General features: G+C 69.8%; 51 protein-coding genes. 3 read left to right on the top strand and 48 right to left on the bottom strand.

The window, feature by feature from the left end; genetic code table 11:
• Positions 1-104: 104 nt before the first annotated feature.
• The 4 genes from HYE82_RS08545 to HYE82_RS08530 form a co-directional block, all read right to left on the bottom strand.
• Positions 105-1,538, bottom strand: coding sequence for an NAD(P)H-hydrate dehydratase (locus HYE82_RS08545; RefSeq protein ID WP_179173332.1), 1,434 nt, complete (start codon positions 1,536-1,538; stop codon positions 105-107).
• 39 nt (positions 1,539-1,577) lie between these two features.
• Positions 1,578-1,946 (bottom strand): holo-ACP synthase, encoded by a 369-nt coding sequence (locus HYE82_RS08540; RefSeq protein ID WP_179173331.1) that lies wholly within the window; start codon positions 1,944-1,946, stop codon positions 1,578-1,580.
• Positions 1,947-1,960: 14 nt separating this feature from the next.
• Positions 1,961-3,811: a glutamine--fructose-6-phosphate transaminase (isomerizing) gene (glmS, locus tag HYE82_RS08535; RefSeq protein WP_179173330.1), complete on the bottom strand. Its 1,851-nt coding sequence runs from the start codon at positions 3,809-3,811 to the stop codon at positions 1,961-1,963.
• A gap of 128 nt (positions 3,812-3,939) precedes the next feature.
• Positions 3,940-4,716 (bottom strand): hypothetical protein, encoded by a 777-nt coding sequence (locus tag HYE82_RS08530; protein WP_309144239.1) that lies wholly within the window; start codon positions 4,714-4,716, stop codon positions 3,940-3,942.
• Between the two features lie 288 nt (positions 4,717-5,004).
• Between HYE82_RS08530 and coaA the strand changes: the two genes are divergently transcribed.
• Positions 5,005-6,000 carry a type I pantothenate kinase gene (gene coaA / locus HYE82_RS08525; protein ID WP_179173328.1) on the top strand — a complete coding sequence of 332 codons (996 nt, stop codon included), beginning with the start codon at positions 5,005-5,007 and terminating at the stop codon, positions 5,998-6,000.
• A gap of 227 nt (positions 6,001-6,227) precedes the next feature.
• On the opposite strand, the gene glmM is transcribed toward coaA, so the two are convergent.
• From glmM to rfbB, 44 genes are all read right to left on the bottom strand, one after another.
• On the bottom strand, positions 6,228-7,586 hold the full coding sequence (gene glmM, locus HYE82_RS08520; protein WP_179173327.1) for a phosphoglucosamine mutase: 1,359 nt from the start codon (positions 7,584-7,586) through the stop codon (positions 6,228-6,230).
• A 133-nt stretch (positions 7,587-7,719) separates the two neighbouring features.
• Positions 7,720-8,235: a 30S ribosomal protein S9 gene (gene rpsI / locus HYE82_RS08515; protein WP_179173326.1), complete on the bottom strand. Its 516-nt coding sequence runs from the start codon at positions 8,233-8,235 to the stop codon at positions 7,720-7,722.
• A gap of 42 nt (positions 8,236-8,277) precedes the next feature.
• Entirely contained in the window at positions 8,278-8,721 is a 444-nt protein-coding gene (rplM, locus tag HYE82_RS08510) for a 50S ribosomal protein L13 (protein WP_125540835.1), read from the bottom strand.
• Between the two features lie 238 nt (positions 8,722-8,959).
• Complete coding sequence (locus HYE82_RS08505; protein WP_309144238.1) at positions 8,960-10,240, bottom strand: glycosyltransferase family 87 protein; 1,281 nt, start codon at positions 10,238-10,240, stop codon at positions 8,960-8,962.
• A 38-nt stretch (positions 10,241-10,278) separates the two neighbouring features.
• Positions 10,279-11,898 (bottom strand): ABC-F family ATP-binding cassette domain-containing protein, encoded by a 1,620-nt coding sequence (locus HYE82_RS08500; protein WP_179173325.1) that lies wholly within the window; start codon positions 11,896-11,898, stop codon positions 10,279-10,281.
• Between the two features lie 86 nt (positions 11,899-11,984).
• Entirely contained in the window at positions 11,985-12,836 is an 852-nt protein-coding gene (gene truA, locus HYE82_RS08495; RefSeq protein WP_179173324.1) for a tRNA pseudouridine(38-40) synthase TruA, read from the bottom strand.
• Positions 12,837-12,942: 106 nt separating this feature from the next.
• A complete protein-coding gene (rplQ, locus tag HYE82_RS08490) occupies positions 12,943-13,413 on the bottom strand; it encodes a 50S ribosomal protein L17 (protein ID WP_179173323.1) in 471 nt (156 codons plus the stop codon).
• Between the two features lie 138 nt (positions 13,414-13,551).
• Positions 13,552-14,574: a DNA-directed RNA polymerase subunit alpha gene (locus HYE82_RS08485; protein ID WP_003956430.1), complete on the bottom strand. Its 1,023-nt coding sequence runs from the start codon at positions 14,572-14,574 to the stop codon at positions 13,552-13,554.
• Positions 14,575-14,719: 145 nt separating this feature from the next.
• Complete coding sequence (gene rpsK, locus HYE82_RS08480; RefSeq protein WP_003956432.1) at positions 14,720-15,124, bottom strand: 30S ribosomal protein S11; 405 nt, start codon at positions 15,122-15,124, stop codon at positions 14,720-14,722.
• A gap of 54 nt (positions 15,125-15,178) precedes the next feature.
• A complete protein-coding gene (rpsM, locus tag HYE82_RS08475) occupies positions 15,179-15,559 on the bottom strand; it encodes a 30S ribosomal protein S13 (RefSeq protein WP_179173322.1) in 381 nt (126 codons plus the stop codon).
• Positions 15,560-15,755: 196 nt separating this feature from the next.
• Positions 15,756-15,869 carry a 50S ribosomal protein L36 gene (gene rpmJ / locus HYE82_RS08470; protein ID WP_003956441.1) on the bottom strand — a complete coding sequence of 38 codons (114 nt, stop codon included), beginning with the start codon at positions 15,867-15,869 and terminating at the stop codon, positions 15,756-15,758.
• Positions 15,870-15,942: 73 nt separating this feature from the next.
• The gene (gene infA, locus HYE82_RS08465) at positions 15,943-16,164 is read right to left on the bottom strand and encodes a translation initiation factor IF-1 (protein ID WP_003956442.1); all 222 of its coding nucleotides are present in this window, start codon (positions 16,162-16,164) and stop codon (positions 15,943-15,945) included.
• A gap of 128 nt (positions 16,165-16,292) precedes the next feature.
• Positions 16,293-17,129, bottom strand: a complete 837-nt coding sequence (gene map, locus HYE82_RS08460; protein WP_179173321.1) for a type I methionyl aminopeptidase — start codon at positions 17,127-17,129, stop codon at positions 16,293-16,295.
• Between the two features lie 90 nt (positions 17,130-17,219).
• On the bottom strand, positions 17,220-17,867 hold the full coding sequence (locus tag HYE82_RS08455; protein WP_179173320.1) for an adenylate kinase: 648 nt from the start codon (positions 17,865-17,867) through the stop codon (positions 17,220-17,222).
• Positions 17,867-19,180 carry a preprotein translocase subunit SecY gene (gene secY / locus HYE82_RS08450; RefSeq protein ID WP_179173319.1) on the bottom strand — a complete coding sequence of 438 codons (1,314 nt, stop codon included), beginning with the start codon at positions 19,178-19,180 and terminating at the stop codon, positions 17,867-17,869. The genes HYE82_RS08455 and secY overlap by 1 nt, the downstream gene beginning before the upstream one ends.
• A gap of 186 nt (positions 19,181-19,366) precedes the next feature.
• A complete protein-coding gene (gene rplO / locus HYE82_RS08445; RefSeq protein ID WP_179173318.1) occupies positions 19,367-19,822 on the bottom strand; it encodes a 50S ribosomal protein L15 in 456 nt (151 codons plus the stop codon).
• Between the two features lie 2 nt (positions 19,823-19,824).
• Positions 19,825-20,007 carry a 50S ribosomal protein L30 gene (rpmD, locus tag HYE82_RS08440; RefSeq protein WP_005313525.1) on the bottom strand — a complete coding sequence of 61 codons (183 nt, stop codon included), beginning with the start codon at positions 20,005-20,007 and terminating at the stop codon, positions 19,825-19,827.
• Positions 20,007-20,609: a 30S ribosomal protein S5 gene (gene rpsE / locus HYE82_RS08435; RefSeq protein WP_179173317.1), complete on the bottom strand. Its 603-nt coding sequence runs from the start codon at positions 20,607-20,609 to the stop codon at positions 20,007-20,009. Before rpsE ends, rpmD begins: the two co-directional genes overlap by 1 nt.
• Before the next feature lie 45 nt (positions 20,610-20,654).
• Positions 20,655-21,038 (bottom strand): 50S ribosomal protein L18, encoded by a 384-nt coding sequence (gene rplR / locus HYE82_RS08430; protein ID WP_179173316.1) that lies wholly within the window; start codon positions 21,036-21,038, stop codon positions 20,655-20,657.
• 4 nt (positions 21,039-21,042) lie between these two features.
• Positions 21,043-21,582: a 50S ribosomal protein L6 gene (gene rplF / locus HYE82_RS08425; protein WP_114053744.1), complete on the bottom strand. Its 540-nt coding sequence runs from the start codon at positions 21,580-21,582 to the stop codon at positions 21,043-21,045.
• Between the two features lie 20 nt (positions 21,583-21,602).
• Entirely contained in the window at positions 21,603-22,001 is a 399-nt protein-coding gene (gene rpsH / locus HYE82_RS08420) for a 30S ribosomal protein S8 (protein WP_042812335.1), read from the bottom strand.
• 220 nt (positions 22,002-22,221) lie between these two features.
• On the bottom strand, positions 22,222-22,407 hold the full coding sequence (locus tag HYE82_RS08415) for a type Z 30S ribosomal protein S14 (RefSeq protein ID WP_003956452.1): 186 nt from the start codon (positions 22,405-22,407) through the stop codon (positions 22,222-22,224).
• 5 nt (positions 22,408-22,412) lie between these two features.
• A complete protein-coding gene (gene rplE, locus HYE82_RS08410) occupies positions 22,413-22,964 on the bottom strand; it encodes a 50S ribosomal protein L5 (RefSeq protein ID WP_179173315.1) in 552 nt (183 codons plus the stop codon).
• Positions 22,964-23,275 (bottom strand): 50S ribosomal protein L24, encoded by a 312-nt coding sequence (gene rplX / locus HYE82_RS08405; protein ID WP_179173314.1) that lies wholly within the window; start codon positions 23,273-23,275, stop codon positions 22,964-22,966. The genes rplE and rplX overlap by 1 nt, the downstream gene beginning before the upstream one ends.
• A gap of 2 nt (positions 23,276-23,277) precedes the next feature.
• Positions 23,278-23,646 carry a 50S ribosomal protein L14 gene (gene rplN / locus HYE82_RS08400; RefSeq protein ID WP_003956455.1) on the bottom strand — a complete coding sequence of 123 codons (369 nt, stop codon included), beginning with the start codon at positions 23,644-23,646 and terminating at the stop codon, positions 23,278-23,280.
• A 102-nt stretch (positions 23,647-23,748) separates the two neighbouring features.
• Positions 23,749-24,030: a 30S ribosomal protein S17 gene (gene rpsQ / locus HYE82_RS08395; RefSeq protein ID WP_079429300.1), complete on the bottom strand. Its 282-nt coding sequence runs from the start codon at positions 24,028-24,030 to the stop codon at positions 23,749-23,751.
• Complete coding sequence (rpmC, locus tag HYE82_RS08390) at positions 24,030-24,254, bottom strand: 50S ribosomal protein L29 (RefSeq protein WP_125540842.1); 225 nt, start codon at positions 24,252-24,254, stop codon at positions 24,030-24,032. Before rpmC ends, rpsQ begins: the two co-directional genes overlap by 1 nt.
• The gene (gene rplP / locus HYE82_RS08385; RefSeq protein WP_179173313.1) at positions 24,254-24,673 is read right to left on the bottom strand and encodes a 50S ribosomal protein L16; all 420 of its coding nucleotides are present in this window, start codon (positions 24,671-24,673) and stop codon (positions 24,254-24,256) included. The genes rpmC and rplP overlap by 1 nt, the downstream gene beginning before the upstream one ends.
• Before the next feature lie 5 nt (positions 24,674-24,678).
• Positions 24,679-25,518, bottom strand: a complete 840-nt coding sequence (gene rpsC, locus HYE82_RS08380) for a 30S ribosomal protein S3 (RefSeq protein WP_179173312.1) — start codon at positions 25,516-25,518, stop codon at positions 24,679-24,681.
• A complete protein-coding gene (rplV, locus tag HYE82_RS08375) occupies positions 25,518-25,865 on the bottom strand; it encodes a 50S ribosomal protein L22 (RefSeq protein ID WP_179173311.1) in 348 nt (115 codons plus the stop codon). The genes rpsC and rplV overlap by 1 nt, the downstream gene beginning before the upstream one ends.
• A 41-nt stretch (positions 25,866-25,906) precedes the next feature.
• Positions 25,907-26,188: a 30S ribosomal protein S19 gene (gene rpsS, locus HYE82_RS08370; protein ID WP_179173310.1), complete on the bottom strand. Its 282-nt coding sequence runs from the start codon at positions 26,186-26,188 to the stop codon at positions 25,907-25,909.
• Between the two features lie 12 nt (positions 26,189-26,200).
• Positions 26,201-27,037, bottom strand: coding sequence for a 50S ribosomal protein L2 (rplB, locus tag HYE82_RS08365; RefSeq protein ID WP_045945287.1), 837 nt, complete (start codon positions 27,035-27,037; stop codon positions 26,201-26,203).
• A gap of 40 nt (positions 27,038-27,077) precedes the next feature.
• On the bottom strand, positions 27,078-27,401 hold the full coding sequence (rplW, locus tag HYE82_RS08360; RefSeq protein WP_030298212.1) for a 50S ribosomal protein L23: 324 nt from the start codon (positions 27,399-27,401) through the stop codon (positions 27,078-27,080).
• Positions 27,401-28,051, bottom strand: coding sequence for a 50S ribosomal protein L4 (gene rplD / locus HYE82_RS08355; protein WP_125540845.1), 651 nt, complete (start codon positions 28,049-28,051; stop codon positions 27,401-27,403). Before rplD ends, rplW begins: the two co-directional genes overlap by 1 nt.
• 5 nt (positions 28,052-28,056) lie before the next feature.
• Complete coding sequence (gene rplC / locus HYE82_RS08350) at positions 28,057-28,701, bottom strand: 50S ribosomal protein L3 (RefSeq protein ID WP_114053734.1); 645 nt, start codon at positions 28,699-28,701, stop codon at positions 28,057-28,059.
• A gap of 14 nt (positions 28,702-28,715) precedes the next feature.
• Positions 28,716-29,024: a 30S ribosomal protein S10 gene (gene rpsJ, locus HYE82_RS08345; RefSeq protein ID WP_003948644.1), complete on the bottom strand. Its 309-nt coding sequence runs from the start codon at positions 29,022-29,024 to the stop codon at positions 28,716-28,718.
• Positions 29,025-29,520: 496 nt separating this feature from the next.
• Positions 29,521-30,744 (bottom strand): hypothetical protein, encoded by a 1,224-nt coding sequence (locus HYE82_RS08340; protein WP_179173309.1) that lies wholly within the window; start codon positions 30,742-30,744, stop codon positions 29,521-29,523.
• A 628-nt stretch (positions 30,745-31,372) separates the two neighbouring features.
• Positions 31,373-33,169, bottom strand: a complete 1,797-nt coding sequence (locus HYE82_RS08335; protein WP_179173308.1) for a hypothetical protein — start codon at positions 33,167-33,169, stop codon at positions 31,373-31,375.
• Positions 33,170-33,372: 203 nt separating this feature from the next.
• A complete protein-coding gene (locus HYE82_RS08330) occupies positions 33,373-34,278 on the bottom strand; it encodes a glycosyltransferase family 2 protein (RefSeq protein ID WP_179173307.1) in 906 nt (301 codons plus the stop codon).
• 5 nt (positions 34,279-34,283) lie between these two features.
• Positions 34,284-34,742 (bottom strand): DUF2304 domain-containing protein, encoded by a 459-nt coding sequence (locus HYE82_RS08325; RefSeq protein WP_179173306.1) that lies wholly within the window; start codon positions 34,740-34,742, stop codon positions 34,284-34,286.
• Positions 34,742-35,428 (bottom strand): glycosyltransferase family 2 protein, encoded by a 687-nt coding sequence (locus tag HYE82_RS08320; RefSeq protein ID WP_309144237.1) that lies wholly within the window; start codon positions 35,426-35,428, stop codon positions 34,742-34,744. Before HYE82_RS08320 ends, HYE82_RS08325 begins: the two co-directional genes overlap by 1 nt.
• A 68-nt stretch (positions 35,429-35,496) precedes the next feature.
• Positions 35,497-36,828 carry a lipopolysaccharide biosynthesis protein gene (locus HYE82_RS08315; protein ID WP_179173304.1) on the bottom strand — a complete coding sequence of 444 codons (1,332 nt, stop codon included), beginning with the start codon at positions 36,826-36,828 and terminating at the stop codon, positions 35,497-35,499.
• Positions 36,825-37,790 carry a dTDP-4-dehydrorhamnose reductase gene (rfbD, locus tag HYE82_RS08310; protein WP_309144236.1) on the bottom strand — a complete coding sequence of 322 codons (966 nt, stop codon included), beginning with the start codon at positions 37,788-37,790 and terminating at the stop codon, positions 36,825-36,827. The genes HYE82_RS08315 and rfbD overlap by 4 nt, the downstream gene beginning before the upstream one ends.
• On the bottom strand, positions 37,787-38,764 hold the full coding sequence (gene rfbB, locus HYE82_RS08305) for a dTDP-glucose 4,6-dehydratase (RefSeq protein ID WP_179173303.1): 978 nt from the start codon (positions 38,762-38,764) through the stop codon (positions 37,787-37,789). The genes rfbD and rfbB overlap by 4 nt, the downstream gene beginning before the upstream one ends.
• A gap of 84 nt (positions 38,765-38,848) precedes the next feature.
• Between rfbB and rfbA the strand changes: the two genes are divergently transcribed.
• Together rfbA and rfbC are read left to right on the top strand one after the other, a co-directional pair.
• Positions 38,849-39,724 (top strand): glucose-1-phosphate thymidylyltransferase RfbA, encoded by an 876-nt coding sequence (gene rfbA, locus HYE82_RS08300; protein WP_179173302.1) that lies wholly within the window; start codon positions 38,849-38,851, stop codon positions 39,722-39,724.
• Positions 39,721-40,320 carry a dTDP-4-dehydrorhamnose 3,5-epimerase gene (gene rfbC / locus HYE82_RS08295; protein ID WP_179173301.1) on the top strand — a complete coding sequence of 200 codons (600 nt, stop codon included), beginning with the start codon at positions 39,721-39,723 and terminating at the stop codon, positions 40,318-40,320. The genes rfbA and rfbC overlap by 4 nt, the downstream gene beginning before the upstream one ends.
• Positions 40,321-40,389: the final 69 nt, after the last annotated feature.

Below are 40,389 nucleotides of genomic sequence, written 5' to 3'. Positions count from 1 at the left end.
CAGCCCCGCTTCGGCCCACCCGGCTCGGCCCCGCCCGCACCGGCCCCGCCGGCGTTGAGGCGCGGCACGTCGGGGGCCGCCCCGGAAGCCGCGGCGCCGGCCGGTCAGGCCCGGGTCGCGTTGCGCCAAGCGGCGGACAGGGCCTCGGCCACCTCGTGCGCGAGGACCGGAGCCCCCGCGGCGGCCAGCCGCGCCGCGAGCCCGTGGAGATAGGCGGCCACCGCCCCCGCATCCGCCGCCGGCAGCCCGGCCGCCAGCAGCGACCCGCCGAGCCCCGACAGCACGTCGCCGCTGCCCGCCGTCGCCAGCCACGGTGTGCCCGTCGGGTTCACCCGCACCGGCCCGTGCCCGTCGTACACCAGCGTCGTCGACCCCTTCAGCAGGACCGCGGCCCCGTACCGTCCGGCCAACTCCCGTACGGCCGCCAGCCTCCCGGATTCCACGGCCTCCCGCGGTACCCCCAGCAGCGCGGCCGCTTCCCCGGCGTGCGGGGTCAGCAGCGTGGGCGCCGGCCGGGCGCGCAGCGCCTCCGGGCCGACCCCGCGCAGCCCGTCGGCGTCGACCAGCACCGGCACGGGGTCGGCCAGGACCCGCGCGACGTCCCCGCCGCGCCCCTCCCCGAGCCCGGGGCCGACGACCCATGCCTGGACCCGGCCCCACCCGACCAGCGTCTCCGGGTAGCGGGCGAGGACCTCGCCGGCGGCCGGGCCGACGTACCGCACGGCGCCCGCCCCGCCCCGCAGGGCCCCGGCCACGGCGAGCACGGCGGCGCCGGGGTACTGCGCCGATCCGGCGGCGATGCCGACGACGCCGCGACGGTACTTGTCGCTCTCGGCGGCGGGCCGGGGCAGCAGCCGCGCCACGTCGGTGTGCTGCAGGGCTTCGACCTCGGGCCCGGGACCGCGGCCGGCCCCGGACCCGGCCACGGCCGCGCCCTCGAACTCCAGCCCGATGTCGACGAGCCGCACCACACCGGCGAGCGACGCGCCGGGGTCGATCAGCAGCCCCGGCTTGTGCGCCCCGAAGGTGACCGTGACATCGGCCCGCACCGCGGCCCCGGCCACTTCCCCGGTGTCCGCGTCCACCCCGCTGGGCAGGTCGACGGCGACCACGGCGGCCCCGGCCGGGATCCGTTCCACCAGTGCGGCGGCGGCCGGCCGCAGTCCGCCCCGGCCGCCGATGCCGAGCAGCCCGTCCACGACGAGGTCGGCCCGCTCGGGCACGGTCTCGGCGACGCGCCCGCCGGCGGCGCGCAGCGCGGCCAGCCCGCCCGGGTGCATCCGCTGCGGATCCATCGGCACGGCGGTCACCCCGGCGCCGCGCCGGGCCAGCCGGGCGCCCGCGTACAGGGCGTCGCCGCCGTTGTCGCCCGGCCCTACGAGCAGCACGACCCTCGACCCGTAGACCTTCGGCAGCAGGTCGGCGCAGGCGGCGGCCAGTCCGGCCGCGGCCCGCTGCATGAGGGCGCCTTCGGGGAGCCGGGCCATCAGCTCCCGTTCGGCCGCCCGTACGTTCTCCACGCTGTAAGCAGTCCGCATGCGTCCAGCCTGCCCGATCGCACGGCGCGATCGGCTGCGCTACGCCTCGGCGATGACCACCGCCGAGGCGACGCCCGCGTCATGGCTGAGCGAAATGTGAAAGGACTTCACCCCGAGCGCCACGGCCTGCGCTTCCACGGTGCCCCTCACCCGCACCCGCGGCTGCCCGGATTCCTCCACGTACACCTCGGCGTCGGTCCACAGCATTCCGGCGGGCGCGCCAAGCGCCTTGGCCAGTGCCTCCTTGGCGGCGAACCTGGCGGCGAGCGAGGCGGTTCCTCGCCGTTCGCCGCTCGGCAGCAGCAACTCGGACTCGACGAAAAGCCGCTGGGCCATGCCCGGCGTCCGCTCCAGCGCCGCGCCGAAGCGGTCGATCTCGGCAACGTCGATTCCCACGCCGATAATCACAACGAACTACCCATTCACTCCACGGTCACGGACTTCGCGAGATTACGCGGCTGGTCCACCTCGTTCCCCCGCGCGGTCGCCAGTTCGCAGGCGAACACCTGCAGCGGCACCGTCGCGACCAGCGGCTGGAGCAGCGTCGGCGTGGCCGGGATGCGGATCAGGTGGTCGGCGTAGGGGACGACCGCCCGGTCTCCCTCCTCCGCGATCACGATGGTCCGCGCCCCGCGCGCCCGGATCTCCTGGATGTTCGACACGATCTTGTCGTGCAGGACGGAGCGCCCGCGCGGCGACGGCACGACGACCACCACCGGCAGGTCCTTCTCGATCAGCGCGATCGGCCCGTGCTTGAGCTCGCCCGCCGCGAACCCCTCGGCGTGCATGTAGGCGAGTTCCTTGAGCTTCAGCGCGCCCTCCAGCGCCACCGGGTAGCCGACGTGCCGCCCGAGGAACAGCACGGTGTTCTTGTCGGCCAGGGACCGCGCCAGCGCCCGCACCGGCTCCATCGTCTCCAGGACGGCGTCCACGGCCGCGGCGATGTCGGACAGCTCGCGGATCACCGCCTGGATCTCGTCGCCCCACTTGGTGCCCCGGACCTGTCCGAGGTAGAGCGCGACCAGGTAGCAGGCCACCAGCTGCGTCAGGAAGGCCTTGGTGGAGGCGACGGCGACCTCGGGGCCGGCGTGCGTGTACAGGACGGCGTCCGACTCCCGCGGGATCGTCGACCCGTTCGTGTTGCAGATGGCCAGCACCTTGGCCCCCTGCTCGCGCGCGTGCCGCAGCGCCATCAGGGTGTCCATGGTCTCGCCGGACTGCGAGATCGCCACCACCAGCGTCCGCTGGTCCAGGATCGGGTCGCGGTAGCGGAACTCGCTCGCCAGTTCCGTCTCGCACGGGATGCGGGTCCAGTGCTCGATGGCCAGCTTCGCGATCATGCCCGCGTGGTAGGCCGTGCCGCAGGCCACGATGACGACCTTGTCGACCTCCCGGAGCACCGATGCGGGGATGCGCACCTCGTCCAGGGTCAGCGAGCCGCTCGCGTCGATCCTGCCCAGGAGGGTGTCGGCGACAGCCTTCGGCTGCTCGGCGATCTCCTTGAGCATGAAGTAGTCGTATCCCCCCTTCTCGGCCGCCGAAGCGTCCCAGTCCACGTGGTACGCCCGCACCTGCGCGGGCGAGCCGTCGAACCCGGTCACCGAGACCCCGTCGCGGCGGATCTCGACGACCTGGTCCTGCCCCAGCTCGATCGCGGACCGCGTGTGGGCGATGAACGCGGCCACGTCCGAGGCGAGGAAGTTCTCACCTTCCCCAACGCCCACGACCAAGGGGGAGTTCCGACGGGCGCCGACCACCGTGTCCGGCGCGTCGGTGTGCACCGCGACCAGCGTGAACGCCCCTTCGAGCCGCCGGCACACCTGCCGCATGGCCTCCGCGAGGTCGTTCCCGGCGGCGGCGAACCGCTCCGCCAGCAGGTGGGCGACGACCTCGGTGTCCGTCTCCGACTCCAGCCGGTGCCCGCGCTCGGCCAGTTCGGTGCGGAGCGCGGCGAAGTTCTCGATGATGCCGTTGTGGACGACGGCCACCCGGCCCGCGTTGTCGAGGTGCGGGTGGGCGTTGGCGTCGGTGGGCCCGCCGTGCGTGGCCCAACGCGTGTGCCCCAGACCCGTGGAGCCCGTCGGCAGCGGATGCGCGACCAGCTCCTTCTCCAGGTTGACCAGCTTCCCCGCCTTCTTGGCGGAGGCGATCTCCCCGTCGGCGAGCACGGCGACGCCTGCCGAGTCGTAGCCGCGGTACTCCAGCCGCTTGAGTCCGGCGATGACCACATCGAGCGCCGACTGCGCTCCTACGTAACCCACAATTCCGCACATACGGCGCAGCGTACGCCGCGATCGGCCTCCTGCCCCGCACTTTGGGGCAAGCCGGAAAACCCCGCCCCGGCGAATGCGCCGGGACGGGGTTGACGGCCGGTCAGGCGCAGTGCGCCCCGGTTCGCGGTTCAGCCGAGCTTCTTGACCTGCGCGTCGATGACGTCCTTCGGGAGCGCCGGCTTGCCGCCGACGTTCTGCACCGAGAACGTGGCGAGGGTGTTGCCCTTGCGCACCACGACCAGCTGCCCGGCCATCGGGGTCTCGGCGTCGCCCAAGTCCGCGAGGAAGGAGGCGGCCTCGTCGCCCGCCGTGACGGCGTCGCCCGCCGCCACCTTGTCGACCTTCAGGCTCTCGCCGCCCTGCTTCATCGTGAAGCCGCCCGCGCAGGCGGTGCCCGCGGTCTTGAAGGCGGTGAACGCCTCCTCGGCGCCCTTGCCGTCGTAGGAGGTCAGGGTCACGGAGGTGCCGGTGGCGCCGGCGAGCATCTCCAGGGCCGCCTTCGCCTTGTCCGCCTCGGACGCGTTGGGGTCGGCGGCCTTGCCGGAGGTGCCGCCGACCTGGATGCGGGCCACACCGGCGGAGGCGCCCTGGGGCGCCATCGACGCGGCCTGGACGATCGGCTTGCACTCGGCCTTGTCGGTGGTGGCCGCGTGGGCCGCGACCTGGGCCGCGGAGGGCGTCTTGACCACGCTGTCCTTGGGGGCCTCGGCCTGGGTCAGCAGGAGGGGCGCCAGCTCGGCGTCCGTCTTGCCCTTGGCCGCGGCCGCGGCGGGGGCGGAGGCCGCGGGGGCGGACGGCTCGGCGTCCTCCTTCTTGCCCTCGGACGAGCCGCAGGACGTGACCAGCAGGGCCAGCGAGACGGCGGACGCCGCGACGGCGGAACGGCGGACAAGGGTTCTGCGCACGAAAATCTCCCCCACAGGGTGATGCGATGACGGTCGGCACGGCTCGCACGGCATCCCCTCCCCACGGGACTGCCGGAGCCACGATGATCAGCAATCTACGCGCCACCGCCGGCACCCGCTCACCCGAACGCCCGTTCGTGGCCGATCGTGATCCCATGGAGACCGAAAGCAGCGTCCGCGCCTCCGCCACGTGACCGACCCCACCACCCACGGGAGGCCCCGAGCCACGACAATGGCGGTGTGATCACTTCGCCGCCACGAAGCAGCACGCCCGACCCGGACTGCGCAATGACGCGCCCCGAGCGGTCCGAGCGCTCCCCCCGCCGGGCCGAGGTCTCGCCGTACGTCGACCTCACCCGCGCCGAGTGGAGCGCCCTGCGTGAGCGCACCCCGCTGCCGCTGACCGCCGAGGAGGTCGAGCAGCTGCGCGGCCTGGGCGACGTCATCGACCTCGACGAGGTCCGCGACATCTACCTGCCGCTCTCCCGGCTGCTCAACCTGTACGTCGGCGCCACGAGCACCCTGCGCGGCACCCTCAACACCTTCCTCGGCGATGCGGGCGGCACCGGCCACGGCAGCCAGCAGGGCACCCCGTTCGTCATCGGCGTCGCCGGCTCCGTCGCCGTCGGCAAGTCCACCGTGGCCCGCCTGCTCCAGGCGCTGCTGGCCCGCTGGCCGGAGCACCCGCGCGTGGAGCTCGTCACCACGGACGGCTTCCTCTACCCGATGAAGGAGCTGGAGCGGCGCGGTCTCACCTCTCGCAAGGGCTTCCCCGAGTCCTACGACCGCCGTGCGCTGACCCGCTTCGTCGCCGACATCAAGGCCGGGAAGGACGAGGTCACCGCCCCGGTCTATTCGCACCTGATCTACGACATCGTGCCCGGCGAGCGGCTCGTCGTCCGCCGCCCGGACATCCTGATCGTCGAGGGCCTGAACGTGCTCCAGCCGGCCCTCCCCGGCAAGGACGGGCGCACCCGGGTCGGCCTCGCCGACTACTTCGACTTCAGCGTGTACGTGGACGCGCGCGCCGAGGACATCGAGCGCTGGTACCTCAACCGGTTCCGGAAGCTGCGGGAGACCGCCTTCCAGAACCCGTTCTCCTTCTTCCGCAAGTACACGCAGGTCTCCGAGGAGGAGGCCCTGGAGTACGCGCAGACGATGTGGCGGACGATCAACAAGCCCAACCTGCTGGAGAACGTGGCCCCCACCCGCGGCCGCGCCACCCTCGTCGTCCGCAAGGGCCCGGACCACAAGGTGCAGAAGCTCAGCCTGCGCAAGCTCTGACCGCGCTCCCGCGGTCCGCGCGGGCGCTACCGGGCGTCGCACGCCCCCTCTGCGGATGGTCATGCAGTGCGACCGGACCGGCGCCGTCCTCGCGCTGATCGGCCGGCCGGTCCGCACCACGCCCGTGGCCCTGCTCCGGAAACCGCTGTGGCGCACCCGGCGGCACCGGATGGTCCGGCGGCCGGGTGCGCCACGGCTCCCGCAGCCCGTTCGGGGAGCGCCTGTGCTCAGCCGAGCGCCGTCTTCACGGCGTCCGCGAGGCGGCCCGCCACCGTGCGGGCCTGGTCGATGTCGGCGGCCTCCACCATCACGCGGACCAGGGGCTCCGTACCCGACGGACGGAGCAGTACCCGGCCGGTGGTGCCGAGTTCGCGCTCGGCGTCGGCGACGGCCGCGGCCAGCTCGCCGGAGGTGGCGACCCGGGACCTGTCGACGTCGGGCACGTTGATCAGGACCTGCGGCAGCCGCTGCATCACACCGGCCAGCTCCGCGAGCGACCGGCCGGTGGCCGCGACGCGCGCGGCCAGCATCAGGCCGGTCAGCGTGCCGTCGCCGGTCGTCGCGTGGTCGAGGATGATCACGTGGCCGGACTGCTCGCCGCCCAGCGCGTAGCCGTGCTCCTTCATCGCCTCCAGCACGTACCGGTCTCCGACGCCGGTCTGCACGACCTGGATGCCCTCGGCCTCCATGGCCAGCTTGAAGCCCAGGTTGGACATGACCGTGCCGACGACGGTGTTCCCGCGCAGGGTGTCGGCCTCGCGCATGGCCAGGGCCAGCACGGCGAGGATCTGGTCGCCGTCGACCTCGGCGCCCGAGGCGTCGACCGCGAGGCAGCGGTCGGCGTCGCCGTCGTGGGCGATGCCGAGGTCGGCGCCGTGCTCGACGACGGCCTGCTTGAGCAGGTCGAGGTGGGTGGAGCCGCAGCCGTCGTTGATGTTCAGGCCGTCGGGCTCGGCACCGATGGTGACGATCTCGGCGCCGGCCCGGGCGAAGGCCTCGGGCGAGACGCGGGCGGCCGCGCCGTGCGCCTCGTCCAGGACGATCTTCAGCCCGTCGAGGCGGTTGGGGAGGACCCCGATGAGGTGGGCGACGTACTTGTCGAAGCCCTCGTCGTAGTCGGAGACGCGGCCGACGCCGGCGCCGGTGGGCCGGTCCCAGGGGGCGCCCGTGCGGTGCTCCTCGTAGACGGCCTCGATCCGGTCCTCCAGCTCGTCGGCGAGCTTGTGGCCGCCGCGGGCGAAGAACTTGATGCCGTTGTCGGGCATCGCGTTGTGGGAGGCGGAGAGCATCACGCCGAGGTCGGCACCCAGCGCACCGGTGAGATACGCCACCGCCGGGGTGGGCAGCACACCGACGCGCAGGACGTCCACGCCCGCGCTCGCGAGGCCGGCGACGACCGCGGCCTCCAGGAATTCGCCTGAGGCCCGGGGGTCGCGGCCGACCACGGCCGTCGGCCGGTGGCCCGCGAAGGTGCCGGCCTCGCCCAGGACGTGGGCCGCTGCCACGGAGAGGCCGAGCGCGAGCTCAGCCGTCAGATCCGCGTTGGCGACGCCGCGTACACCGTCCGTTCCGAAGAGTTGTCCCACTGTTGTCCTCCCAAGATCGCGCTTCGCTTGAGACCGCTGGTGACAGGTATGTGCCGCTTGTGGCGGTAAACGAACCGCCCCGGCAGCACAGAGAGTGCTGCCGGGGCGGTCGTTGCTGAACAGCAGGCGCAGATTAACGCTTGCTGTACTGCGGAGCCTTACGGGCCTTCTTCAGACCGGCCTTCTTGCGCTCGACCGCACGGTCGTCGCGGGAGAGGAAGCCGGCCTTCTTCAGCGCCGGGCGGTTGTTGTCGACGTCCGCCTCGTTCAGCGCACGGGCCACGCCGAGGCGCAGGGCGCCGGCCTGGCCGGAGACGCCGCCACCCGCGATGCGGGCGATGACGTCGTAACGACCGTCGAGCTCGAGCAGCTTGAACGGCTCGTTGACTTCCTGCTGGTGCACCTTGTTGGGGAAGTAGTCCTCAAGGGTGCGACCGTTGATCTTCCACTTGCCGGAGCCCGGAACGATCCGGACACGGGCAATGGCGTTCTTGCGACGACCCAGGCCGGCGGCCGGCTGGGGGTCGCCGAAGCGACCGGCAAGGGACTCGGAGGTGTAGTCGCCCTCGACGACGACGTCCGACTCGGTGGTGTACTCCTCGACGCCCTCGAACTCGTCGACGGGGGTCTCGGCGGTGGTCTCGGCCACGATGCTCCTCAGAATTCTCTACGTCTTAGGGGGTGGCCGGAACTACTGCGCGACCTGGGTGATCTCGAACGGCACCGGCTGCTGGGCAGCGTGCGGGTGCTGGTCGCCCGAGTAGACCTTCAGCTTCGAGAGCATCTGACGGCCCAGGGAGTTCTTGGGGAGCATGCCCTTGACGGCCTTCTCGACGGCCTTCTCCGGGTTGTTCGCCAGCAGGTCGTCGTAGCGCACGGAGCGCAGACCGCCCGGGAAGCCGGAGTGGCGGTAGGCCATCTTCTGGGTCGCCTTGTTGCCGGACAGGTGGACCTTGTCGGCGTTGATGACGATGACGAAGTCGCCCATGTCCATGTGGGGGGCGTAGGTCGGCTTGTGCTTGCCCTTGAGGAGGGCAGCGGCCTGGGTCGCCAGACGGCCGAGGACGACGTCCTGGGCGTCGATGACGAGCCACTGGCGCGAGATGTCGCCGGGCTTGGGGCTGTACGTACGCACGGTCGTATGCCTTCGCTTCTTCAGTGATGGGTTCTCCCCCGAGCCTCGCGGCCCGAAGGGAAGGGTCCTGACAAGGCCACCACGGACGATCACGACAGCCCTGGTTCACATCGGGGACGCAACCCGTGTGTACCGCTGGTCATCGGCCCGGTGGACCGGCGTAAGGCCCTTTCACGTGAGAATGAGCAAGCCAATACGCATAACGAACCAGCAGGATACCCACCGTGCCCTGGAAGGGTCAAAACGCAGGCCCGGAGCCCGCCTCGGCGGGCTCCGCGTTGCGCTCTGTTCCGGGCCCGGGAAGGGTCCCTGCAGTTCGTACGCCTTCCAGGTTAACCCGCGCCGGACGCAGGCACCGCCGCGCGAGGGCGGCCGCCCACACGCACAGCGTGAAGCAGTCCTTGAACGCCCGCCGCTTGCGCTCCAGCTCCGAGGGCCACGGCACCCCCGCGACCTGCGGGAACATCCCCAGCCAGAACCAGCCGGAGCGCACCGCCGAACCCGCCCGCACCCCCGAGGCCAGCAGCAGCGGAAGCACCACCAGGAGGTAGTGGTCGAAGGAGGGCCGCGACACCAGGAATGCGGCCAGCATCACCATGCAGGCCGTCTCCGCCAGCCGCAGCTCGCCCCGGTCCCGGTCGTCCTCCCGCCGCCACCGCCGCCAGGCCGCCCACAGTCCGCCGAGCGCCCCCAGCCCCGCCACCGCCACCGCGACCGGGACCGGCACTCCCAGCCGGGGCAGCACCGCGATCGGCGAGGCGTCCCAGGGCAGGGCGTACGCGTCCTGCCCCCGGAGCAGGAACGGCAGCGTCTTGGTGAAGAACAGCGAGGGGCTGGGCATCAGCAGCGCGCCCAGCAGCGACGTCCCCAGCGGCACCAGCACGGCCACCGCCAGCCCCCGCCACCGGCGCGCCAGCACGAACAGCAGGCCGATCGGCACCAGCATCGGCTTGCAGGCGATCGCCAGCCCCACCACCAGGCCTGCGGCCGTCCACGAGCGCCGGTGCGCGAGCAGCAGGGCGAGCGGCAGGGCGGCCACCGAGACCGCGGTCCAGTTGCCTATCAGGACGAGGTTCACGTACGGCCGCAAGGCCAGCGCCAGCACGGCGAACCCGCCGACCGCGAACCGCGAGCGGGCCGGCACCGAGAACAGCCGCAGCGCCGCCCACCAGCCCGCGGCCACCAGGCCCGACATCACCGGCGGCAGCACCCAGCGCAGCACCGGCGTCGGCAGCAGCGCCTCCGGCACCGCCATGACCACGGCGCTCGGCAGGTACAGGAAGCGCTTGTCCTCGTACGGCGAGCCGCCCGCCAGCAGCGTCTCGGCGGCCTTCACGACGAAGGCGTTGTCCGAGCCCCAGTTCGACCGCAGGCTGGTGGCGACGGAGATCCCGAGGACCACGACCAGCATGCCGGCGAACCACGGGCGGGAAGCGGGAGCCAGCAGCCGGGCGGCCACGTCCCGCCGCACCGCCGGGTCGTGCCGTTTCCCGAGCCAGGTACCGGACCGCAGCCGCACTGTGCCTCCCCGATCGACCGCCCGGGGGCGGGCTCCCCCTAGCGCTCGCGCTCGACCCTACGTTCGTCCCAGACGGGTTCCCGAGTCTCCCGCACAACACCGTCCGAACCGAAGACCAGGAAACGGTCAAATGTGCGCGCGAACCAGCGGTCGTGCGTGACGCACAGCACAGTGCCCTCGTACGCCTCCAGTCCGTCCTGCAGCGCCTCCGCGGACTCGAGGTCCAGGTTGTCCGTCGGCTCGTCCAGGAGCAGCGCCGTGGTGCCCGCCAGCTCCAGCAGGAGGATCTGGAAGCGGGCCTGCTGGCCGCCCGACAGCTTCTCGAACGGCTGGTCGCCCTGGCGCTCCAGCTCGTACCGGCGCAGTACGGCCATCGCGGCGCCGCGGTCCTTCGCGGCCTCCGTCCACAGGATGTCGACAAGGGTGCGGCCGAAGAGCTCCGGGTGGGCGTGGGTCTGCGCGAAGTGGCCGGGGACCACGCGGGCGCCCAGCTTCCACTGCCCGGTGTGGGCCACGTCCTCGCCGGCCAGCAGCCGCAGGAAATGCGACTTCCCCGAGCCGTTCGAGCCGAGCACGCCGACCCGCTCCCCGTAGTAGACCTCCAGCGAGAACGGCCTCATCAGGCCGGTCAGCTCCAGGTTCTCCACGGTCAGCGCACGCACGCCGGTGCGGCCTCCGCGCAGCCGCATCCGGATCTCCTGCTCGCGCGGCGGCTCCGGCGGCGGCCCGGCCTCCTCGAACTTCTGGAAGCGGGTCTGCATGGCCCGGTAACGCGAGGCCATGTCGGGGCTGCTCGCGGCCTGGTTGCGCAGCCGGAGCACCAGCGCCTTCAGACGGGCGTGCTCCTCGTCCCAGCGCCGCTTGAGCTCCTCGAAGCGCGCGAAGCGCTCCTTGCGGGCGTCGTGATACGTGTCGAAGCCCGCGCCGTGCACCCACACGTCCGTGCCCGTGGGGCTCGGCTCCAGGCTGATGATCTTCTCGGCGGCCCGGGACAGCAGCTCGCGGTCGTGGCTGACGAAGAGCACCGTCTTGCGGGTGGCCTTCAGCTGCCCCTCCAGCCACCGCTTGCCCGGGACGTCGAGGTAGTTGTCCGGCTCGTCGAGGAGGAGCACCTCGTCCGGCCCGCGCAGCAGCGCCTCCAGTACGAGCCGCTTCTGCTCACCGCCCGAGAGCGTGCGCACCTCGCGGAACTGCGCCTTGTCGTACGGGACGCCCAGTGCGGCCGTGGTGCACACGTCCCAGAGGGTCTCGGCCTCGTACCCGCGGACGTCGGCCCAGTCGCTGAGCGCCTGCGCGTACGCCATCTGCGCGGCCTCGTCGTCCACCGTCATGATCAGATGCTCGGCATGGTCGACCGCCCTGGCGGCGTCCCGGATCCGCGGCTGGGCCACCGAGACCAGCAGGTCCCGTACCGTCGTCTCGTCCCGCACGGAGCCCACGAACTGGGACATCACGCCGAGGCCGCCGCTGACCGTGACGCCGCCGCCGTGCGGCTGGAGCTCACCGGAGACCAGCTTCAGCAGGGTGGTCTTGCCGGCCCCGTTCGCCCCGACGAGCGCGACCACCGACCCCTCCCCCACGCGGAAGGAGACGTCGGGGAGCAGGACCCGCCCGTCGGGAAGGTAGTACTCCAGGTGGCTGGCTTCGAGATGTCCCATGCGGGGCATTGTCCCGGCCCGGGAGGGATCCGCCCAAACGGATAACGGGCGGCGACGGCCGACGACGGGCCGACGGGTCCGGCCGGTCAGCAGCAGCCTGCGGCCGGCAGCGTGCGCACGTTCCGGGCTTCCCTGCTGCGGGCGGCCAGCAGCTCGTCCGCCGGGTAGCCGACCTCCTCCAGGGTCAGCCCGTGCGGCTTGACCACGTGTACCGAGGAGTCCCGTACTGCGGCCCGCAGCACCTTGCCGGGCCAGTCCGCGGTCCGGTGCCCGTCACCGACGTGCAGCAGGGCTCCGACCAGCGAGCGGACCATGTTGTGGCAGAAGGCGTCGGCGCGGACGGTCGCGGTGACGATCCCGTCCCCGCCCCGCTCCCAGCTCAGCTGCTGGAGGGTGCGGATCGTCGTGGCGCCCTCGCGCTTGCGGCAGTACGCGGCGAAGTCGTGCTCGCCGAGCAGCTCCACGGCGGCCTCGTTCATGGCGGCCACGTCCAGCGGCCACGGATGCCACAGCACGTGGTTGCGCAGGAGCGGGTCCACGCCTCCGGAGTGGTCGCCCACGCGGTAGGCGTAGCGGCGCCAGACGGCGGAGAACCGGGCGTTGAAGCCCGCCGGGGCCTCGGCGACCTTCCAGACCCGTACGTCGTGCGGCAGCTTGCCCGCGAGGCGGCGCAGCAGCTTGTCGCCGTGCTCCGCCCACACCTCCTCGGCCAGGTCGAACTGGGCGACCTGCCCGCGGGCGTGCACGCCCGCGTCGGTCCGCCCGGCCACGGTCAGCTCGACCGGGTACGGCAGCCGCATCACCGTCTGCAGGGCCGACTCCAGCTCGCCCTGGACGGTCCGCAGCGTGCGCTGCTTCGCCCAGCCGGAGAAGTGCGTGCCGTCGTAACTCAGGTCCAGCCTTACCCGGACGTGCCCGGGCTCCACCTCGTCACTCACGTGACCGATCCTCTCAAGCGCATGCTCTTCACCTCATGCAGAACGGGCCCGCCCCGGGAAGGGCGGGCCCGTTCAGAGCCGATCAGGCAGGCACGATCCCGAAGGATCAGGCCTCCTTGGTCTCCTCGACCTCGGCGGGGGCCTCGGCCTTGGCCTCGGCCTCCTTGACCGCACGCTTGGTGGCGGCCTCGGCCTCACCGGTGGCCTGCTGGGCCACGGTCAGGGCCTCGACGAGCTCGATGACCGCCATCGGGGCGTTGTCGCCGCGACGGTTGCCGATCTTGGTGATGCGCGTGTAACCACCGGGGCGGTTCTCGAAGCGCGGGGCGATCTCGGTGAAGAGCGTGTGGACGATGCTCTTGTCCGTGATCGTCTGGAGAACCAGGCGACGGTTGTGGATGTCGCCCTTCTTCGCCTTGGTGATCAGACGCTCGGCGACCGGACGCAGGCGGCGGGCCTTGGCCTCGGTCGTCGTGATGCGGCCGTGCTCGAAGAGCGCCTTCGCGAGGTTCGCGAGGAGAAGCTTCTCGTGCGCGGCGCTGCCGCCCAGACGGGCACCCTTGGCGGGACGCGGCATGGTGTTACTCCTTCGTATCTGCACCGGCCGTGTCAGGTACCGGTGTCAGTTCCCCCGGGGCGGACGCCCCGGGAAAGTGCGATCAAGCCCGGCCGGCGGTTGAGGCCAAGGACCTCAGCCGCCGGCGGCGGGTGGAAATCAGTACTGCTCGGTTTCGACGAAGCCGGCGTCGGCGTCGTCGTCCGCGCCGAACGCGTCGGCGGCGGCGGTCGGGTCGAATCCGGGCGGGCTGTCCTTGAGGGCCAGGCCCATGCCGGCCAGCTTCGCCTTGACCTCGTCGATCGACTTCGCACCGAAGTTGCGGATGTCGAGCAGGTCGGCCTCGGAGCGGGCGACGAGCTCGCCCACGGAGTGGATGCCCTCGCGCTTGAGGCAGTTGTAGGAGCGGACCGTGAGCTCCAGCTCCTCGATCGGCAGCGCCAGGTCGGCGGCCAGGGCGGCGTCCGTCGGGGACGGGCCCATGTCGATGCCCTCGGCGTCGATGTTGAGCTCGCGGGCCAGACCGAACAGCTCGACCAGGGTCTTGCCGGCGGACGCCATGGCGTCGCGCGGGCGCATGGCCTGCTTGGTCTCGACGTCGACGATCAGCTTGTCGAAGTCGGTGCGCTGCTCGACACGGGTCGCCTCGACCTTGTACGTGACCTTGAGCACGGGGCTGTAGATGGAGTCGACCGGGATACGGCCGATCTCCTGGCCCACCTGCTTGTTCTGGACGGCGGAGACGTAGCCGCGACCGCGCTCGACGGTCAGCTCCATCTCCAGCTTGCCCTTGCCGTTCAGGGTGGCGAGGACCAGGTCCGGGTTGTGCACCTCGACACCGGCCGGGGGCGCGATGTCGGCAGCGGTGACCAGGCCGGGACCCTGCTTGCGCAGGTACATCACGACCGGCTCGTCGTGCTCCGAGGAGACGACCAGCTGCTTGATGTTGAGGATGAGGTCGGTCACGTCCTCCTTGACGCCCGGCACGGTGGTGAACTCGTGCAGGACACCGTCGATGCGGATGCTGGTGACAGCGGCACCCGGGATCGAGGACAGGAGGGTACGGCGCAGGGAGTTGCCGAGGGTGTAGCCGAAGCCCGGCTCCAGCGGCTCGATCACGAACCGCGAGCGGTACTCGTCGACGACCTCTTCGGTCAGCGAAGGACGCTGAGCGATAAGCATGTCTTTTTCCTTCAGTCGTGGACGCCCACTATTTGACGCCCGACAAGTGCTGTACGGGTACAGCCGTACTGCAAGGGTACGGGCGGCACGGCCCCCGAAGGGGACGTACCGCCCGGACTCTCAAGGACGCACAGGCGTCGCTGCGTCAGACGCGGCGGCGCTTCGGCGGACGGCAGCCGTTGTGCGGGGTGGGGGTGACGTCCTGGATCGAGCCGACCTCGAGGCCGGTGGCCTGGAGGGAGCGGATCGCGGTCTCGCGGCCGGAGCCCGGACCCTTGACGAAGACGTCAACCTTGCGCATGCCGTGCTCCTGCGCGCGGCGGGCGGCCGACTCGGCGGCCATCTGCGCGGCGAAGGGGGTGGACTTGCGCGAGCCCTTGAAGCCGACGTGGCCGGCGGAGGCCCAGGAGATCACGTTGCCGGACGGGTCCGTGATCGAGACGATCGTGTTGTTGAACGTGCTCTTGATGTGCGCGTGGCCGTGAGCGACGTTCTTCTTTTCCTTGCGGCGCACCTTCTTGGCAGCGCCCTGACGACCCTTGGGGGGCATCTCTTACTCCTACGGGAGGTGGTCGGTCCTACAGCGCAAGACCGCTGAACAGGACTACTTCTTGCCCGGCTTCTTCTTGCCGGCGATCGCGCGACGCGGGCCCTTGCGGGTACGCGCGTTCGTGCTGGTGCGCTGACCGCGGACCGGCAGGCCACGACGGTGGCGCAGACCCTGGTAGCAGCCGATCTCGACCTTGCGGCGGATGTCGGCCTGGATCTCGCGGCGGAGGTCACCCTCGGTACGGAGGTTGGCGTCCACGTACTCGCGGATCTTGACCAGGTCCTCCTCGGACAGGTCACGAACGCGGGTGTTCGGGTTCACGCCGGTGGAGGCGAGGATCTCCTTGGACCGGGTGCGCCCGATACCGAAGACGTAGGTGAGTGCGATCTCCACGCGCTTTTCGCGCGGGATGTCAACACCGGAAACGCGTGCCATTCAATGGCTCCTGTGTGTTCGGGGGTCTTCCGCAAGACCGCTCCCGACCGCCGACCGCCCGTGAGCAGTGGTACGTCCGGGTCCCCGGCCCCCGCCGGAGGTGCCGCCGACCCCCTGCGGGGCTGGGCGGGTCCTGCGTATGTACGTTTTCTTACGTCGCGCGAAGAACTGCGAAGTGCAGGTCGGTCGGCGTGCGTCAGCCCTGGCGCTGCTTGTGGCGCAGGTTGTCGCAGATGACCATGACCCGGCCGTGACGGCGGATCACCTTGCACTTGTCGCAGATCTTCTTGACGCTCGGCTTGACCTTCATGTTCTTAAGGTTCTCCGGGTCAGTGCCACCACCCGCACCGGGACGTCAGCCCAGGCAGGAGTGAGAGCAAGATCTACTTGTATCGGTAGACGATCCGGCCACGCGTCAGGTCGTACGGAGAGAGCTCCACGACGACCCGGTCATCGGGCAGGATGCGGATGTAGTGCATGCGCATCTTGCCGCTGATGTGCGCGAGGACCTTGTGACCGTTCTGGAGCTCCACCTTGAACATGGCGTTCGGGAGGGACTCGATCACGGTGCCCTCGATCTCGATGGCACCTTGCTTCTTGGCCACGCTTCGCCTTTCGAATCGGCTACCTTGATCGGCTCACGGACATGCGAATGCACGTAAGCCGACGAGTCAGTCTACGTCAGGGCACCCAGAAAGACGAATCCGGAAAGTTTGCCCCTGAGTCTAGATCATTAACCGAGGGGGTCCGGAGCCGTGGTGACCCCGTACTCCGCCAGCTTCGCCTTGCCGCAGTCCGGGCTGGTCAGGACGATGGGGCCGTCCTCCGTCAGGGCGACGGAGTGCTCCCAGTGCGAGGACCAGGTGGAGTCCGTGGTGACGACCGTCCAGTCGTCGGCCAGTACCTCCGTCCGGGCGGTTCCGAGGGAGACCATCGGCTCGATCGCCAGGCAGACGCCCGGGACCAGCCGGATGCCCTTGCCCCGCTTGCGGGAGACGTAGTTCAGCAGGTGCGGGTCCATGTGCATCTCGGACCCGATGCCGTGGCCGCCGTAGTCCTCGATGATCCCGTACTTGCCGGTCCCGGGCCGCGGCTGGCGGCGGATGTAGCCCTCGATGGCCTTCGAGATGTCCACGAGGCGGTTGCCGTTCTTCATCGCGGCGATACCGGCCCACATCGACTCCTCGGTCACCCGGGAGAGCTCCAGCAGCTCCGGAGCGTGACCGCTTCCCACGAAGGCCGTGAAGGCCGCGTCGCCGTGCCAGCCGTCCACGATCGCGCCGGCGTCGATCGAGATGATGTCGCCGTCCTTCAGGACCGTCTTGTCGTCCGGGATGCCGTGGACGACGACCTCGTTCACCGACGTGCAGATGGTCGCGGGGAAGCCGCCGTAGCCCAGGAAGTTCGACTTGGCCCCGGCGTCGGCGATCACCTTGCGCGCGACCATGTCCAGATCCCGCGTCGTGGCGCCCGGAACGGCCGCCTCACGGGTCGCCGCGTGGATCGCGGCGACGACCAGCCCTGCCTCGCGCATCTTCGCGATCTGCTCGGGGGTCTTGATCTGGACCATGAACGTGCCTTCCACCTTTTGAACCGGGTCTTCTCAACAGTACGGCCGCGGTGTCCCGGGGACACCGCGGCCGTACGCACAGCAGGGGTACTACTTCTTCAGGGCGTCCATCGCACGCTGCGTGACTTCCTCGACCTTGCCGAGGGCGGGGATCGTCACCAGCAGGCCCTGGGCCTTGTAGTAGTCGATGATCGGCTCGGTCTGCGTGTGGTAGACCTCCAGCCGGGTCCGGACCGTGGCCTCGGAGTCGTCGTCGCGCTGGTACAGCTCGCCGCCGCACTCGTCGCAGACGCCTTCGGCCTTCGGGGCGGCGTACACCACGTGGAACACGTGTGCGGAGTTGTTGCGGCAGATCCGGCGGCCGGCGATGCGCTTGACGACCTCGTCCTCCTCGACCTCCAGGTCGAGGACGGCGTCGAGCTTCATGCCCGCGGTCTGCAGCATCTCGTCCAGCGCCTCGGCCTGCGAGACGTTGCGCGGGAAGCCGTCCAGCAGGAAGCCGTTCACGGCGTCCGGCTGCTCCATGCGGTCCTTGGCCATGCCGACGGTGATCTCGTCCGGGACGAGTTCACCGGCGTCCATGAACGCCTTCGCGCGACGGCCCAGCTCGGTGTTCTGGCTGATGTTGGCCCGGAACAGGTCGCCCGTGGAGATGTGCGGGATCGACAGGTTCTTTGCAAGGAACGCGGCCTGCGTTCCCTTGCCCGCACCGGGCGGTCCGACGAGGACGATACGCATCAGCGGAGGAACCCTTCGTAATTGCGCTGCTGGAGCTGGCTCTCGATCTGCTTCACGGTTTCCAGACCCACACCCACGATGATGAGGATGCTCGTCCCGCCGAACGGGAAGTTCTGGTTCGCTCCGAAGCCGGCCAACGCCATCGTCGGCACTAGAGCGATCAGACCCAGGTACAGCGACCCCGGCCAGGTGATCCGGTTGAGCACGTAGCTCAGGTATTCGGCGGTGGGTCGACCGGCGCGGATACCCGGGATGAACCCACCATACTTCTTCATGTTGTCTGCAACTTCCTCGGGGTTGAACGAAATCGCCACGTAGAAGAACGCGAAGAAGACGATCAGGAGGAAGTACGTCGCGATGTAGTACGGGTGGTCACCCTTGACGAAGTGCTTTTGGATCCAGATCGCCCAGTCTGCGGTGGACCCGCTGAACTGGACGATCAGCGCCGGGATGTACAGCAGCGACGAGGCGAAGATGACCGGAATCACACCGGCCTGGTTCACCTTGAGCGGGATGTAGGTCGACGTACCGCCGTATGCGCGGCGGCCGATCATGCGCTTCGCGTACTGCACCGGGATGCGGCGCTGGGCCTGCTCGACGAAGACCACCAGCGCGACCATCGCGAGGCCGACCAGGATCACGACACCGAACTCGACCCAGCCGTCGGCGATCTTGCCCTGGAGCTTGATCTGCCACAGAGCACCGATGAAGCCGGCGGCGATCGAGATGAACATCAGGATCGACATGCCGTTGCCGATGCCGCGGTCGGTGACCAGCTCACCGAGCCACATGACGACACAGGTGCCGGCGGTCATCGTGACGACCATGGTGATGGTGGTGAAGATCGACCGGTCCGGGACGATCTGGCTCGCGACCGGGCAGCCCTGGAACAGCGCGCCCGTGCGGGCGGTGGCGACGAGACCCGTGCCCTGGAGGATGGCCAGCGCGACCGTCAGGTAGCGCGTGTACTGCGTGATCTTCGCCGTCCCGGACTGGCCCTCCTTCTTGAGGGTCTCCAGCTTCGGGATGACCACGGTCAGCAGCTGCAGGATGATGCTCGCCGTGATGTACGGCATGATCCCGAGCGCGAAGATCGTGATCTGGAGCAGTGCGCCGCCGCTGAACATGTTGACGAGACCGAAGAGGCCGTTGCTGCTTCCGGCCTGGTCGACACAGATCTGGACGTTCTTGTAGTTCACGCCGGGTACCGGGACGTGGGACCCGAGGCGGAACAGCACGATGATGCCGAGCGTGAAGAGCAGCTTCTTGCGCAGGTCGGGCGTCTTGAACGCCCGGGCGAACGCGGTGAGCACGGTGCCTCCTGCGACCCCCGCGCTACTGCGTCAGAGGTGACGGTCTGAGGTTCGACGAATACGTACAAGCAAAGGTGCAGGCCACCTTACCGGCGACTGCGCCCCCCGTGGAACGACCAACCGGGGATGCCCCATATGTGAGGCATCCCCGGTCGGGTTTTCAGCTATCTGTCACGTGGGTTCGTCTTAGACGAGCTCGGTGACGGAGCCGCCGGCGGCGGCAATCTTCTCCTTGGCGGAGGCGGAAACGGCGTCAACCGAGACCGTCAGCGCCACGGAGATCTCGCCCTGGCCCAGGACCTTGACGAGCTGGTTCTTGCGAACGGCACCCTTGGCGACCAGGTCGGCCACCGTGACCTCGCCACCCTGCGGGTAGAGCGCGGCCAGCTTGTCCAGGTTCACGACCTGGAACTCGGTGCGGAACGGGTTCTTGAAACCCTTCAGCTTCGGCAGGCGCATGTGGAGGGGCATCTGCCCACCCTCGAAGCGCTGCGGAACCTGGTAACGGGCCTTCGTACCCTTGGTACCACGACCGGCCGTCTTACCCTTCGACGCCTCACCACGACCGACACGGGTCTTGGCGGTCTTGGCGCCGGGGGCGGGACGGAGGTTGTGGGCCTTCAGCGGGCTGGTCTCAGCCATGATTAGTCAACCTCCTCAACCGTCACGAGGTGGCGGACGGTGTGCACCATGCCGCGGAACTCGGGGCGGTCCTCCTTGACGACCACGTCGTTCAGGCGCTTCAGCCCGAGCGAACGAAGGGTGTCGCGGTGGTTCTGCTTGCTGCCGATGTACGACTTCGTCTGCGTGATCTTGAGGCGAGCCATCACACACCCGCCCCTGCACGCGCACGAAGCAGAGCCGCGGGAGCGACGTCCTCGAGCGGCAGACCGCGGCGGGCCGCGATCTCCTCGGGACGCTGCAGGCCCTTCAGGGCCTCCACGGTCGCGTGCACGATGTTGATCGCGTTGTCGGAGCCGAGCGACTTCGACAGGATGTCGTGAACGCCGGCGCACTCCAGAACGGCGCGCACCGGGCCACCGGCGATAACACCGGTACCGGGGGAAGCAGGCTTCAGCAGGACGACGCCCGCGGCCTTCTCGCCCTGAACCGGGTGCGGGATGGTGCCCTGGATGCGGGGGACGCGGAAGAAGTTCTTCTTCGCCTCCTCGACACCCTTGGCGATGGCCGCGGGAACTTCCTTGGCCTTGCCGTAACCGACACCCACGGTGCCGTCACCGTCGCCCACCACGACCAGCGCGGTGAAGCTGAAGCGACGACCACCCTTCACAACCTTGGCGACACGGTTGATCGCGACAACGCGCTCAACGTAGGCGGTCTTCTCGGCGGCAGCGCCACCGTCGCGACCCTTCCGGTCCCGCCGCTCGCCGCCACCGGCACCGCTGCCGCGGCGCTGGGGTCCAGCCATTGGATTACCTCTCTCTGTTACGTCCGTTAGTCCCGGAACCGGGGCTTAGAACTTCAGCCCGGCTTCGCGGGCGGCGTCAGCCAGAGCGGCAATGCGCCCGGCGTACCTGTTGCCACCGCGGTCGAACACGACGGCCTCGACACCGGCGGCCTTGGCGCGCTCGGCGACCAGGGCGCCGACCTGCTTGGCCTGCGCGGACTTGTCACCCTCGCCGCCGCGCACCGACGCGTCCAGGTGCGACGCCGACGCCAGGGTGTGACCCTTGAGGTCGTCGATGACCTGAGCGGTGATACCGCGGTTCGAGCGGGTCACGACGAGGCGCGGACGCTCCGCCGTACCCGAGATGCTCTTGCGGATGCGGATGTGGCGGCGCGCCTTCGCAGCGCGCTTGTAAGCGTCGCCCTTGGCGATCTTCACACCGTATGCCATGGCTTTACTTACCAGCCTTTCCGACCTTGCGGCGGATGACCTCGCCCGCGTACTTGACGCCCTTGGCCTTGTACGGGTCGGGCTTGCGCAGCTTGCGGATGTTGGCGGCGACCTCGCCGACCTTCTGCTTGTCGATGCCCTCGACCGAGAACTTGGTCGGCGACTCGACCTTGAAGGAGATGCCCTCGGGCGCCTCCACCAGGATCGGGTGGCTGTAGCCGAGCTGGAACTCCAGGGCGGAGCCCTTCGCGGCAACGCGGTAACCGACACCGCTGATCTCGAGCGCCTTGGTGTATCCCTGGGTCACACCGGTGATCATGTTGGCCACCAGCGTGCGGGACAGGCCGTGGAGGGCCTTGTTCTGACGCTCGTCGTTCGGACGGGTGACGTTCAGAACGCCGTCCTCGCCCTTAACGATCTCGATGGGGGCGGCAACGGTGTGGGAGAGGAGACCCTTGGGGCCCTTCACCGCGACCGTGCGGCCATCGATGGTGACGTCCACGCCGGCGGGAACCGGGATGGGGAGCTTGCCGATACGAGACATAGCTTTTCCTCCGTTCCCGACTACCAGACGTAGGCGAGGACTTCCCCACCCACGCCCTTCTTCTGCGCCTGCTGGCCGGTCAGGAGACCGTGGGACGTGGAGATGATCGCCACGCCCAGGCCGCCGAGGACCTTCGGCAGGTTGGTGGACTTCGCGTAAACACGCAGACCCGGCTTCGAGATTCGCTTGATGCCGGCGATCGAGCGCTCGCGGTTCGGGCCGAACTTCAGCTCGAGGACGAGGTTCTTGCCGACCTCGGCGTCCTCGACCTTCCAGCCGGTGATGAAACCCTCCTGCTTGAGGATTTCCGCGATGTGCGACTTGATCTTGCTGTGCGGCATCACGACGGAGTCGTGGTACGCCGAGTTAGCGTTCCGCAGACGCGTGAGCATGTCTGCGATCGGGTCAGTCATGGTCATGAATTGGCCTTCGGCCTCTCTCGCCGGGGTTTCCTGTATGCGCCATCCCTCTCCCCGTACTGAGACGGGACGGGTGCGGTGCGGGGACCTACGGCGTAGTAAGTCGTGCGGGCGGCGGACGCCCAACCCCACTAGCCTACGGCATGGGGGAGGGGCCTCCGCCGACCCAGATGCTTACCGAGAGTTACCGGCAATCCCAACTGTCCGAGGACAGAGGGGTTTACCAGGAGCTCTTGGTCACGCCCGGCAGCTCGCCACGGTGAGCCATCTCACGAAGGCACACGCGGCACAGGCCGAACTTGCGGTACACGGAGTGGGGACGACCGCAGCGCTGGCAGCGGGTGTACGCACGCACACCGAACTTGGGCTTGCGGGCAGCCTTCGCGATCAGAGCCTTCTTCGCCATCTCGCTTACGCCTCCTTGAAGGGGAAGCCGAGGTGACGGAGGAGCGCGCGGCCCTCAGCGTCGTTGGTCGCCGTGGTCACCACGGTGATGTCCATACCCCGGACGCGGTCGATCTTGTCCTGGTCGATCTCGTGGAACATGACCTGCTCCGTGAGACCGAAGGTGTAGTTGCCACGGCCGTCGAACTGCTTCGGGGACAGGCCGCGGAAGTCGCGGATGCGCGGCAGCGCGAGCGACAGGGTGCGGTCCAGGAACTCCCACATGCGGTCGCCACGGAGGGTGACGTGCGCACCGATCGGCTGACCCTCGCGCAGCTTGAACTGCGCGATGGACTTGCGGGCCTTGGTGACGGCCGGCTTCTGACCGGTGATCGTGGTGAGGTCGCGAATGGCGCCGTCGATCAGCTTCGAGTCACGGGCGGCGTCGCCGACACCCATGTTCACGACGATCTTGACGAGGCCGGGGATCTGCATGACGTTCTCGTACGAGAACTCCTCACGCAGCTTGCCCGCGATCTCCTCGCGGTACTTCGTCTTCAGACGCGGAGTGGTAGCCATCAGATGTCCTCACCCGTGCGCTTGGCAACGCGGATCTTGTTGCCCTCGTCGTCGAAGCGGTAACCGACGCGGGTGACGACCTTCTTGCCGTCCTTCTCCACGACCAGCTGGACGTTCGAAACGTGGACGGGGGCCTCGGTGATCACGATGCCGCCGGCCTGGTTCGGACCAGCCTTGGTGTGCTTCTTGACCCGGTTGACACCCTCGACCAGGACGCGGTTCTCGCCGGGGAAGGCCGCGACGACCTTGCCCTGCTTGCCCTTGTCCTTACCGGTGATGACCTGGACCAGGTCGCCCTTCTTGATCTTCATGCTTACAGCACCTCCGGCGCGAGCGAGATGATCTTCATGAACTTCTTCTCGCGCAGCTCACGGCCGACCGGGCCGAAGATGCGGGTGCCGCGAGGGTCGCCGTCGTTCTTCAGAATGACGGCGGCGTTCTCGTCAAAGCGGATGTACGAGCCGTCCTGGCGGCGGCGCTCCTTGACGGTGCGAACGATGACCGCCTTGACGACGTCACCCTTCTTCACGTTGCCACCGGGGATCGCGTCCTTGACGGTGGCGACGATGACGTCACCGATGCCCGCGTAGCGGCGACCCGAGCCACCGAGAACACGGATGCAAAGGATCTCCTTGGCACCAGTGTTGTCGGCGACGCGAAGTCGCGACTCCTGCTGGATCACGTCTATCTCCTGTTTGTCTGCCGGTTCCCGGCCGGGGCGCCCTCAAGCGGGCGGCCCCGGCCGAGCCTGGCGGAACGAACCTGAAGGAAACCCTTCAGGTGATTACTTGGCCTTCTCGAGGATCTCGACGATGCGCCAGCGCTTGCTCGCCGACAGCGGACGCGTCTCCATGATCAGGACACGGTCGCCGACACCGGCAGCGTTCTGCTCGTCGTGAGCCTTGAGCTTGTTCGTACGGCGGATGACCTTGCCGTACAGCGCGTGCTTGACGCGGTCCTCAACGGCGACGACGACGGTCTTGTCCATCTTGTCGCTGACGACCAGGCCCTCACGGGTCTTGCGGAAGCCGCGCTCGGTCTTCTCAGTCACGTTCTTCTCGCTCATCAGGCGTTCTCCACCGTCTCGATGCCGAGCTCACGCTCGTGCATCAGGGTGTAGATCCGGGCGATGTCCTTGCGGACGGCCTTGAGCCGGCCGTTGTTCTCGAGCTGTCCGGTCGCCGCCTGGAAGCGGAGCTTGAACAGCTCTTCCTTGGCCTCGCGCAGCTTGGCAACGAGCTCCTCGTTGCCCAGCTCGCGCAGCTCCGACGCCTTGGTACCGGCCGCCATCACGACTCACCTGCCTCGCGCTTGACGATCCGGCACTTCATCGGCAGCTTGTGGGCCGCACGAGTGAGAGCCTCACGCGCAATCTTCTCGTTCGGGTAGGACAGCTCGAACATGACCCGGCCCGGGTGCACGTTCGCGATCCACCACTCCGGGGAACCCTTACCGGAACCCATGCGGGTCTCGGCAGGCTTCTTCGTGAGCGGACGGTCCGGGTAGATGTTGATCCAGACCTTGCCGCCACGCTTGATGTGGCGGGTCATGGCGATACGAGCGGACTCGATCTGACGGTTGGTCACGTACGCCGGGGTCAGCGCCTGGATGCCGTACTCGCCGAATGCCACCTCAGTGCCACCCTTGGAAACGCCTCCGCGCTTGGGGTGGTGCTGCTTGCGGTGCTTGACCCTACGGGGGATCAGCATGTCGGTCAGGCCTCCGTTCCGGTGCTCTCGGCCGGAGCGGCGGCAGCGGCGTCGGCCTTGGGGGCCTCGGCAGCGGCAGCCTGCTGCGGCTTGCGGCCACCACGGCCGCCGCGCTCGCCACCGCGGCCACCACGGCCGGCGGGACGGTCGCCAGCGCCGGCACCACGGGCCGGGCGGTTACCCGCGCGGGCCGCAGCGTTCTCGGCGCGAACCTCGGCGATGTTCTTGACGTCGCCCTTGTAGATCCAGACCTTCACGCCGATGCGGCCGAAGGTGGTCTTGGCCTCGAAGAAGCCGTAGTCCACGTTCGCGCGCAGGGTGTGCAGCGGCACACGGCCCTCGCGGTAGAACTCGGACCGGGACATCTCGGCGCCGCCGAGACGGCCACCACACTGGATCTTGATGCCCTTGGCGCCGGCCTTCATGGTGCCCTGCATGCTCTTGCGCATGGCACGGCGGAAGGAGACGCGGGAGGAGAGCTGCTCGGCCACGGCCTGCGCAACCAGCTGAGCGTCGAGCTCGGGGTTCTTGACCTCGAGGATGTTCAGCTGGACCTGCTTGCCGGTGAGCTTCTCCAGGTCGCCGCGGATGCGGTCGGCCTCGGCGCCACGACGGCCGATGACGATGCCCGGACGAGCGGTGTGGATGTCCACGCGCACACGGTCACGGGTGCGCTCGATCTCAACCTTCGAGATGCCGGCGCGCTCCATGCCGGACGTCATCATCCGACGGATGGCGACGTCTTCCTTGACGTAGTCCTTGTACAGCTTGTCGGCGTACCAGCGCGACTTGAAGTCGGTGGTGATGCCGAGCCGGAACCCGTGCGGGTTTACCTTCTGGCCCATTACCGGGAACCTTCCTTGCTGCTGACGACCACGGTGATGTGGCTGGTCCGCTTGCGGATCCGGTAGGCACGGCCCTGGGCGCGCGGACGGAACCGCTTCAGGGTCGGGCCTTCGTCAACGAACGCCTCGCTGATGAACAGCGAGGAGGCGTCCGTGTGGTTGTAGTTGTGCGCGGCGTTGGCGATGGCGCTGTCAAGCACCTTGCCCACCGGCACGGTCGCGGCCTGCGGAGCGAAACGCAGGACCGCCTGAGCCTCCGTGGCGTCCATGCCACGGATGAGGTCCACCACGCGGCGGGCCTTCATGGGCGTGACGCGGATGTACCGCGCCTGGGCCCTGGCTTCCATGGTTGTCCCTTCGGTGTAAGTCATAGTCGTTCCACCCCGCTTTAGCGGCGCTTCGACTTCCGGTCGTCCTTGACGTGGCCGCGGAAGGTGCGAGTCGGCGAGAACTCGCCGAGCTTGTGGCCGACCATGGACTCGGTGACGAACACCGGGACGTGGGTCTTGCCGTTGTGCACCGCGATCGTGTGACCCAGCATGCTGGGGATGATCATCGAGCGACGGGACCAGGTCTTGATGACGTTCTTGGTACCGGCTTCGTTCTGGGCGTCCACCTTCTTCACGAGGTGGCCGTCAACGAAGGGTCCCTTCTTGAGACTGCGCGGCATCTAAACCCGCTCCTAGCGCTTCTTGTTCGTCTTGCGGCGGCGGACGATGTACTTGTTCGAAGCCTTCTTCGGCGAACGAGTACGACCCTCCTTCTGACCCCACGGGGAGACCGGGTGGCGACCACCGGAGGTCTTGCCCTCACCACCACCGTGCGGGTGGTCAACCGGGTTCATCGCGACACCGCGGACGGTCGGGCGGACGCCCTTCCAGCGCATGCGGCCGGCCTTGCCCCAGTTGATGTTCGACTGCTCGGCGTTGCCGACCTCGCCGACGGTGGCGCGGCAGCGCGCGTCGACGAGACGGATCTCACCGGACGGCATACGAAGGTGGGCCATCACGCCCTCCTTCGCCAGCAGCTGCACGGAGGCACCCGCGGAGCGGGCGAACTTCGCACCGCCGCCGGGACGCAGCTCGATGGCGTGGATGGTCGTACCGACCGGGATGTTGCGGAGCGCCAGGTTGTTGCCGGGCTTGATGTCGGCCGTCGGGCCGTTCTCAATCCGGTCGCCCTGCTGCAGACCGCGCGGCGCGATGATGTAGCGCTTCTCGCCGTCGGCGTAGTGCAGCAGCGCGATGCGCGCGGTGCGGTTGGGGTCGTACTCGATGTGCGCGACCTTGGCCGGCACGCCGTCCTTGTCGTGACGACGGAAGTCGATCACGCGGTAGGCGCGCTTGTGGCCACCGCCCTGGTGGCGAACGGTCACACGACCGGTGTTGTTACGGCCGCCCTTGCTGTGCAGGGGGCGGACCAGCGACTTCTCCGGCGTGGACCGCGTGATCTCGACAAAGTCGGCGACGCTGGAGCCACGACGGCCCGGGGTCGTCGGCTTGTACTTGCGGATACCCATTTCTCAGTCCTCGTCCGATTCCGGACGACTCAGGACTCCGTTAGGAGGCCTGGCCGCCGAAGATGTCGATACGGTCGCCCTCAGCGAGGGTCACGATGGCGCGCTTCGTGTCAGCACGCTTGCCGAAACCGGTCTTGGTGCGCTTGCGCTTACCCTGCCGGTTGATCGTGTTGACCCCGGTGACCTTGACCGAGAAGACCGCCTCGACGGCCTGCTTGATCTGGGTCTTGTTGGCGCCGGGCGCGACGATGAACGTGTACTTGTTCTCGTCCAGCAGCGCGTAGCTCTTCTCCGAGACAACCGGCTTGATCAGCAGGTCGCGCGGGTCGGTGAAGGTCTTGCTGGTAACGGTCGCCTCGGACATCAGGCGTCGCTCCCTTCGGTCTCATCGGCCTTGGGGCCAGACACGAAGGACTCCAGCGCGGCCTGGGTGAAGACCACGTCGTCGGAGACGATCACGTCGTACGTGTTCAGCTGGCCCGGCTCCAGGATGTGCACCTGGGGCAGGTTGCGGGCGGACAGCCACGCGGCCTCGTCGGCACGCTCGACGACCAGGAGCAGGTTCTTGCGCTCCGTGATCTTGCCGAACAGCGTCTTGGCGGCCTTCGTGGAGACGGCACCCTCGACCACGCCGGTGACGACGTGGATGCGGGAGTGACGCGCACGGTCCGAGAGGGCACCGCGGAGGGCGGCGGCCTTCATCTTCTTCGGGGTCCGCTGCGAGTAGTCACGCGGCACGGGGCCGTGGACGACGCCACCGCCGGCGAACTGCGGAGCGCGGGTCGAACCCTGACGGGCGCGGCCGGTGCCCTTCTGGCGGTAAGGCTTCTTGCCACCACCACGGACTTCGCCACGGGTCTTGGTCTTGTGCGTGCCCTGACGGGCCGCTGCCAGCTGCGCGACGACGACCTGGTGGATCAGCGGAACGCTGGTCTTCGCGTCGAAGATCTCCGCGGGGAGCTCGACGGTACCGGCCTTGTCGCCTGCCGGCGAAAGGATGTCAATGGTGCTCATTAACCTCAAGCCCCCTTGGCCGCGGTACGGACCAGGACGAGGCCGCCGTTCGGACCGGGGACCGCACCCTTGATGAGGAGCAGACCCTTCTCCGCGTCCACCGCGTGGATGGTCAGGTTCTGGGTGGTGACGCGCTCGTTGCCCATACGACCAGCCATGCGCACGCCCTTGAAGACGCGCCCAGGGGTGGCGCAGCCACCGATCGAACCGGGGGAGCGGTGCTTGCGCTGCACACCGTGACCGGCGCCGAGGCCCCGGAAGTTGTGGCGCTTCATGACACCGGCGAAGCCCTTGCCCTTGCTGTTGCCCGTGACGTCAACCTTGACGCCGGACTCGAACACGGCCGCGGTGATCTCCTGGCCGAGCGTGTACTCGGCGGCGTCGGAGGTGCGGAGCTCCACCAGGTGGCGGCGGGGGGTGACGTCGGCCTTGGCGAAGTGGCCCTTGAGGGGCTTGTTCACCTTGCGCGGGTCGATCTCGCCGAAGGCGATCTGGACCGACTCGTAGCCGTCGGTGTCGTTGGTACGGACCTGGGTGACGACGCAGGGACCGGCCTTGACGACGGTGACCGGGACGACACGGTTGTTCTCGTCCCAGACCTGGGTCATGCCGAGCTTCTCGCCCAGGACGCCCTTGATCTGCTTTGCCATCTTCTCGACGCCTCTCAGAGCTTGATCTCGATGTCGACGCCGGCCGGAAGGTCCAGGCGCATCAGCGAGTCAACGGTCTTGGGCGTCGGGTCGAGGATGTCGATCAGGCGCTTGTGCGTGCGCATCTCGAAGTGCTCGCGCGAGTCCTTGTACTTGTGCGGCGACTTGATGACGCAGTACACGTTCTTCTCAGTGGGCAGCGGCACCGGGCCCGCGACCGACGCACCAGTGCGGGTCACCGTCTCGACGATCTTCTTCGCCGAGGAGTCGATGACCTCGTGGTCGTAGGCCTTGAGCCGGATGCGGATCTTCTGTCCCGCCATGGCTACTCCGTAGTCCTGTCTCTTGTGGAAACGCTCTGGCCCTCGGCCGGCTGTGGATCCCTCCACCGCTTCTCTCCGACCCACGCGGTCGGGCGTGTCGCACTCCCTCTCAGAAAATTCCCATACGGAAATTCCCTTGTTCAGGGGGTGCGGTCCCTGGACCGCGTTTCGGGGGAGAAACACCCACCGAGCGCCTGGCCGGCACCGTGCTGACGCTTCCCGGAAGATTCCCGTACGTCCGCCCCATTGCTGCCCCGAGAGGCAGATAAAGGCGACGAGTACTGTGGGACTCGCTTCCGGTCCTCCCGGCGGGAGGCGCGCAGCATCGACACTCAGCCGAGCAACTTGAGTAGTCTGCCATACGAGGCGTGTACCTGGCCAATCGGGCGGAAGAGAATACCCCTCCCCGGTGAGCGGTCAAACCGCGCCACGCGGCCGGCGCCCGGGACGGGTCCCGGGCGCTCCCCCGGGCCGCGCGGCTGCGTGAGCGGGCCGGTCAGAGCCGTGAGGCCACGGTGCAGCCCTCCCCCCGGCCGCTCCGTACGTCCTTGCTGCGGTCGTACGGGTCCTGCGGGGTCCCGGACGGGGTGGGGCCGGTGGCCGGCCGCCCGGAGAACTCGGGGTGCAGGTACCCGTCCCACCGGTCGCACGAGGTGTTCGCCGTGTCGGTCGCGTACGGCCCGAGCTGCAGCGTTCCGGGCTTGACCCGCCAGCGCACCGGGTCGGCGATGGTGAATTCCATCTGCCTGCGGACGATCGAACGCGTGACCTCCTCCGCGCCCGCCCGCGCCTCGACCACCGGGTACACGAAGGTGTAGTCGACGACCACGTCCACGAGGCCCGGCCCGTCTCCGGGCTCCAGCTCCATCCGGCCGCGGACCTTCACCGCGTCCCCGGCGGGCCGTATCTCGGCGGCCTTGAACCGGGTGAACAGGTTCAGCGGGTCGCTGTCCCGGTCCGGCTTCGCCAGCGACCGCTCCACCAGGGCGACGAGCTCGTCCTGGGCCGGGTCGATCAGGTCCAGCGCCGGCTGGGGCCGCTCGCCCCGCAGGGTCGCCGGATCGAGGTTGGCCGCGACCAGGAACCGCTTGGTGCGGGCCAAGCCCTCGGCGACGTACTCCTTCGACACCCCGTTCAGAGCCCGCGCCTCCGGCACCTCGATGCCGGCGGCCCCGTCGGCCCACTGCACGGCCGGGGAACCCCGGAAGGGCTCCCGCAGCGTCGGCCGGTCGGGGAGGGTCTCGGTCGGCGCGGCGCCGGGGCGGACCGTCTCGGCGGGCAGCGGCCCCCGGGCCGCCTCCGCCTCTCGCTGTGCGGCCTTGCCGGTGAGGCGGTCGATGACGAGCTCCGGCCGCAGGGCGACCAGCGCGAGGGCGGCGATGGCCGCGATGGCCAGCCCCGCCTTGAGGCGCCGCCGGCCCCTCCCCCGGGCCTGGAGCTCCTGCCAGGCCGGGCCGGTGCGCCAGCCGGGCGGGTCCCCGGGCCGGGCCCCGCCCTTCCTGCCCCTCTTCTTCGACGCCTTGGCCCGCTGCTCCTCCTCGCGGCGCAGCCGGGCCGTGACCTCGCGGGCCCGGGCGGAGGGTTCCTTGGGCGCGGTGGCCATGCCCGCCTCGGCCTGCTCCAGGAACCGGGCCCACTCCTCGTCGGAGACGCCCGCCCTGTCGTCCTTGCCGTTGCCGTTGCCGTTGCCGTTGCTGTTGCTGTTGCTGTTGTCGCCCATGTGTACGTCCTTGCGCAGCACGGCGGGGCCGCCCCGTTGCCGGGAGGCCCCGCCGACGGGGTTCCGTTGGTGCAGGAGTCGGCCTCCGGGTGGGCCGCGGTCATGCCCTACGCCGGGGCTTTCGGGGCCCCCGGAGGCGGAACTCGCCCGCCGGCCCTCCGCGATGACGCCGACCGGGAGCGTGGCCGACGTGGTGCCGCCGACGGCCGTGGCCCTGGCCTCGACCCGGTGGCTGCCGAGGGGCGGCACGGTCTGCGCCGTGCGGGCGGTGCCGGCACCGTCGCGACGGGGGCGCCGTCGACCGGCAGCTCGGACTTCGTGAGCCTGTCGCCAGGCCGGTCCGCCCTGCCGTTGACGGTGGCGGCCTTCGACCGCGCCGGATCGTCCGCGCTTGTCGACGAGGAAGACGAGGAAGCCGTGGCCGCGGTCAGGGCGGCCGCCGTGCGCACCCGGTGGGCGCGTATGCCCCGGATGCCGGGGACCGCCAGGGCGGTCCCCCGCACATGATTCGGTTCCACGTCCGCCTTCCCCGCCCCGCGGCCCTGGCCGCCCCGGTGATCCGACACCTGTCGGGGCGAATGCTACTGACGGGTACTGACAGCCCGGCCGGCAGAGTGGGACGGCTCCCCTATGGCTTCGTCTTGTTCTGCTCGGCCTTGTTCTGCTCGGCCTTGTTCTTCTGCCTCTCGAACTCCGCCTGCCGGTCCCGCTCGATGTCCACCCTGGAGCGCACCTTGCCGGGGGCCTTCAGCCCGCAGACCGAGGGCCAGTCCTCGGCGACGATGCCCGCGCACCAGATGAAGTCCTCGATCGGACCGGGCTTCCAGTCGTCCTTCTCGATCTCGTCGCACTGCTTGACGGGCGAGAACCGCGGGCAGCGGCCGTCCCGCGTCTTGATGGTGTGGGCACGGTACGCGTCGATGCCCATCGAGTCGACGTCGGACGAGGGCATGTACCGGTTGACCGACCAGGACGACCCCATGGCGCCGAACAGGGCGAGCACGCACACCATGCCGGCGGCGAGCTGGCGCACCACGCGCCGTGGGATGACCCGCCCGGCCCCCGCGCCGCCGACGGCACCGGCCCGGGCCGCGCGCAGGGTGCGCTCGATCCACCCGGAGCCGCGGTGCACCGCCGACATCAAGCCGAAAACGGCCAGGATCATCAGGCAGTACATGATGATCCAGGTGGTGCGCGGGTAGAGCTGTACGGCCTTGTCCTGGGCCATGTTCGAGGCGAACCAGAAGCGGGCGAACCAGGCGCCCGCCAGGACGGCCCCCGCGGTGCGGACCATGACGTGGCGCAGGCCCAGGCCCAGGCCGAGGCCCACCCCGAACAACAGGAGCAGGGCGAAGCCGCTCTGGCCCGCCATCTCGCCGGCCACCGGCCAGGTCTGGTAGTTCAGGGTCCCGGACCGGTCCGATACCCAGCCGAGGACGTAGCCCGGATCCGCGTAGACGGACAGGAAGGCATAGCGGTCGGGGTTCTGCGCGCCCAGCCGGACCATCTGGTACAGCAGCGGGGCGCCGACGATGCCGGCCGTCAGGATCGTGGTCCCTATGAACAGGCCGGCCCGTTTCCTGACGTCCGCGCCCTTGTACCAGGGGAACAGGAACAGCGCGAGCACGGCCGCGCCGGGAGCGGCCCAGATGTACCAGCCGGAGTACCAGAGGAACAGCGCGCCGAAGATCACGCCGGCGGCGGCGCCGCGCAGCAGCAGCTTCCGCTGGGGGAGCCGGCCGGCCCGGCGCATGTGGCGCAGCCAGTAGCCGAGCAGCGGCAGCAGCAGGATCATGACGACGTGGCTGTACGGCCGGATCGGGTCGAGGAAGAGGATGGCGGCGGGGACGGCGATCAGCATCGCCCAGAAGGGCCGCAGCAGCAGCCGCCAGGAGCAGTACGCCATCGGGCCGGCCACGGCGGTGAAGAAGATCTGCAGGTCGTGCAGGGCGAAGCCGGTCTCGCCGCGGCCGTTGTAACGGATCTTCGCCCAGAGGGCCATCAGGGCCGGGAAGGCGGGCGGGTAGATGCCCGACATCCCCTCGTGGTGCAGGAACGAGTTGGCCATGTCGATCAGGACGCCCGGGTCGCCCTCCTGGCCGCCGAGCGGGTGCGGCGTGCCGCGCAGGGCGACGACCACACCGCCCGCGATCACGCCGGTGGCCAGGCCCGCCAGGGCCGCACAGACCAGGCGCTTGACGACCCCGTGGCGGCGGGCCGTGCCCCGGTAGGCGGTGTACAGCAGCAGCGCGAGCAGCGGGAGGCCGACGAGGGCCGCGTACTTCTGGAGGGCCGCCAGGGCGCTGACCTGGCCGAGGCGGACCAGGGGGTTGACGCTGACGTAACGGCTCAGCAGCATGAAACCGAGGGCGACCGCCAGACTGACGGCGACCTCGGCGGTGGCGTGCCCCCAGCGCCGGGACACCCACCCGCGGCGGGGTTTCGCGCCTGACTCGACTGCCTTGCCGGTCGTGGGCCCGGTGCCGGAGGCGGCACCGGGGCGGCCGTGCGATGTACCGGGCTCACCGACTACCTCGGGGGCCAGGTGTGTCATGTCCATCCAAATCGGTCGCGGGCGGCACCGCCGGCCGCATGACAGCGCGGCCGCGGTCTGTGGTGAACGCCGGGTCAGTCGGCTCGCCGGCCGGAGGTGAAGGCGTGCCGTGCGAGCGTGCGCAGCCCCTCTCGGTTCCCGCGGCGCAGGGCGCCGGGCAGCATGGTGATCGCATGGAGGCGGGAGGCGCTGTGGAACCGGGCCGCCTTGGCGGCCCTGCTCCAGCCGCGGGCGTCCATGCGGTCGGCCACGGCGCTGAAGTACCGCTCTGCTTCGGTGAAGCGCGTACCGGAGAACGCCTGGACGGAGGACTCGCTGACCGCGTGGCGGCGGTAGCTGAAAACGGTCTCCGTCTCGTCGATCACCATCTCCTCGCCGGCTTCGAGCAGGTCGACCACCAGCGCCAGGTCCTGGATCACCGAATACTCGTCACGGAAGTTGACCTTGCGCAGCGCGTCGCCGCGCCAGCAGATCGACGGGAAGTACAGCCAGTTGCCGCGCAGCACGCTGGCGGCCAGCTCCTCGCCGCCCATCACCCGCCGGCCCCCCACCTGTGGGGCGTACAGCCGCCGCTTGGTCTGGTCGGCGAGCCCGTACGACACCTTGCCCTCGCCGTCGATCACCTCGACGCCGGGCTGGACCATGCCGATGCCCGGGTGGGCCTCGACGATCCCGCGGACGGTCTCCAGGTAGCGCGGGTGCAGCAGGTCGTCGCAGCCCATGATGACGACGTGGTCCGACTCGGAGAGGTAGACGCACTTCTGGAAGTTCTTGGTGATGCCGAGGTTCTGCTCGTTGCGCAGGTACGTCACCCGCGGATCGCGGAGCGACTCGAACCAGCCCGGGACGTCCGGCTCCTTGCCGTCGTCGATCACGACGAGGCGGAAGTCCGGGTCCGTCTGGGCCAGGACGCTGCGGACGGCGTCCTGCATCAGCTGCACGTCCCCGTAGTAGGGGAGCATGAAGTCGAAGGTCACCACGGGTGTCAGGCCTTCACGGTCTCGGAGTCGGCACCGGCCTCGGCGTCGGCCTTGGCGTCGGCCTTGGCGTCGGCCTTGGCCTTGGCCTCGGCACCGGCCTTGGCGTCGCCGCCGAGGCGCTCCTCGTTGTGCCGGGCGCCCTCGCTCAGGGCCACCGTCCGGGCGAGGTCGGTGATCTTCTTCTCCAGCGAGCGGAAGCGCAGGAAGGTGTTGAGCGTCAGGAAGCCCATCGCCAGCACCATCACGTACAGCACCAGGTCGGTGCCGCGGCCGACGCCGAGCGCGTGCGCGACCCAGGTGACGTCGCCCGGGCGCAGCACCGCGTACACGTTGACGACGACGAACACCGAGAACGCGATGCGCTTCCACGCACGGTTCTTCGCCTGGCCCCACGTGCGTATGAACATCAGGGCCATCGACAGCGAACCGGCGATGAGCAGCAGCTGAATCCAGAAGTACTTCATCAGCGGCCACGCTCCCGCATAGTGATGTCGAAGACGATGTTGACGCCGTTGATCAGGGACTGGCCCTTGGCGCGCGAGTAGTCGGTGTAGAGGATGTCCACCGGGACCTCCGCGACGCGCAGGTCGGATGCGGCCAGGAAGCCGACGATCTCGGACGCGTGCGCCATGCCGTTCATGGTGATGTCGAGCTGCTCGGCCGCCTTGCGGCTGAGGACGCGCAGCCCGTTGTGCGCGTCGGTGAGCTTGAGCTTGCGGGCGGTGGGGCTGACCGCGGCGGCCGTGCGGAGCACGACCCGCTTGATCCACGGCACCTGGCCGTTCTGCTCGATGAAGCGGGAGCCGAGCACCACGTCCGCCTCGTCGGCGCGCAGGACGGCGACCATCTTCTCGACGTCCGCCGTCTGGTGCTGGCCGTCCGCGTCGAAGGTCGCGAAGTACTTGGCGCCGGGCTGGGCGAGGGCGTACTTCAGACCCGTCTGCAGGGCCGCGCCCTGGCCGAGGTTGACCGGGTGCCGCACCAGGTGGGCGCCGGTGGTCGCGACGTGCTGTGCCGAGTCGTCGGAGCTGCCGTCGTCGACGACGACTATGTTCGGGAAGGTGGCACGCGCTCCCTCGACGACGCCGGCGATCACCTGGCCCTCGTTATAGGCCGGTATGACCAGCCAGACATCGTCGTATTGGGACACGGTAGCTCCAGCGGAAAGTGGCACGTGCTCGTGCTCGGTGATCGGTGAGACATCGGAGGCCGGCATGGTCACTCCCTGACCGCCCCGGCGACCGGCACGCTCTCGGCGCCCTGCCCCCCGGGTCCTCCGGTCGCGCCCGGGGTCGCCCCGGGGAACCTCAGCCTCAGCACCGCCAGCATACCGAGCACGGTGGCGAGGGAGCCGAGAGCGTAGGCCAGGATGACGCGCAGGGCCACGCCGCCCGGCGCGAAAGTGACGCCGGCCAGGACGGCGGTACCGACGGCCCAGCACATCAGCTGCAGGTTGTGCCGCTTGAACACCATCAGCGCCTGGCCCAGCACCATCGCGAACATGTACGCCACGGTGCCGACGGACAACAGGAGGAAGTCGAGGCTCCCCAGGACCGGTTCGGCCCCGAACAGCACGTCGATCAGCCAGGGGCCGAGGGCGGTGGCGGGCACCCCGCCGAGCAGTCCGAGCAGTCCGACGACCACGCCGATCCGGCGCAGCATCGCCGAGAAGGCGGCCCGGTCGCCCGCCGTGTACGCGGCCGTCAGCCCGCCCAGCAGCGACGCCTGCAGCGAGCCGAAGACGAACAGCGGAACCCGGGCCAGGACCAGCGCGCTCAGCAGGGCGGCGATCAGCGCGCTTTCGGCCGGGGCGAGCAGCTTGGTGCTCATCACCGCGGCGTTGACGACGACCTGCGACAGCAGCGTCGAGCAGATCAGCAGGCCCAGTCCGCCCGTCAGCTCCCGCCAGGAGATGCCTTCGCCGGGTCCCACCGCGCGCAGCAGCGCCGGCAGCGTGGCCAGCATCGCGGCGACCGGGGCGACGGCCAGCACCAGGCTGAAGGCGAGCGCGGAGTCCAGCCCGGCCAGGGCGCAGCCGAAGGCCAGGACGATCCGCAGCCCGCCGTCCAAGGCGAGTTGGAGACCGTACGCACCGAACCGGCCGAGGCCGGCCAGGACCCCGCGGGTCAGGTAGCAGACGGCCATGCCGGTGAAGGCGCCGGCGAGCGCGGCGACGAGGCCGCGGTCGCCGCGGAAGAGGAGGTCCGCGATCGGGCCCGCGGCCAGGCCGAGGACGAGCAGGGTCGCGCCGAGCATCGCGGAGGTCATCACGGTGGCCCGGCGCAGCACGGGGGCGGCGCCCCGGCCGAGGACCGCGCGGGCGGCGACGATCCGGGTGAGCTCCTGCTCGACGGGGAAGAACACGCCGATGCCGACCGACATGACGATCGTCCACAGGACGGAGACGTTCGCCATGTCCTCGGTGGACAGGCTGTGCCCGGCCACGCCCAGGTGGACGTACGAGGCGGCACCGAGGACGACAGTGCCGCCGGCCACCGCGACGGTGCCCGGCGGCAGCGCCGCGGTGAGCCTGCTCAGCAGGGACTTCATCCCGTACTTCCGTTCCGGGCCGACGCCGCGTCGGCCAGCGCGGTGAACCCCGGCGTCGCCAGGGCCTCGGCCAGTTGCTCGCGCCAGTCGGCCAGGGGGGCCAGGCCCGCCTCGGCCCACCGGTCGTGCCCGAGCACGCTGAACGCCGGGCGCACGGCCGGCCGGACGAACGCGGCGGACGTCGTCGGCCGGATCCGCTCCGGGTCCAGCCCGCTAAGCCGGTAGCTCTCGCGGGCCAGACCGCACCAGGTGGTGCGGCCGCTCGCGGTGCCGTGGTACACGCCGCCCGGCGCGCGGCCGGACAGCGCGGCCAGGCCCAGCTCGACCAGCCGGCGGGCGAGCGCGTACGACCAGGTCGGCTGCCCGTGCTGGTCGTCGACCACGTCGAGGGTGTCGCGCTGCGCGGCCAGCTTCAGCATGGTGGCGACGAAGTTCGGCCCGTGCTCGCCGTACAGCCAGGCGGTGCGGACCACGTAGCCGTCCTGCGGCAGCAGTTCGGCGACGGCCTGCTCGCCGGCCAGCTTGCTGCGGCCGTACGCGTTGACCGGGCCGGTGGCCGCGTCCTCGCGGTACGGCTCGGAGGCGTCCCCGGGCAGCACGTAGTCGGTGGAGACGTGCAGCAGGCGTACGTCGGCGTCGGCGCACGCGGCGGCGAGCACGCGCACCCCGGTGCCGTTGACGGCGGTGGCGGCCTCCTCGGCCGTCTCCGCGCCGTCCACGTCGGTCCAGGCGGCGCAGTTCACCACCACGGCGGCACCCTCGACGGCGGCGCGGACCGCCGCCGCGTCGGTGATGTCGAGGTCGGCGCGGCGCAGGCCGGCGGCCTCGATCCCGGCGTCCTTCAGGACGGCCAGGACGTCCTGGCCGAGCATGCCCGCGGCGCCGGTGACGAGCCAGCGTCCGGCGGCCGCGGTGGCGGAGGAGGAGAGGGCGGCGTCGGCGTTCGTGTCGGCGGCGGTCACTTCTGCAGCGCTGCCTTGTCCTTCAGCTGCTCCCACCAGGCGCGGTTCTCGCGGTACCAGGCGATGGTCTGCGCGATGCCGTCCTCGAAGCGGACCTGCGGGGCGTAGCCCAGCTCGGCGTTGATCTTGCTGATGTCGATGGAGTAGCGCAGGTCGTGGCCCTTGCGGTCCTCGACGTGCTCGACCATGTCCCAGCCGAGGCCCGCGGCCTCCAGCAGGACGCCGGTGAGCTCCTTGTTGGTGAGCTCGGTGCCGCCGCCGATGTTGTAGACCTCGCCGCCGCGGCCCTTGCGCATGGCCAGGTCGATGCCGCGGCAGTGGTCGGAGACGTGCAGCCAGTCGCGGACGTTGCCGCCGTTGCCGTACAGCGGGACCTTCCTGCCGTCCATCAGGTTGGTGACGAACAGCGGGATGACCTTCTCCGGGAACTGGTAGTGCCCGTAGTTGTTGGAGCAGCGGGTCACCACGACGTCCATGCCGTGGGTCCGCGCGTACGCCAGGGCCAGCAGGTCGGAGGAGGCCTTCGAGGCGGAGTACGGGGAGTTGGGCACCAGCGGCCACTCCTCGGTCCAGGAGCCCTCGTTGATGGAGCCGTACACCTCGTCGGTGGAGATGTGGACGAAGCGGCCGACGCCGTGCTTGCGGGCGGCGTCCAACAGGACCTGCGTACCGACGACGTTCGTCATGACGAACGGGCCGGCGCCCGCGATGGAGCGGTCCACGTGCGACTCGGCGGCGAAGTGCACCACGACGTCGTGGCCGGGCATGACCGCGTCGACGGCCTCGGCGTCACAGATGTCGCCCTTGACGAACTTGTAACCCGCGTGGCCCGCGACCGGCGCGAGGTTGGCCTCGACACCGGAGTAGGTCAGCTTGTCGAACACCGTGATCTGGGCCGATGCATCCGCCCCGAGCTGCTGGCGGACGAATTCCGAACCGATGAAGCCGGCGCCGCCGGTCACAAGAATGCGCATAGTACGGAGAGTCTAGTCGCTTGTACTACCGCCCCAGCGGCCCGGAGCCCTTCGTTCCGCTTGCTCTCGCATAGTGTTGGTGCCATGCGTGGAATTCTCTTGGCCGGCGGCACCGGATCCCGACTCTGGCCGCTGACCCGGGCAGTCTCGAAGCAGCTGCTCCCCGTCTTCGACAAGCCGATGATCTACTATCCGCTCTCCACCCTGGTCATGGCCGGAATCAGCGAGATTCTGGTCGTCACCACGCCGGAGGACCGCCCCCAGTTCGAGCGCCTGCTCGGGGACGGATCCCAGTTCGGCCTGCGGCTGGAGTACGCGGTCCAGGAGCGCCCCGAGGGCATCGCCCAGGCGTTCGTGCTGGGCGCCGACTTCATCGGCGACGAGTCCGTGGCCCTCATCCTGGGCGACAACATCTTCCACGGCAGCGGCCTCGGCACCCGCCTGGCCGAGCACACCGACGCCAAGGGCGGCCGGGTCTTCGCGTACCCGGTCGCGGACCCGACGGCGTACGGCGTCGTCGAGTTCGACGAGAACGGCCGGGCCATCTCCATCGAGGAGAAGCCGGAGAAGCCGAAGTCCCGCTACGCGGTGCCGGGTCTGTACTTCTACGACAACCGCGTCGTCGGGATAGCCCGCGAGCTCAAGCCCAGCGCCCGCGGCGAGCTGGAGATCACCGCCGTCAACGACGCGTACCTCCAGGCCGGCGAGCTGGGCGTCACCATCCTCGACCGCGGCACCGCCTGGCTGGACACCGGCACCTTCGTCTCGATGGTCCAGGCCTCCGAGTTCGTCCGCGTCATCGAGGAGCGCCAGGGCTTCAAGATCGGCTGCATCGAGGAAGCCGCCTGGCGGGCCGGCCTGATCGACGACGTGCAGCTGCGCGAGCTGGCCCAGCCGCTGCTGAAGAGCGGCTACGGCCAGTACCTGCTGAACCTGCTCGACGAGGAGGCCGCCAAGTGAAGTTCCGCGAGCTCTCCATCGAGGGCGTCCTCGAGATCACCCCTCAGCTGCACGGCGACCCGCGCGGCCTGTTCACCGAGTGGTACCGCTTCGACAGGCTGTCCGAGCTCGTCGGGCACCCGCTGAAGCTGGCGCAGGCGAACCTCTCGGTCTCCTCGCGCGGGGTGGTCCGCGGCATCCACTTCGCCGACGTGCCGCCCGGTCAGGCCAAGTACGTGACCTGCGTGCGCGGCGCCGTGCTCGACGTCATCGTGGACCTGCGGGTCGGCTCCCCGACCTTCGGCCGCTGGGAGGGCGTCCGCCTCGACGACGTGGATCGCCGCGCGGTGTACATCCCCGAGGGCATGGGCCACGGTTTCTGCGCCCTCTCCGACGACGCCACGCTTTCGTACCTCTGCTCGGAGACGTACAACCCGACCGGCGAGCACTCGGTTCACCCGCTCGACCCGGATCTGGGCATCGACTGGCCGGCGCAGACCCCGCAGCTGTCCGCGCGCGACGAGGCCGCCCCGTCGCTGGCGGAGGCCCTCGAGACGGGCCTGCTGCCCGACTACGCCGCCTGCAAGGAGTTCACGGAGTCCCTGCGCGTGAACTGACGGCCGCCGCCGTACGCCGGGACACGAGAGGGCCGCACCCCGCGACGGGGGTGCGGCCCTCTCCCGTAC

Origin of the sequence: Streptomyces sp. BR123 (genome assembly GCF_013401435.1) — a bacterium.
Classification (GTDB): Bacteria; Actinomycetota; Actinomycetes; order Streptomycetales; family Streptomycetaceae; genus Streptomyces.
Note: the sequence above shows the minus strand (reverse complement) of the source record. Positions and strands in the feature narration are given on the sequence as shown.

What these genes read in the sequence shown, in the direction of transcription:
- HYE82_RS08545 (WP_179173332.1), bottom strand. Translation starts at nt 1,538, where the DNA reads ATGCGGACTGCTTACAGCGTGGAGAACGTACGGGCGGCCGAACGGGAG.
- glmS (WP_179173330.1), bottom strand. Translation starts at nt 3,811, where the DNA reads ATGTGCGGAATTGTGGGTTACGTAGGAGCGCAGTCGGCGCTCGATGTG.
- coaA (WP_179173328.1), top strand. Translation starts at nt 5,005, where the DNA reads ATGACGCGCCCCGAGCGGTCCGAGCGCTCCCCCCGCCGGGCCGAGGTC.
- HYE82_RS08500 (WP_179173325.1), bottom strand. Translation starts at nt 11,898, where the DNA reads ATGGGACATCTCGAAGCCAGCCACCTGGAGTACTACCTTCCCGACGGG.
- rplQ (WP_179173323.1), bottom strand. Translation starts at nt 13,413, where the DNA reads ATGCCGCGTCCCGCCAAGGGTGCCCGTCTGGGCGGCAGCGCCGCGCAC.
- HYE82_RS08485 (WP_003956430.1), bottom strand. Translation starts at nt 14,574, where the DNA reads ATGCTTATCGCTCAGCGTCCTTCGCTGACCGAAGAGGTCGTCGACGAG.
- rpsK (WP_003956432.1), bottom strand. Translation starts at nt 15,124, where the DNA reads ATGCCCCCCAAGGGTCGTCAGGGCGCTGCCAAGAAGGTGCGCCGCAAG.
- rpsM (WP_179173322.1), bottom strand. Translation starts at nt 15,559, where the DNA reads ATGGCACGCGTTTCCGGTGTTGACATCCCGCGCGAAAAGCGCGTGGAG.
- rpmJ (WP_003956441.1), bottom strand. Translation starts at nt 15,869, where the DNA reads ATGAAGGTCAAGCCGAGCGTCAAGAAGATCTGCGACAAGTGCAAGGTG.
- map (WP_179173321.1), bottom strand. Translation starts at nt 17,129, where the DNA reads ATGGTCCAGATCAAGACCCCCGAGCAGATCGCGAAGATGCGCGAGGCA.
- HYE82_RS08455 (WP_179173320.1), bottom strand. Translation starts at nt 17,867, where the DNA reads ATGCGTATCGTCCTCGTCGGACCGCCCGGTGCGGGCAAGGGAACGCAG.
- rplO (WP_179173318.1), bottom strand. Translation starts at nt 19,822, where the DNA reads ATGGCTGAGACCAGCCCGCTGAAGGCCCACAACCTCCGTCCCGCCCCC.
- rpmD (WP_005313525.1), bottom strand. Translation starts at nt 20,007, where the DNA reads ATGGCTCGCCTCAAGATCACGCAGACGAAGTCGTACATCGGCAGCAAG.
- rpsE (WP_179173317.1), bottom strand. Translation starts at nt 20,609, where the DNA reads ATGGCTGGACCCCAGCGCCGCGGCAGCGGTGCCGGTGGCGGCGAGCGG.
- rplR (WP_179173316.1), bottom strand. Translation starts at nt 21,038, where the DNA reads ATGGCATACGGTGTGAAGATCGCCAAGGGCGACGCTTACAAGCGCGCT.
- rplF (WP_114053744.1), bottom strand. Translation starts at nt 21,582, where the DNA reads ATGTCTCGTATCGGCAAGCTCCCCATCCCGGTTCCCGCCGGCGTGGAC.
- rpsH (WP_042812335.1), bottom strand. Translation starts at nt 22,001, where the DNA reads ATGACCATGACTGACCCGATCGCAGACATGCTCACGCGTCTGCGGAAC.
- HYE82_RS08415 (WP_003956452.1), bottom strand. Translation starts at nt 22,407, where the DNA reads ATGGCGAAGAAGGCTCTGATCGCGAAGGCTGCCCGCAAGCCCAAGTTC.
- rplE (WP_179173315.1), bottom strand. Translation starts at nt 22,964, where the DNA reads ATGGCTACCACTCCGCGTCTGAAGACGAAGTACCGCGAGGAGATCGCG.
- rplX (WP_179173314.1), bottom strand. Translation starts at nt 23,275, where the DNA reads ATGAAGATCAAGAAGGGCGACCTGGTCCAGGTCATCACCGGTAAGGAC.
- rpsQ (WP_079429300.1), bottom strand. Translation starts at nt 24,030, where the DNA reads ATGAGCGAGAAGAACGTGACTGAGAAGACCGAGCGCGGCTTCCGCAAG.
- rpmC (WP_125540842.1), bottom strand. Translation starts at nt 24,254, where the DNA reads ATGGCGGCCGGTACCAAGGCGTCGGAGCTGCGCGAGCTGGGCAACGAG.
- rplP (WP_179173313.1), bottom strand. Translation starts at nt 24,673, where the DNA reads ATGCTGATCCCCCGTAGGGTCAAGCACCGCAAGCAGCACCACCCCAAG.
- rpsC (WP_179173312.1), bottom strand. Translation starts at nt 25,518, where the DNA reads ATGGGCCAGAAGGTAAACCCGCACGGGTTCCGGCTCGGCATCACCACC.
- rplV (WP_179173311.1), bottom strand. Translation starts at nt 25,865, where the DNA reads ATGGAAGCCAGGGCCCAGGCGCGGTACATCCGCGTCACGCCCATGAAG.
- rpsS (WP_179173310.1), bottom strand. Translation starts at nt 26,188, where the DNA reads ATGCCGCGCAGTCTCAAGAAGGGACCCTTCGTTGACGGCCACCTCGTG.
- rplB (WP_045945287.1), bottom strand. Translation starts at nt 27,037, where the DNA reads ATGGGTATCCGCAAGTACAAGCCGACGACCCCGGGCCGTCGTGGCTCC.
- rplW (WP_030298212.1), bottom strand. Translation starts at nt 27,401, where the DNA reads ATGTCCGAGGCGACCGTTACCAGCAAGACCTTCACCGACCCGCGCGAC.
- rplD (WP_125540845.1), bottom strand. Translation starts at nt 28,051, where the DNA reads ATGAGCACCATTGACATCCTTTCGCCGGCAGGCGACAAGGCCGGTACC.
- rplC (WP_114053734.1), bottom strand. Translation starts at nt 28,701, where the DNA reads ATGGCAAAGCAGATCAAGGGCGTCCTGGGCGAGAAGCTCGGCATGACC.
- rpsJ (WP_003948644.1), bottom strand. Translation starts at nt 29,024, where the DNA reads ATGGCGGGACAGAAGATCCGCATCCGGCTCAAGGCCTACGACCACGAG.
- HYE82_RS08340 (WP_179173309.1), bottom strand. Translation starts at nt 30,744, where the DNA reads ATGGGCGACAACAGCAACAGCAACAGCAACGGCAACGGCAACGGCAAC.
- HYE82_RS08325 (WP_179173306.1), bottom strand. Translation starts at nt 34,742, where the DNA reads ATGAAGTACTTCTGGATTCAGCTGCTGCTCATCGCCGGTTCGCTGTCG.
- HYE82_RS08315 (WP_179173304.1), bottom strand. Translation starts at nt 36,828, where the DNA reads ATGAAGTCCCTGCTGAGCAGGCTCACCGCGGCGCTGCCGCCGGGCACC.
- rfbB (WP_179173303.1), bottom strand. Translation starts at nt 38,764, where the DNA reads ATGCGCATTCTTGTGACCGGCGGCGCCGGCTTCATCGGTTCGGAATTC.
- rfbA (WP_179173302.1), top strand. Translation starts at nt 38,849, where the DNA reads ATGCGTGGAATTCTCTTGGCCGGCGGCACCGGATCCCGACTCTGGCCG.